Source organism: Prevotella veroralis, assembly GCF_018127765.1.
Classification (GTDB): Bacteria; Bacteroidota; Bacteroidia; order Bacteroidales; family Bacteroidaceae; genus Prevotella; species Prevotella veroralis.
Genome location: NZ_CP072330.1, coordinates 807,402 through 865,072, shown reverse-complemented (window position 1 = coordinate 865,072; position 57,671 = coordinate 807,402). Strand labels below are relative to the sequence as shown.

Genomic DNA, 57,671 nt, shown 5'->3' with positions numbered 1-57,671 from the left:
ACACCACCCGTAAGTACCTTACCCGATGCCGGTGCAACAGTATTGTAAGCGCGTGCCAATCGTGTGATAGAATCGAGGAAGATTACCACATCATGTCCACATTCAACCATACGTTTCGCCTTCTCTAAAACAATACCAGCAATCTTTACATGACGCTCTGCCGGTTCATCGAAAGTAGATGCAATAACTTCCGCATTGACAGTTCGTGCCATATCAGTAACTTCCTCTGGGCGTTCGTCAATGAGTAGCATCATCAAGTAAGCCTCAGGATGATTGGCTGCAATTGCATTCGCAATATCCTTCATCAAGATAGTCTTACCTGTCTTTGGCTGTGCAACAATCAATGCACGCTGCCCTTTACCTATAGGTGAGAAGAGATCAACAATACGTGTTGAGAGATTCGTTGTCTTTAGATCATTACAAAGTGTAAACTTCTCTTCAGGGAAGAGTGGTGTAAGATGCTCAAACGGTATGCGATCACGTACTTCGACCGGTTTCCTTCCATTAATCATATCAATGCTTGTTAATGGGAAGTACTTCTCTCCTGCATGCGGAGGACGAACAAAGCATTCTACAACATCACCCGTCTTTAGACCATATTGCTTAATTTGAGTATTCGAAACGTATACATCATCTGGTGAAGAAAGATAATTGTAATCGCTTGAACGCAAGAAACCATAACCATCAGGCATTACTTCCAACACTCCGTTAGCCTTTATGATGTTAGAGAAGTCATAAGCCTCTCCATTATTGACCGCTGGGTTATCATATACCGCAGGAATCGAAGAGCCTTGCATTGGCATTGTTGGCTGGTCAAACATATCATAATTAGGCACAGCTCCTTGATCTTCAACAGGAATATCCACTATAGGGATGAAATCTGTACCATCGCCAGGGTCTCCAGCCCACACACCATCAGGACTTATCTCCGTATTATTATGTGCATTCACCTTTTCTTGTAGGCGAGCTAATAGCTCCTCTTTATTCTCAGTATCTTCCTGTGCAGGACTATCAGAGAAATGGTCTTCTGGGATAAAATCTTCATCCATTGTATTAGTCGTTGTATCCTCAACTAGAGATTTATCTATCTCCTGATCATTAGACTCCTGTGCCTTAACCTCTTGTTCTTGCTTAGCTTTAAGTGCAGCTTCAGCAGCTGCAATAGCCTCGAGCTCTGCCTTTGACTTTCTTCCACGATGTTTAGGAATAGATGCAAGTATCTCTTCAGGTGTTTTCTTAGTTTTACTTACGGCTACAGGCGTTTCATCGTCTTTAAAGAGAGAAGTCTGTACATCCCCCGTAGGTTTATTCTTCTGTACATCGAAATTCTCCCCCTCATCACCATGCACGGAATAGACCCTATCTGTATCTTTCCGTGCAATCCTTGTACGTTTACGTTTTGATTCCATGGGATGAGCAGAACTAATCTCTTCTGCCTGTCGATCAAGAATAGCATAAACTAGCTTATCCTTGTCATCGCCTTTTGAATAGACGGCACCAGATTCCTGAGCAATAGTCTCAAGCTCAGAAACATCTTTCTCTAATAGTTCTTCTTTGCTTAACATATATGATATATGTAGAAAATTATATCTTATGAATTGTTATGTTTCATAAAGAGAAACATCAATAATGTGTCTTTTGTGCCTGCAAAGGTATAATAATAATTTGGCTCTCACAAGAAAAGCTATCTTTTTTTTGCCTTAGTTTTCCTTTTCCTAAGGAGACCATTCATGGTTGTTCTAATATTTATGACAGGTTCACCCAGTTTTTCTCACCTGTTTGCGAATCGTTTTCCACCTGTTCCAGCATTCTTTATCACCTGTTCCCCATTCCTTTCTAACGTGTTGCGCATCATTTATACACGCATATAAAGTTAGTTTCATCGTGATGAGACACAAGTTTCATCGTGAAGAGACACTGGTTTCATCACGATGAGACACAAGTTTCATCATGGTGAGACTAATAAAAGATACGGATAAAAAAGACGCAAGACGCATGAGAAAGGAATGGGGAACGGGTGATAAAGAATTCGGAAACCTATTAGACAAAGAGCGTAAACAGGGTTCTAAACACATAGTTTCAAGGTTCTATTATGAGGTACCCTCAGTCCTATACCGAGGTGTTTAACCTCAATAAGTTATCACGATTAGATAACCTTAAACTTAGCAAATTTAAGAAGTAGTTGCTTTCTACCAGCATTACGAAAGTCAACTGTGGCTTTGGCATTCTCGCCTGTCCCTTCAAGACTAACTATCTCCCCTACTCCAAAACGCTGATGCTCTATTGTTGCTCCAACGCTTAGAGATGTAGCATTGCTATTTCCTGGAGAAGGCATTGTACGACCACCATTTGTCATAGCAGAAGATAACCTTGTAAAATTACTGCCCTCAACAAGTAACCTCTGCTTAGTACGTGCGGACAATGGATCAACAGTTACTTCAGGACGTTTGCGTTCTGTTATCTTCGGTTTAGGATCTGCTCTAAACTGACTGGCTACGGGGTTAGAGTTTTGATATCGAGAACCTAACTGATGATACTCTTGTCCCCAAGGTCGACTACCCGTATAGGCTTTATTAGGCTCATATTCACGGAAGTTATCATTCGAGCGAGTTCTCCAATTACTACTAAAGCCCTCGTTAGCATCCTCATCCCAAGATAATCTGCGACGATTCTCTCCCAATAACCCAGAAGCACTATCCTCCACATGAAGTAACGAAGCATCAATGTCTCTCAAGAAGCGACTAGGAGAATCAATTTGCATCGTTCCAAAGCGAAATCTATTCTTTGCATTTGTCAAAATACAATGACGCTCTGCACGTGTAATTGCAACATAAAGAAGGCGACGTTCTTCCTCAAGTCCTCGTTTTGAGTCAGATGACATTGGACTAGGAAATATGTTTTCTTCCAATCCAACAACAAAGACCGTTGGAAACTCTAATCCTTTTGCTGCATGAATTGTCATTAATGTTACTTTCGGCGCATTATCATCCTCTTTGTCTGCATCAGTATAGAGTGCAACCTCCTGTAAGTAATCCGTCAAATAAACATTCTCTTCTCTCCCCTCTTCACGATTAGTATCAACAAAACCTTGCAAAGCAGACATGAACTCTGCTAAGTTCTCTCTACGTGCCAAGTCTTCCGGCTCACTCCCTAACATCAAGTCTGCCTTTATACCGCTTTCTTCAATAATCTTACAACCAAGCGTATAAGCATCTGTTTGTGCAACATCCTTAATAAATTCGCTAATCAATGCTCTAAAGGTAAAGAGTTTGGTCATCGTACCTTTATTCACATTCAGCCCATGAGTAACGGGGTCCATGATGGTTTCCCATAATGAAACTCCATTCATTTGTGCACAATCAATAATCTTCTTTACTGTCGCATCTCCAATACCACGTGTTGGATAATTAATGATACGCCTAAAGGCTTCTTCGTCATTAGGATTAGTCACTAATCGGAAATAAGCAATGATGTCTTTAATTTCCTTGCGTTGATAGAAAGAGAGTCCACCTATAATCTTATAAGGAATGCCTTGATTACGAAACTCATCCTCAAAGGCGCGGCTCTGTGCATTTGTACGATAAAGGATGGCAAAGTTGCTGTAATCACAATCATCCATGTGCTTAATACGCTTCAGTTCTTTTGCAACTACCATTGCCTCTTCACGATCACTGTAACAAGGTTTGTACAATACCTTATCTCCTTCATCTTCTTTTGAATAGACATTCTTAGGGATTTGGCGTTCATTGTGCTTCATCAACGAATTAGCAGCTTGTACGATAAGTTGAGTTGAACGATAATTACGCTCTAACTTAAAGAGCTTAGCCTCATCAAACTTATTCTTAAAGTCAAGGATATTATCAATATTTGCACCACGGAAGGAATAAATACTCTGATAATCATCTCCAACCACACAGACACGTCTATGTATCTCTGCCAACTGACTAATAATACTCACCTGGGCATAGTTTGTGTCTTGGTACTCATCAACTAAAATGTATTCAAACTGCTCTCCATACCTATTCCTAACTTCTTGATGATCTCGGAAGAGGATATAAGTATAAAGTAGGATATCATCAAAGTCCATTGCATTAGCCTGTCTACACCTCGCTTCATACGCCTTGTAAATCATACTAATAGCTGGCATCTTTGCACTTCTATCTCGTTCTATTGCAGCACGGTCTTCAGCATATTCAGAGGCAGTTATCAGATGATTCTTTGCATTGGATATCACATTATGTACCGTCGCTGGCTTATAAATCTTATCATTGAGATCCAATGCTTTGATAATGTTCTTTAGCAATGAACGGGAGTCAGCTTCATCATAAATGGTAAAGTTACCATTGAAACCAATCACCTCCCCTTCTCTTCGAAGGATTCGAGCAAAGATAGAGTGGAACGTACCCATATATAGCTGTCGGGCATCCCTTAAAGATGTGACTTGTGCTATACGTTCTTTCATTTCTCTTGCTGCCTTATTGGTAAAAGTTAGCGCAAGAATATTCCAAGGCTTCAGCCCTCTACTCAGTAGGTAAGCAATCTTATAAGTTAAAACTCTTGTCTTCCCCGACCCAGCACCTGCAATGACTAAAGAAGGTCCAGTGCAATATTCTACGGCTTCGCGCTGACTAGTATTTAATGTAGCAAGGATTTGTTCCTCTCTCTCTTGATCTGTCATTTATAACTATATGATGTGATATAAAGTAACTCTAAGTGAATAAACAATTACAACCTTCACCCCTAAAAGCCTAATGCTCTTCAGGGAAAGCAGGGATAAAAGTCATTTGATGCTCTATCTGCTTAACTCGCTTCAGCATATAAGGTCCAGGATTCTTTGAAGAGAACCGACGAGGATTAGGCAACGTTGCTGCTATCAACGCACAATCACGACGATTTAATTGCATTGCCTCCATACCGAAGTTCTGTTCTGCACAAGCCTGTACTCCATATATACCATCACCCATCTCAATAGAATTTAAGTAAACTTCCATAATACGTTGTTTACCCCAAAGTGTCTCTATCAAGAAAGTGAAATAAACTTCAAGTCCCTTTCTTAACCACGAACGTCCTTGCCATAAGAACACATTCTTAGCTGTTTGTTGTGAGATCGTTGAGCCACCCCGTAACTTCTTTCCCTTTTTAAGGTGCTCTTCTGCCGCCTGCTCAATAGCTTGATAATCGAAACCATGGTGTGTCAAGAAACGCTGATCTTCGCTTGCCATCACTGCAACAGGCATTGACTTTGGCATTTCGTCTAAAGATATCCAATGGTGATAGAGTTTTATAGATTCTCCCTTGCCCATTTGTTCAAAGCAACGTCCAATCATCAGAGGTGTGAAATAAACGGGAATGAATCGATAAGCAACAACCATCAATATGGAGGATATGAAAGCCAATGCAAATACCCAACGTATTATTTTAAAAATCTTCTTAACCATAAACTTGCGTTTTAATGTCTGCAAAGTTACTAAATCTTCTTTGATTGAGAGAATGAAAGAAGAAAAGAAGATTCTTCCCCTTGAGTGCTTTATACTTTTTGCAGAAGGGTTACTAGCATTTATCAAAAAGCTTAGGAGCTTTTTCACAAAAGCTTAAGAGCTTTCTTCAAAAAGCTTAGGAGCTTTTTCACAAAAGCTTAAGAGCTTTCTTCAAAAAGCTTAGGAGCTTTTCGCAAATAGCTTAGGAGTTTTTCCTAGATTGCTTTGCACGTATAAGTTCATCAACGAAAAAGCCGCAAGGTAACTAACGAGAGTAGTTATCTTACGGCTAATATTCTTCTATTGATTCACCTTATTTAATAAGGCTAACAGAACGCTTCAAGAACTTGTCTAATGCAGCTCCCTGAAGCATACCATTCTGAAGCAATGCTAAATCAATGAGTTGATGAACAACCTCATTATCTTTTGCGCAAGCCTCAATAACGGTCTTCTTCTTATCTTGCAATTCAGAGATAGACTTTTGCGTATTCTGTACATCGTCCTTCTCCTCCTGTGTCAATTCTTCAGCCTTCTTCTTGCTCTGAGACTGTTGTAAAGTTGCAAGTCGAGCCTTCTGTCCCTTCAACTCACTAGCGATAGGCTCTAACTCCTTGGTTGTAACTTCTGTTACCTCATTCAATACTCTCTTAATAAGTGGATGATCGGCATTCAAAACAAAGTTATAAGCATCTGGCATTTGTGCATAAAAGCCCATCCCTTGCTGGAACTGACTCATCTCCTTCATACGGCGCATATACTCGTTCTGTGTAATGAGCACCGGTTGGAAACTCTCACCCAGAGCCTGCACCTCAATATTGAACTCAGCCTTTTGTATCTTAGGCATCTGCGAACGGAAAGTCTCTGACAGATTGTCAGTCTCTTCTTCTGACAAATTATTCTTAGGTGCATCTTCCTTCTGAATGATTCTATCAATAATATCAGAGTCTACACGAACGTAGCGTGTCTTCTCTAGTTTCTGTTCGAGCATTGACAACATTGGTACATCTAGCTGTCCACTTGCGTCAATAATGCTATATCCCTTTTGTTTTGCAGCCTCGATATAGGTGTACTGCTCTTCTTTATTAGTTGTATAAAGATTGACAAGCACTCCTTCTTTGTCTGTCTGATTATCTTTTACGAGAGTCTTGTACTCGTCTAACGTAAAGTATTTGCCTTCTGTATCTTTGATGAGCGCAAAGTCTTTTGCACGATCATAGAAATCAGCTTCTGACAACATACCATAGTTTATAAAGAGCTTCAAGTCGTCCCATTTCTTCTCATATTCCTTACGGTCTTCCTTGAAAATGCTTTGCAATCTGTCTGCTACCTTCTTGGTAATGTAAGACGCAATCTTCTTAACGTTAGAGTCGCTCTGTAGGTAACTACGACTGACGTTCAAAGGAATGTCTGGAGAATCAATCACACCATGTAACAATGTCAAGAACTCTGGTACTATTCCTTCCACCTGATCAGTAACGAAGACTTGATTGCAATAAAGTTGAATCTTGTTACGCTGTAACTCAATGTTATTCTTAATGCGTGGGAAGTAAAGAATACCCGTGAGATTGAATGGATAATCAACATTTAAGTGAATCCAGAACAATGGTTCATCGTTCATTGGGAAGAGCGTCTGATAGAACTTCTTATAGTCCTCATCCTTTAGGCTTGATGGAGCTTTAACCCACAATGGTTCCACATTGTTAATAATGTTATCCTCATCAGTCTCAACACTCTTACCATCCTTCCATTCTGTTTTCTTACCAAAGGCAACAGGAACAGCCATGAACTTGCAATACTTATTTAGCAACTCCTCAATCTTAGACTTCTGCAAGAACTCTTTGCAATCATCATCGATGTAGAGAACAATATCACTTCCTCTGTCCGCCTTATCTGCGTCCTCAAGTGTATATTCTGGACTGCCATCGCAACTCCACTTTACAGCCTTACTACCCTCACGATAACTCTTAGTAATGATTTCTACTTTCTTAGCTACCATGAATGAAGAATAGAAACCAAGTCCGAAGTGACCAATGATGGCTTCTGCCTTATCTTGATACTTCTCCAAGAAGTCGTTTACACCAGAGAAGGCTATCTGGTTAATATATTTCTCAATCTCTTCTGCAGTCATACCAATACCACGGTCACTGATGGTTAGTGTTCCTGCTTTCTCGTCCAAGGTAATACGAACTGTCAAATCGCCCAACTCACCCTTAAAGTCGCCTGTGGCTGCAAGTGTCTTCAACTTCTGCGTTGCATCTACAGCATTAGAGACCATCTCACGTAAGAAGATATCATGATCTGAGTATAAGAACTTTTTGATAACGGGGAAGATATTCTCTGTCGTAACCCCAATATTTCCTTTTTGCATAGTTATATTTATTATAATTTTATATTCACGCCGACTAAATTACAAATACCATGCCATAACAGGAGATGAAACTGATTGATTGTTCTTCGATATACTATAACGAAGAAGAGACTTCCCTCGCATGGAGGAAAGTCTCTTCTGTATCTAAAGGAAGCCTTACCTTATTTATATTCTAACGACTTCCTTCACTCCTTTTATCGTACGTAACTTCTTCATCAGAATGTTCAACTTAGAGTTATCGTCTAGCATAACAATTAGATTGCCAGAGAACAATCCATCATGTGAATCAATATTGATTGAACGCATGACGACTTTCTCATCTTTCGAAATAACATTCGTAATGTTACTTACAATACCTATGTCATCATTACCTATGATTCGTAAGGTGATAGCATATTGTGACGTTCCCTTCCCACTCCATCGAGCCTTCACAACACGATAGCCGAAGCGTTTACGCATTTCTGGAGCATTGGGGCAATCACAACGATGAATCTTAATACCGCCATTAACTGTCACGAATCCAAAGACTGAGTCACCATAGATGGGATGACAACACTTAGCAAGAGAGAAGTCTAACCCTTTGAGGTTTTTATCAATAACTAAAACGTCATCGTTCTTCTTCAGAATGTCTGGCGTTGGGTTCTCATACTCAAAGTTCTTTGCACTCTCTGCCTCACGTGGTTGGTTAAGGTTATGAAGATGGTTATATATCTTCTGATATTCATCAATGACATAGTTAGGATCTAACTTACCATCAGCTATTTGTTGATAAAATTCTGAACCTTCCTTAAACCCGAGCTTACGAATAAGGTGCCCCATTGAGGCTTCATCCACATCTATCTTCTTATTCTTGAATCGACGTTCCAGCAACTCCTTTGCATAGAGTTTATCGTTAGCTTGTGTTTCTTTCAACGCAAGACGAATCTTGGATTTAGCACGTGATGACTTGCAGACCTTCAACCACTCTTGTCGTGGTTTCTGTGTAGACGAAGTAAGAATCTCTACCATGTCACCACTATGGAGTTCCGTACGGAAGGACACGTTCTTACCATTAATCTTTCCTCCAACGCACTGGTTACCCACACGTGAATGAATGTGATAAGCGAAGTCGAGCACCGTTGCACCCTTAGGGAACTTCAATAAGTCACCTTTCGGTGTAAAGACATATATCTCTTTGTCATAAAGATCAGATTTAAACTGATCCATGACTTCTAAATTATCTCCTGCTTCAAGGGCTGAACGTATAGAGGCGAGCCAGTCATCCATACCGCCCTCCGCCTTTACACCTTTATAACGCCAGTGAGCTGCTAAACCATGTTCGGCAATCTCATCCATACGCTCGGTACGTATTTGTACTTCAACCCACTTCTTCTCTGGACCTAGCACTGTGATGTGCAAACACTCATAGCCATTTGACTTTGGTACTGAAAGCCAATCTCTTAATCGCTTTGGATTAGGCTGATACATGTCGGTGACTATTGAATAAGCCTGCCAACATTGCATCTTCTCTTTATCTTCTGGTGAGTCGAGGATAATGCGAATAGCAAAGAGATCATAGATACCTTCAAAGCCACATTTCTGTTTCTTCATCTTTTGCCAGATGGAGTGAATGGACTTTGTACGACCCTTTATATGGAACTTCAATCCTGCTGCTTTCAGATGTTCGCTGACAGGCGTAATGAACCGACTAATGTAAGCATCACGAGCCGTCTTAGTAGCATTAAGTTTATCTTTAATCAGATAGTAAGCATCATGCTCTAAGTACTTTAAAGATAAGTCCTCTAACTCGCTCTTTAGCTGATAGAGTCCTAGCTTATGTGCTAATGGGGCATATAGATAACTTGCCTCTTCTGACACCTTCTGCCTTGCCTCCGTATTCTCAACGTCTCGTATCTGACGCATGAGGTTAACTCGGTCGGCAATCATGATTAGAATTACACGCATATCCTCGGCAAAGGATAGCAAGAGATTGCGGAAATTCTCACTCTCGATGATTGGTGTTCTTTGATAAAGAGTCTGTATATGAATTAAACCATGAATGATTCTAGAAACCCCTTCACCAAAAAGTTTATTTACATCTTCTAATGACAGATTCTCATCCTGCACACTTTGATAAAGTAGAATGGCAATGACAGAGTCACGTTTAAGTCCAATGTCCCTTACGGCAATAATGGCTGTTTGTATAGAGCAAAGTATCGGGTTCAAACCAAATACATTGCGTTGAATCTTATTGTTAGTAACAAATTCTTCAAGATGTTTACGCAACTTTGGAAGGTCACTTTCAGCGAATGATGGCTCAAGAAGTCCCTTCAATTCTTCTAGTAATTGGTCGGATAAGAGTCTCTCTTCTTCCGTGTAAATGAATTTATCCTCCATAAGCATACCCATTATAGTTCGCAGACAAAGGTACAAGAAAAATGACACTTAAAGGAATAAAACTAGTAATTACTTGCTTGTTTACAAATTAATTCGTTATTTTTGCAATTACAAAACAATCTTTTTAAAACTTTATCGAATATGATGAACCCAACTGACCTAAGACAGATTACTAGTAAAGGAATAAGTGAAGAACAAATCAATAGACAGCTTGAAGAGTTTAAATTAGGATTCCCCTATTTAAAATTAGAAGCTGCTGCAACACCAACCAAAGGTATCGTTTTGATAAATGGTGAAGAGCAAGAGAAGGTATGTAATATCTGGAAGACTTATCAAAGTGGAGATCATAGAGTTGTGAAGTTTGTACCTGCTTCGGGGGCTGCTAGTCGTATGTTTAAAGATCTGTTTGCTTTCCTTAATAGTGTAAACCAGGAGCCTGCAAATGACTTCGAAAGGGAGTTCTTTGACAATATACATGATTTTGCTTTCTTCAATGAGTTGAATCAGAAGTGTGAGCAGAATGAAGGGAAGAGCGTAGATGAATTAATGAAAGATGGGGACTATAAGTTGATCGTTGACACTTTATTGAATATACGGGGCTTAAACTATGGGCAACTCCCCAAAGGTCTACTCTCTTTCCACAAGTATGACGATGGCGTACGCACGCCGATTGAGGAACACTTAGTGGAGGCTGCACTTTATGCTGCTAGTAACAAGCAAGCATACGTACACTTCACGATCTCGCATGAACATCTAGAGCTCTTTAAACAAAAGGTAACAGAGAAGATCGCACAATATGAAGCTAAATACGATGTTAAACTGAATGTCTCTTATTCGGAACAGAAACCTAGTACAGACACAATAGCTGTAAACCCAGACAACAGTCCTTTCCGCAACAATGATGGTTCTTTGCTCTTCCGTCCGGGCGGACATGGCGCATTGATAGAGAACTTAAACGACCTCGAGGCTGATATTGTTTTCATCAAGAACATTGACAATGTTGTTCCTGATCGATTGAAGAAAGAAACGATCGACTGGAAGATGGTAATTGCAGGAAAACTCGTAGAACTACAGAAACAAACATTCGATTACTTACACCTGTTGGATAAGGGCGATTATACACGTGTTGAGCTAGAGGAAATACTAAGTTTCTTACAGCATGACTTATTTTGCGAGAGTCTTGAAGCAAAGACATTAGACGACAATGCCCTTGCACAATATCTCTATGATAAGTTGAACCGACCGATGCGTGTATGTGGAATGGTTAAGAACGTGGGAGAACCAGGTGGTGGACCTTTCTTAGCTTATAACCATGATGGGACAATTAGTTTGCAGATTCTTGAAAGCTCACAGATTGATAAGAGCAATAAGGATTATGTAAAGATGTTTACCGATGGAACGCACTTCAATCCTGTGGATATTGTTTGTGCCATCAAGAACTATAAAGGCGAGCCCTTTGATTTAACAAAGTATGTTGATAAGTCAACTGGATTCATTAGTTCCAAGTCTAAGAACGGACGCGAACTGAAAGCTTTAGAGTTGCCTGGACTTTGGAATGGAGCCATGAGCGACTGGAATACTATCTTCGTTGAAGTTCCACTTATCACTTTCAACCCCGTTAAAACAGTAAACGATTTACTGCGTGAACAGCATCAATAAGAATTTGTTGGGTCATGTACGCTAATCAACCCAATTAAACATTGATCAATCACTTGATTAATCAATCATAGAATAATTAATTAGGCTATAATCAATATGTGATTATGGCCTTTTTCTTTTTCTTATTAGAAGGCTTTTATTCTCTAAGTTAAACAACGATTGTACTTATACTTAAAGTACGAAGGCTTTTAAAGTTAAAGAGGTCTTCTGGACACGTTTGTCCAATTAGTTATACAGGCGTGTATAATTGGTTATACAACGATGTATAATTAGTTATACACGTCTGTATAATAGACTATACTAATGTGTATAATGTCCTTTCCTAATTTATACGACAATCGTCCTTATACTTAAATGACGATCGATCTTTAAGTTAAAGTACAATCATCGTTTAAGTTAGAGGTCAAATGTACTTAAAGTTAAATGTCAAATACCCCTATATTAAAAGTACCCAAATACTTCAATTGAAATATTTGGGTACTTTAATTTAATTATTTGCTCTTACCTGATTATGTATATTTTTGAAAGCATTACTTAGCTTATATATAGGTGCAAGAACTATTAGAATTGGAAGTAAATAAATGGTTGTACATCCGAGCTTTTCACCTGCATAATGATGAATATCACGATGGTGATAGCTACAGCGGATAGAACTACCCCTCCTTTCTGTAGTATCTTAATGCTACGGTTCTGCCAAGAGTTAGGAAGGAAGTGAGTAAATAAGGCAAAAAGCATGAGTATAAAGACGTACTTGTAAGCTATGAAAACATCAGGAAGGACGGAAAGGTTAAACTTCGTCACCATCTGTTTAATCATTATCCACGCACTATCAAAGTCACGACAACGGAAGAGAATCCACGTGAAAGTTATTACATGGAACGTTATTAGTACAGAGAAGAACCTACGAATGCCGCTTGGATGATAGTGGCGGTCGTGTCGCATGATAGTTTGTGACCAGAACTTATGAATACATACGAGGGCACCATGTATAACTCCCCATAGAACGAAGTTAAGAGAAGCTCCATGCCAGAGACCACAAGCTGTCATGGCGATCATTTGATTAATATACATGAAGACCTTTCCTCTTCTATTACCACCAAGGGATATATATACATAGTCGCGAATCCATGTAGAGAGAGATATATGCCAACGACGCCAGAAGTCGGTCATAGAATCAGCTTTGAGCGGTGCATTAAAGTTCATCGGTATTTCATAACCCATCAATAAGGCTATACCAATTGCCATATCAGAGTAACCAGAGAAGTCACAGTAGATTTGAATGGTATAGCCATAAAGCCCCAACAATACCTCACCTCCAGAGAATAAGGTTGGGTTATCGAAGATTCTATCTACAAAGTTCTGTGAGATATAATCTGAAATAACAGCTTTCTTAAACAGACCTATAATGATGAAGAATACACCACGTGCAAACATCTCTGGAGAGATATGTAACGGCTTACGAATCTGTGGACCAAAGTCGGTTGCACGGGTAATAGGTCCAGCTAACAATGTTGGAAAGAAACTTACATAGAAGGCATAGTCTAGCAATGACTCCATGGGTTGTGCTTTCTTCCTATAGATATCAACTACGTAAGAGATCGTCTTGAAAGTATAGAAACTAATGCCGACAGGTAAGAAGATGTCCCATGGTTGGAAGTTTCCTCCTATCATCTGTGCGATAAGACCAGCAAAGAAGTTTGTGTACTTGAAGTATGCAAGTAAACCTAAATCAATGAGGAGACTCAAAATTAACCATAATCGTGGATACTTCCCATGCGCTACACGTCGTGCAATATAGAAGTCGCTGACTGTTACAATTAGAAGTAGGAAGAAATAGAAGCCACTACTCTTATAGAAGAAATAGTAAGAGAAGAGCGTCACAAATAATAATCGTGCATCCACTTTCTTACGCAAGCAGAAATAAACAAGCATAAAGAAGAGGAAGATAAACAAGAATGCTCCTGAAGAGAAGAGTAATGGCTCGTGGGGATTATAAAGTAAGATGTTAGCAATCTTACTGAAATCTAGTGATGCGAAATAGGATAATATATCTTGAATCATTATAGTATAATACGTTGAATTACTGTTTATTTATAAGTTTCATCTTCCTTGCGTAGTTGTTCTGTCCTGCTACAATTGACTTAAAGATGCGTGGTGCAACATATTTACCACCTTTATAGTTAATATGTACATAGTCCTTTGAACCCATATTCTTCTCATCAACAAGGCTCATCATCGTGCCAGGACCACCCATTGCTTTATAGAGACTATAGAAACCAACCTTACAGTCGGCCGCCATCTGGTCTTGATAACCAACAAGCATCTTAACTCCCTCCATAGTGCCATCAGGTGAAGACTTCGAGCCTCGATCAGGTGCACCAACAACCAAGATACTGGTTGTTGGGAAGCACTTATGGAAGAGTTGGATAACCCGCTTCATGTTTGTAGCGTATGTTTGAAGTTCGTTAGCTTTAGATGCAGGGGTAATTGCATTAGCACCGAATTGAAATACAATAAGGTCGTATGGACGAACTTGAGCAAACTGACGAAGCATAGCCTCTGGGAGGTTAGCAAGTGTTTGTCCGCTTGAGCCACGCATACTAAAGTTGTCAAGAACTATACCTCCATTGCCTTCTTGTGCTGTAGCAAAGAGAGTTGCATTAGAACCAGATATATCAATAGAAGCATGAGAAGTTGCTCCGTTGAATCTTACCATCTGAACATTAGGAGAAGGCGAAACCTGTTCGGTAGTAGACTTACCTCCATCAATATGGAAAGTTACACTAGCACCATTCTTAGCACGTAGATAGAGTTGTGTGCTAGTCCATTTCTCTGTTCGTGGATATTCGTGTGCCATAAAAGGAGCAAGCGTAATGTTTGCATGTCCTGAAAGAGGATAATAACGTTCAGCCATACCTGCTTGGCGCACGTCGTAGGTATCTGGCTTCTTCACTAAGTGTTCTGTTAGTCCTGTGAACTTCTGCGTTGTTGTATGCTTGTACTGGTTAAGATCATTACCGGCATCCAACCATCCAACACCTTCTCCACCATAGTACTTCTGAAGTTCCTCACGTAAATCGGCTAAGAGGATATCACCTTCTATGAAAGAGTCGCCGAAGTAAGCAATACGAACAGGGCGACCTAAGTTCTTCTTCTCCTTCAGTGCTGTTAATTGCTCATAGAAGTGATCCATACCACCTGGCTTACCTTCAGAATAGTCGACTATACGCTCTGTTCCCTTTGGCCATTGCTCTTTGAAGTTGATGAGCTTGCCATCCTTCTCTAACGCAAGCGTTGTAGAAGGAGCCTTTGGTGCGGGGATTACATCTTTCAATTCTTTCTTCTGTCGTGATAGGTCACTCAAAATATCTATCTCTCTTAACTCGGTATCCCCTATCTTGAATGTAGGTAAGAAATGAAGCAGCAAGAGAAAAACTACTACTAAGCACGTTAATAGTAGTGTTCTATGTGTGTTAGTTTTCATCTTAATTATCTTTTAATTAGGAGTTATCCTTACTTCCAGCATTATGCGTTCTCAGAGAAGTATTGATCCAATAGCTTAATACCTTTTTCTGTGCAAATACCTCTTACGAATAACATAATCATAATGCGACTTAGTTCTGTGATATCATATCTTTTGAAGAGGAAGTTATTCATAACAAACTGCTCGGAAGCAAATGTGAGTTCACGAACAATCCCGTAGTTTACATTCTCAAGGAACAATCCTTCATTCTTACCTCTTTCGATAAACGCAACTATTTCAGCTTCCTTGTCATTATGTAATTTCCTCACATAGGTTAACAAGTTAGGATACTTCTGAAGGTCTTCAAAGAAGAGAGGATTAACCGTGATGAACTCTGCCGTACGTACTCTATAAATCTCTAGAATGATGTTGATAACATTCGTTCCAGGTTTATCGAACTCTAATAATTGCTGGCGTTCTACACTATCATGCTGCTGTAAAACTTCAAAGAGTAAGTCTTCCTTATTCTCATAAACCTCATATAGTGTACGCTTTGATATTCTCAAATCGTTGGCAATATCATCCATCTTTACTTGCTTTATGCCATGCTGATGAAACAGAGCTGTAGCAATTTGAAGGATTCTACCTTTCAGTTGCTGTCGATAGACAGTCTCATTACTTGTATTTTGCATTAATAGTTTCAATTTTCTGCAAAATTACAAAAAACTTTGGGAATGGTATCTGCTTTTTAGGTAGTTTTATTATCTTTGCGCCTACGTATAAAACAATTCACGACTTAATACATAAGATTAGATTATGGTCAAGGTAACAAAAGAGGCCGCTTTGGAATATCATCATAACGGTCGCCCAGGAAAGATTGAAGTAAAACCAACGAAGCCTTATAGCACCCAAACAGACTTGAGTTTGGCTTATTCACCAGGTGTTGCATATCCTTGTTTGGAAATACAGCAGAACCCCGATGACGTATATAAATACACCGCAAAAGGTAACTTAGTTGCTGTTATTAGTAATGGTACAGCCGTTCTTGGTTTAGGTAATATAGGTGCAATGAGTGGCAAACCTGTTATGGAAGGTAAAGGTTTGTTATTCAAGATATATGGTGGTATTGATGTATTCGATATAGAGGTTAACGAGCAAGACCCGGATAAGTTCTGCGAAGCTGTAGAGAAGATAGCACCAACCTTTGGCGGTATTAATCTCGAAGACATTAAGGCACCAGAGTGCTTTGCTATCGAGGAGCGATTGAAGCGTACACTAGATATCCCTGTAATGCACGACGACCAACACGGTACTGCAATTATCTCTGCTGCTGGTTTGAAGAACGCCTTAGAGGTAGCTGGCAAAGATATTAGTAAGGTCAAGCTCGTAGTGAATGGTGCTGGTGCTGCAGCTATTTCATGTACGAAGATGTATGTAGCACTCGGTGTAAAGAAAGAAAATGTTGTAATGCTCGACTCTAAGGGCGTTATTACTTCAGATCGCGAGAAGCTCACACCACAGAAAGCATTGTTCGCCACTGACCGCCGTGATGTCCACACATTGGAAGAAGCAATCAAAGGCGCTGATGTATTCGTTGGACTATCAAAGGGTAACATACTTTCACAGGATATGATTCGTTCTATGAACGAGAAACCTATCGTATTTGCTCTTGCTAACCCAGTACCAGAGATTTCATACGATGACGCTATTGCTGCTCGCCCAGACGTAATCATGTCAACGGGTCGATCAGATTATCCCAACCAAATTAACAATGTGATAGGCTTCCCTTATATCTTCCGTGGAGCATTGGACGTACATGCGAAGGCTATCAACGAAGAGATGAAGATGGCGGCCGTACATGCTATTGCCGACCTAGCTAAGCAAACGGTACCAGACGTTGTGAATGAGGTTTATCATGTAAACGACCTCACCTTTGGTCCTAAGTATTTCATCCCGAAGCCAGTCGACCCACGACTGATTACGGAAGTAAGTGCTGCCGTAGCTAAGGCTGCTATGGATAGCAGCGTAGCGCGCACGCCAATCAAGGACTTCGATGCCTACAAGCAGCACCTGCGCCAAATGTTAGGGCAAGAGACAAAGCTCACCCGCTCACTCCACGCAACAGCCGCTCAGCACCCACAGCGCATTGTCTTTGCCGAAGGAGGTCACCCCACCATGATGAAGGCAGCCGTACAAGCAAAGCAAGAGGGTATCTGTATTCCTATCCTTTTAGGCAACCAAGACCGCTTGAATCGTGTGGCAAATCGCCTGAAGTTGGACATCAGTGACATAGAGATCATCGACATGCGTGCCGATAAAGAGCAAGGTCACCGCGCCACTTACGCCAAGCATTTGGCCGAGAAGCGTGCCCGTGAGGGATATACCTTCGAGGAGGCATACGATAAGATGTATGAGCGCAATTACTATGGTATGTCAATGGTTGAAAATGGTGATGCCGATGCGTTTATTACGGGTCTATACACCAAATACAGCAATACGATTAAGGTTGCCAAGGAAGTTATCGGAATCCGTCCCGAGTATAAACACTTCGGAACAATGCATATTCTGAATACGAAGAAGGGTGTATTCTACATCGCAGATACCTTGATCAACCGCCATCCAGATAGTGATGTCTTAACTGATGTGGCACGTTTGGCAGCCCATTCCGTTAAGTTCTTCAACGATGAGCCAGCTATTGCAATGCTCTCATTCTCTAACTTCGGCTCAGATAATGGAGGCTCTCCAGAGCAGGTGCGTGAGGCTGTTGCGAAGTTGCAAGCCGAGTGTCCAGACCTCGCTATCGATGGTGAGATGCAAGTTAACTTCGCTTTGAACAAGGAGCTACGTGACGAGAAATTCCCATTCACACGCCTAAAAGGTAAGGATGTCAACACACTCGTGTTCCCCGACTTGTCATCGGCTAATAGCGGTTACAAACTCCTACAGGCGTTAAGCCCAGAGGCGGAAGTCATTGGTCCGATTCAGATGGGATTGAACAAGCCAATCCACTTTACCGACTTCGAGAGTTCCGTTCGTGACATCGTGAACATCACAGCTGTTGCCGCTATTGATGCATACGTGGAGAAATTGAAGAAGAATAAGTAATCTGCTTTCAATCACATATTAATAAAGAGGGTGTGTCAAAATGGACACATCCTCTTTTCTACTCCTCTTTACTTCATCTACCGCATAATTCGTTATTTACTGCAGCTATGCCGCTAATTTCATATAAAATGATTTGTTGGGCTTCCAATAGCTTATATAAACTTCTATAGAGCATCTGAAGGTGACTAAAAGTACCTCCATAATAGCTTTTAGCTCCTTGAGATTATTTTTTTTGCACATTTTTCCTATGTTAAAGGCAATAGCAAAGAAGGCAAAGTCCATATTGACCTTGTCTTTTCCCAAATGCCTAAATCTCTTGTAGACTTTATTATATTTTGTTTGTCCAAAAACAGCTTCAGGTTCTATGCACCTTCGTCCTCGATGCTTGATGCCTTCTTCCGAGGTCAGTAGTTCCCGTGCCTTTTGTTTATAGTGCTGTAGTTGATGGTTTACTTCTATAATTCTGTTCCCTCTTGCCTTAAAACATGAGCCTCTCAACGGACAACCATCACAGCGTTCTGCCTGATAACGTACACTGTAAGTAACGAATCCATTAGAGGTTAGGGAACGCTTCATGCCTATACGCTTCATATGCTGTCCCATAGGGCAGACGTAGAAATCCTGTTCCTTATTATAATAAAGGCTTGCAGGACAGAATGGGTTAGGTGTGTAGCGTGGACGCTGCTCTTTATGGAAGTAATTATACTTCACATAGGCTTCCATATTATGTACGTCCATGAACAGATAGTTCTCCTCGGAGCCATACTCTGAATCGGCTACGACTGTCTTGGCATAACGATGATAGCGTAATTTGAAAGACTCCAAGAAAGAAGGAAGTGCGAGCGTGTCTGTACGGTTAGCATAGAGTGCAAAGTTGGTGATAAACTGGTTCTCAGTTGCTATCTGCAGATTATATCCAGGCTTAGTCTGTCCGTTCTGCATAGCATCCTCCTTCATGTGCATAAACGTGGCATCAGGGTCGGTCTTGCTGTAGGAGTTTCTCTCTCCCATAATCTCAAGGTGTTGGTCATACTCCTGGAGTTTATTACGTTTCTTCTCAAGCTCTTTAAGCTGTTTTTTCTTGGTTCTAACAGCCTGCTTCTCTTCTTTTGTCTTAGGCTCAGGGGCTGATTCCAAAGACTTGTTCAATTCCTCGGATATCTCATCGAGCAGAGCTGCAGTAAACTCGACACCTTCTGTTTTAGCGGCATTGTCCTGCGCTATGACATCATCAACCTGGAGCAAGAGTGTGCGTATTTGTTCCTGCAACTTGGCGCGGTTCTTTTCCACGGTTCTCTTCCAAACGAAGGTATACTTGTTGGCTTTCGATTCTATTTTTGTGCCGTCAATATATTCAACGTCAAGACTTATCAAACCTTTGGCTGCAAGTACTAATACCACTTGTGTGAAGATATTGTTGATTTCCTTTTTCACACGATTACGAAAACGATTGATGGTAATAAAATCAGGCTGCTCATATCCTGCCAGATAGATGAAATGAATGTCACGCTTGAGAAGCGACTCTATACGACGGCAGGAATAGATATTATTCATATAGGCGTAAAGAATCACCTTGAGCATCATTTGTGGATGATAAGGCTTGCGACCACTGGGCTTATAAAGCTTGTAGACATTATCCAACATAAGATTATCCACCAAGGCGTCTAAAAGACGAACAGGATCATCTTCTGCGATGTCCTTATCGATTCTTTGAGGAAAAAGAATCATTTTCTTGTGTATGTAAGAACGAAAGTGTACATTTGTCATAATGAGATTTTTTTGTATGCCTAAAGGTACAAAAACTTTAGGAAATAGCAAAGCCCTGGCTTGAGAAAGTCGGGGCTTTGTGCATAAAAAAGAGTGTGTGGCTATTTTGACACACCCTCTTTATTCGTTTAGTAATATATTATACAGTCCATCCACTTTTAAATATCCCCTCCTAATAACCTACTCGATTACTTGCAATCTTATACTAAACCTATAGACTTAAACCCTATGCGCGCCCTTTGACTAATAGGCTTCCGCATTCTTTCTTCCTAGGTTCCCGTTCCTTTCTCATGCGCCTTGCGTCTTTTTTATCCGTATCTTTTATTAGTCTCATCATGATGAAACGAGTGTCTCATCGTGATGAAACCAGTGTCTCTTCATGATGAAACTTATGTCTCATCACGATGAGACTAACTTTATATGCGTACGTAAATGATGCGCAACACGTGATAAAGGAATGGGGAACGGGAGAGAAAGAATGCTGAAACAGGTGGAAAACGATTCGCAAACAGGTGAGAAAAACTGGGCAAACCTGTTAGAACGAATCGGATATAGTAATTCTTCGGAAGATATTACTATGAGTTCACGCTCGTAAGTGCTATTTCTTAGAAAGAAGATGAGCCTTATTCAGCCACAAGCCGACGTAAGTTAGGAGTCCATTCAACATCAGTAGTTCGTAGCCAAACTTATATCCTGTAGCGTTAGAAACAATCATGTCTAAGGCAAAACATAGGAGTGGACTGGCAATAGCAATAAATGGGACATAACGATCATTCACCTTGCGTTTCGTTGAAAGACCAAAGGCGAAAAGACCTAAGAGAGGTCCGTAAGTGTAAGAGACGATTGTATAGACGGCATCTATCAGACTCGTGGAATTGACATAACGGAAGATGAGGATAAACAACACGAACACAACAGATACACTGAGGTGAGACCACTTGCGCAACCGCTCGTCCTTGCGCTGGTTACAGATATCAACACAGAAGGTTGTGGTTAGGGCTGTCAAGGCAGAATCAGCACTGGAGAAACAGGCTGCAACAATACCAATCGTAAACAAAATTACGACCCATGTACCTAATTGACCGCCTGCAATGACCTGTAACATCAAATCGTCTGATACTGCTGGGAGAGCTTGCCCCACCCGTTGGTAATACATCATCAATAAGATTCCCAGGGCTAAGAACAGGAGATTGACGGGGGCGAATGCGAAGCCATAACTGCACATATCCTTTTGTGCCTCACGCAAAGTCTTACAAGTAAGATTCTTTTGCATCATGTCCTGATCAAGTCCTGTCATCACAATAACGATGAAGATACCGCTAAGGAACTGCTTCCAGAAGTTCTGTGTTGATACCCAATCATCTAATACGAAGATGCGCGAATGGCTATCTGCTGCAATGGCTTGCACGGCTTGAGGGAGATTCAATCCGAGTACATCCACCACCTTATATATTATGAGCAACAGAGCAAGAAGCATACAAAGTGTTTGAAATGTATCGGTCAATACAAGGGTACGTATTCCGCCCCTCCGTGTATAGAGCCATATCAATGCAACCAACACCACAACGGTTACGGGAAACGGAATGGCGTATTTGTCGAGAACGAATTGCTGGAGTATCATGCAGACAACATAGAAGCGAACGGCTGCACTTGCCATCTTTGACAAGAGGAAGAAGGCTGCGCCCGTCTTGTAGCTCCTATTGCCGAGGCGCGTTTGCAAATAAGTATAGATGGTTGTCAGGCGTAGACGATAATAAACGGGTAATAGTAGATAAGCCACGACGAAGTAACCCACGATAAAGCCCAAACAGGTTTGCATATAGGTCATATCACTCGTGAGTGTCATACCTGGCACACTTACAAAAGTCACGCCCGAGATACTAGCACCTATCATACCAAACGCCACCAAATACCATGGCGACTTACCATTGGCACGAAAGAAAGTCTCGTTATCGGCTTTGTGCCCTGTAAGCAAACTGATGAGTAAGAGTATGCAGAAGTAGACTGCAATCGTAGCAATTATAATCATGATGTAGATAACGTGAGAAGATTAGTTCCCGTGTATTCCGTTTATTTGATTCTAGCAACACGAATACCGATATTCGATGGTCGTGATGTCATATACTGATAGAACGTTTCGGTAGGCTCCACCACTCTATTGCCGTTCTTCTTAAGACTGGAGGCGTTCATGAGATGGAGTCCGTCATCATGCCAAACGGCAAAGCCGAGATGAGTTGTATCGAGTTCCCGCTTGTTAGTCACGATAGCTATGATGTCGCCATCATGGATAACCTCTCGCAACTCGTTGTTATTATTCAGCAAGGCAGTAGGGATATAGCGCACCTTTGTTCCGTTACTAGCATCCTCTAATTTCTTGAGTTCAGCCACACGCCTCGGGTTATTCTTTAGCATATCATACGCCTTTGCGTTAAGGCTCATATAGTTTATTTTCAATGTTTGTACCGCTGTAAAAGGTGGGTTAGGCATGTTAATCTCTTTGACAAATCCCATGCGCACATTGTCCTCCAACCACCAATGGAAATAGTGAAGACGATTCACGTAGCTCATCTTACCGCCACGATAACGAATCAGTTCTAATTGGTGTACGTAATCAGAGAACTTATGTTTGCCGCGCTCAGCACATAGTGTTAGAGCCGTCACAGCCTCAACATAAGTGGTGCAATCTAAGCCATGTAAATTGACGACAAGTCTTTCCTCATCATTCTTATCCAACGTATGCGCAACGTAAGGAACACCTATAAACTTGCGGGCTATCGTGAGGATAAGCTCCTCATGTGATAGCCTATGCCTTTGTGCAGCCATATCTTGTAAGATACCACATACCAACGTGCTGTCTGCTTTAGAATAAGAATCAATATAAGCAGGTAAGATGTCTTTGTTCGCATGATGTTCGGCACTTACTGAACTATCTTCTATCTTTTCAGCCACTACCACCTGCTGTTTATGCTTATTCTCTATCGTCTTAGCCCCACATGCAGTCAATGCAATGAGAAGCAAACCAATTATGCTATACTTCTGTTTCATCACTTATCCTTTCTGTTCTTGATAGCCTTCCTTCTTCTTCGCTTTCCTCTTTCCAAAGTTAAAGCCCACATAGAGATTGACACTACCAAAGAAGTTATTTGTTGAGAAGTTACTACGCCTGTAATTGTAAGCATGGAGTATCATGCTCATACCAGCGTACCACTTACTATTGTTCCATACTAACCCGAATCTTCCAATACCGTCTATATTGATATTACTGAACTTGAAGTCGCTGAATGAGAAACGCTCGTGGGGTAAATCACCCGAGCTCTGCTTATAAGCTAAGGCGACGGACAACGAACTAGCAAGAAGCCAGTTGTGAGCAAAGACCCAGTTGTAAGCATAACCTCCACTGACGGAGATATCCGTGTACTTGATCTTATCGAACATCAAAGTGCTATCCACTTTAACATGATTCCCTAATCTACAACTTACGAGGTCGGATAGTTCCTTCCAATTGACTTCCAGCGTATGCCTTGTGTATCCGATGCCCAACAATGGACTGCCAGCTGAGCGACGTTGTATGGTGCTCTGGCTGAATGCTGCGGGATATGAGAAGCGTCTATGATTGAAGATATAATAGAGATTAAAGCCCCTAATGCTCGACGTTAAGCCGTCGTAACCAGTCCCCCTTATGGGATCGGTGTTGACACCTTCGCCCAAATAGAGCTGCCGTATCTTATAATCGTTGCCAGTTCTCCGATAATAGATATCAATGCCTAGCATAGAACTATACAGACTCAAATCATATTCCTGCCTGCGTTTATCATTGCTTTTCTGCAATAGGTGAGTTATATCAACGGTATAGCCAAGGAATATCCAACGCCACCCGAAATAAGGTCCGATACGGATGTTAGCTTCTGGTGCAAAGGTAATGCTTTGCCCCTTATCGCTCGCTATACGATACACCTCGTAAGTGTTCGTATTCTGCAACATCGTTGTGAAGTTATATCTCTGTGGCTCAATATAGCTTGTGTCTATGTCATTGAACTTATAGCCAGTCTTTCTCTTCTTGTGGTATTCCGTCTTATTCCTATAAGCACTAGAATCTATTCGCATCCAGCGTATCGTATCAAGTGTGTGTTCCAGGTTACCAACCGCCCTTGTAGAAGTATGTGCATTCGCTATCCCTATTCCCATGAAGAACAAGAGGAATGATAACATAACACAACGATTAATAAGCAGATTCATTGATAACACGGATTTGAATAATATGTAAATATAGTAAGGCTTCTATATCTTACCAAGAATACGATCTATCACCCAGTTTGTTGGGGTTGCACTGATACTTGTACAATCGCAGGAACCATATCCCTGCATATCTTCTATGACGGACTTAATGATTGGTAACTGAACGTAAGGCGGATTGGCTACTTCTATATCCTTTTCGCCCTCACTTGTACAGAGGTGGATGGGCGTGTATGTATAGACGGAGAACGACAGACGTCCCTTTGTCCCATAAACCTCAATATGATCCTCACGCGCACTCTCATGAGCGACAAAGCACCAAGCACCACTTCCAGTGAGACCATTCTCGAAACGGAAAACAGCATTTACAGTGTCTTCAACATCATAAAGTCCAGCTCGGTTAGCTGTATAACCATGTGCCTTAACAATAATACCAAAGAAGTTCTGAAGCAAGTCTAACTGGTGGGGAGCTAAGTCATAAAAATATCCACCACCAGAGATATTCGATTGTAATCGCCACGGATGTTGTACATTGCTCTTATAATCCAGATCACGGGGTGGGACGGCAAAGCGTACTTGCACGGTCAGGATATTCCCGATTGTACCATTATCTATTATCTCTTTTACCTTTTGAAAGTATGGAAGATAACGGCGGTAATAAGCAACGAAACAAGGGACGTTAGTCTGTTCAGAGATACGGTTGATACGAACACAATCCTCGTAAGACGCAGCTAGTGGCTTCTCTATGTAACAGGGCTTACCAGCACGCATTGCCATGATAGCGAATGTGGCATGGGCAGAAGGTGGCGTTGCAATATATACCGCATTCACGTCTGGATCATCAACCAACTCCTGCGCATCTGTATACCATTTTCTAATATTATGGCGTTCGGCATAAGAACGTGCCTTCAGCTCACTACGACTGAAGACTGCTACTACATGTGAGCCCATAACCTCATTAAATGCTGGACCAGACTTCTTCTCCGTGACTTCACCACATCCTATAAATCCCCAATTGATTTGCTTCATTGCTCTTAGTTTTACTGCAAAATTACTAAAAAACTATCAACTACCAGTCCTAGCTCTTAAGTTTTTAGTATCTTTGCAACAAGAAAGATACACTCATCACATATAAATCAGAATGATAATTAAGAAATCAGAATTCACTATATCATCGCCGAGCCTAGCTAAATGTCCTGATGATACAAAGGCAGAATATGCGTTTATAGGGCGGTCTAATGTAGGCAAATCGAGTCTTATTAATATGTTATGCAACCATAAAGGATTGGCAAAGACATCGGCTAAGCCTGGTAAGACGCTACTCATTAATCACTTTATCATCAATAACGAATGGTACTTGGTAGACCTTCCTGGTTATGGTTATGCCAAAAACTCTAAGACGGTACGTAACAAGCTGGAGCAGATGATAGCGCAATACATTCTACAGCGCAAACAACTTGTCAATGTGTTTGTTCTCATTGATATTCGACATGAGCAACAGAAGATAGACCGTGAGTTTGTTGATTGGTTGGGAGAGAGCAACGTCCCCTTCTCTATTATCTTCACTAAAGCTGATAAGCTATCACCTGCGAAGGCTAAGTCTAACGCATTACTATGGATGAAGAAGCTGCAAGACAGATGGGAAGTATTACCTCCTTATTTTATCACCTCGTCAGAAGACAAGGCTGGGCGGGATGAAGTACTCGATTACATAGACCAGATAAACGCAACACTGGAATAACCCCCAAACACATGGCACAGATACCTTATCTTGACGTCCAAAACCTGACAAAGAGCTTTGGAGCACAAGTTCTATTCAAAGATATTTCATTCTCAATAGCAGAAGGTCAACACGTCGGGTTGGTCGCACAGAATGGCACGGGGAAGTCTACCCTACTTTCTATCCTAACGGGAAAAGAGAGTCATGACGCAGGTTCTATTATCTATCGTAATGACTTACGTGTAGGACTCTTAGAGCAAAGTCCGAAGTTCGACCCAGAGGAAAGCGTGTTAGACGCCTGCTTTAACCATGAGGGAAATCCAGAAAGGTTATTGAAGGCTAAGCAGATTCTTACAATGCTAAAGCTCACCGACCTAGACCAGCCAATGGGGCAATTAAGCGGAGGTCAGCAGAAGCGTGTAGCACTTGCTAATGTTCTTATCCTCGAGCCTGACTTCCTCATTCTTGATGAGCCGACAAACCATTTGGATTTAGAGATGATTGAATGGCTTGAGGGCTATCTGTCGCGTGGTAATAAGACAATTTTCATGGTTACACACGACCGCTATTTCCTTGACAACGTGTGTAACACGATACTCGAACTAGACAATAAGACCATCTACACCTATCGTGGCAATTATTCCTATTATCTAGAGAAACGCCAGGAGCGTATCGACAACACACGCGCCGAGATAGCACGTGCCAATAATCTCTATCGTACGGAATTGGAGTGGATGCGCCGCATGCCACAAGCACGTGGTCACAAAGCGCGCTATCGTGAAGAGGCTTTCTATGAGTTAGAAGCTAAGGCAAAGCAACGTATTGAGGAACGGCAGGTGCGATTGAAGTCGTCTAACGTGTACATCGGAAGTAAGATATTCGAGTGTCAGTACGTATCGAAGAAGTTTGATAATAAAGTTATCCTACACGACTTCTATTATAACTTTGCCCGCTTTGAGAAGATGGGTATCGTGGGTAACAATGGCACAGGAAAGTCCACGCTTGTCAAGATGCTTCTTGGTAAGGTTGCTCCAGATAGCGGACGATTCGACATAGGAGAGACCGTGCGTTTCGGTTACTTCTCACAGGATGGACTAAAGTTCCGAGACGATCAGAAGGTTATTGACATCATCACCGATATAGCCGATTACATTGACATGGGCGGCGGAAAGCACATGACTGCTTCTCAATTCCTGAACTACTTTCTCTTCTCACCTGAAGAGCAGCATAACTATGTGTACAAGCTCTCGGGAGGCGAGAAACGCAAGCTGTATCTCTGCACGGTACTTATGAAGAACCCGAACTTCCTCGTATTGGATGAGCCAACCAACGACCTTGATATACAAACCTTGCAAATACTTGAGGAGTATCTACAGGACTTCCCGGGTTGTGTTATCGTTGTTTCGCATGACAGATATTTCATGGATAAAGTCGTAGACCATCTGCTTGTCTTCAAAGGTGAGGGCGAAATACAAGACTTCCCAGGCAATTACACGCAATATCGTGATTACCAAAAGATGAAGTCTAAAGAGGAGAATCAGCAAAAGCCTATAAAGAAGCCGACGAATAATGAGCCTAAGAGCAATAACTCCCACAACGAAAAGCGCAAGATGACCTTTAAGGAGAAGCGGGAATATGAGCAGCTTACGGAGAAAATTAGTGTGTTAGAAGAGGAGCGTAAGCAGCTAGAAGAGGAGTTATGCTCGGGTAAATTATCCGTAGATGAGCTGACAGAGAAGAGTAAACGCCTACCATTACTAAAGGATGAGCTAGATGAACTCGAACTGAGATGGCTTGAATTATCGGAATTAGCTTAGTCACAACTCGGCTGTAGTCCCTTAGTTTTCAGACAGATGAGGGTGTATCAAAATAGACACATCCTCTCTTTTTATTTCTAAAACTTACTCTGTCCACGAAAAGGGGCAACAGTTCTTATCAAAACAGTCGACTGATTTTCAAAAATAGTCGACTGTTTTTTCAGAAAGGGTTGACCTTTTTCACAGAAAGGGTTGACCTTTTTCACAGAAAGGGTTGACCATCTTCACGAAAAGGGTTGACCATTTCTTCAAAAAAGAGGATATGTCCATTTTTATACACCCCCATATTTGATTAGAAATGACGTCATATTTCTGACAATACTCTATAAGCGAGCTAGAGAAGTACCTATAGAATACGAGAAGAGCCCCATCTGATATACAGAAGAGGCTCTTATGTTTCTTAATCCTACGAGGAGATATAGAGAGGGATGGATTATATCAAATTGAATACTTCGCTAGGTGTCTTACGCTTCAACACGTCAAGCATGAAATCTTTTCCTGCTATAATTCCCTTGTCGCGCAACACAGACTTTATCGTCTTCTTAGCTAATTCGGGATGATTATTCTCATCACTCAAGTGGCAAAGCCAAACATGACGTAAGCAAGGTGAGGCATTATCTACCAAAGTATTCGCACATGCCTCATTGCTGAGGTGACCATTAGGTCCACCGATACGTTCTTTCAGGTGGAGAGGGTAAGGACCAGAGGCGAGTTTCCCCGGTTCGTGGTTGGCTTCAATCACCAGATAATTAGAGATAGAAACGTAATGAGCTATTTCGTCAGTTATATGTCCGCAATCGGTTACTAACGTGAAGCATATATCATCATGCCTAATAGAATAGCCTACACAGTCACTGCTGTCATGGGGAACGGTGAACGGAGTAACATAAAACTCGCCGATCTGTACCTCCTCATTCTTTACTAATTCGCGTGCAAGTTCATGGTCAATCTTACGCCGAACACACCAGTTCCGACTAATTCCAGCATGAACCTCACTTGTTGTATATACGGGTAATCGCAGGTCACCGCTTATTGATCCAACAGACTTTACGTGGTCGGCATGGTCATGTGTAATGAGAATGTTATGTACCATTTGCATTTGTAGCCCGTAGTTATGGAATGACTTTTTAAGAGAGCGAACACCAACGCCACAATCAATCATAAGACAATCTGTATCCGTATAAAGCAAATAGCAATTACCACTACTACCACTACCAAAAGATAGAAATCTCAACATTATTTCCTTAGTTTTAGGCAAATGTAACAAAAGTATTTTAATAGACAAAGCCTATTATTACCTTTGGCGGTCATTAGCCTAGTATTTATGAATAATTAATTATCCTGTTTACTCTACATATTGTTAGAACGGAAGACCAACGGCAAAATGGAAAGTGAAGTCACGTTTAAGATTGGGGTGCCACAGGGCATAATGCTCGGCAGTAGTTGTGTATGCCGGGTTGATAGCCTTCATACCACCATCGAGACGCAACACAAAGTAGTCGAAGTTCAGCCTTAATCCCAGTCCGTAGGCTACGGCGATCTGCTTGTAGAAGTCCTTAAAATGGAATTGACCTCCTGGCTGATTGGCATAATCACGCAGTGTCCATATATTACCAGCATCGATAAATGCTGCGCCATCGAACTTCCAGAATAGATGCGTACGATATTCAGCATTAAGATCTAACTTCATATCTCCCGTTTGATTAATAAAGTCTATCCTACCATCAACGCCTCTAAACTTACCTGGACCTAGCTCTCTGACGCTCCAGCCTCGTACGGAATTAGCTCCTCCAGAGAAATACCGCTTCTCAAAAGGTAGTATCGTACTGTTACCATACGGATAAGCAATACCCAATCCCCCATGTAGAACTAATGTATTACGCTCATCGAAACGTAATATCTGCGTGTAGTCAAAGTCGAACTTAGCATACTGTGCATAGGCAATGTTAAATAAAGTACGTTTACCCAGACTGTTCTCTTTGAACTTAAAGAGCCCACCAAGCCCATTCAGGATGTTACCAGCGAGCTCTATCCTACCTCGGAATGCGTGACTACGGCTGCTATAATTGATACCAAAGCCCGTGCGGACAATGAACAAATCTTGATAATTGTATCTGAGAATTGCATTGCGGGTCGTAGCATTATCGAGATAGTCGTGCTTGAACGTCTCGCTTATCCACGGCATATATACGTAACTGAGATTTAGAAGATCGAAGTCATACGTGAGATGGTGTAGAACATTCATCCAATGATACTTCCATGCACCATTGAAGACTCGGCGATGGAACTCCGGTCGGTTCTGGAGATTCCAACTAACAGCTACCTCCGTGGTAGCATTACTGCGTCGTCTAAACTCCTTCGATGTGAAAGGCGACAAGAGACGTGGGAACTGAAGACGTGCTTGCACACTATACTCCTCATAGTTGCTGTTCTTATATCCCTCCAGTCCCTTGATGGCTTCAAAGGCTGAACGGAACTCTAAGCTCAAGTGCTCGCTGCCACGGAAGAGGTTTCGGTTTTGATAGGATAATACCACAGCAGCACCTAGGTCGCCCGCCGTATTCGTACCTTCTGGCTGAAAGGATATCGTATTGGGCTTATTGTTAGATACCATGATATCAGCATCCAAATAGTGTGTGGACGACTTTGTAACCGAGTGCCCAATGACCAGACTATCATAGCGCGGAACCTCACGGAAGTTAATGTTCGTGTAGTGTACAGCCCCTAGCCGAGAGAAGTTATTATACGTGTTTTGTAGGTCTGTAGCCGAGAAGTACTTGCCTTTTTCTATGGCGGTATTGTCTTCTAATACGCTCTTGCGGAGATGGAATCCAGTAGAATCACTAGGTATGAAGTTGACATTATTAATGATATATCGAGGGTGCAAAGTTCGTGTTGTATCACTATTCTCCACATACTTCATCAAGTGCAGCGTGACACTGACATGCTGCTTTCCCTTTACCGAATCAGCCGAATAATAAATAAAGTCCTTATGAAAACGATAGAAGCCTGAATCATTCAGGATACGTGTAAGACGTTTACGCTCATCATCAAGAGAGGTAACTGTAAACTGTCTAGGACGCTTTGTGTCAGACTTAAGATGATTGGCTAGCACTTTCGCTACAACTGAATCTTGAATATCATACTTGAAGTCATCAATTATGTATGGTTCCCCAAAGTGCAAGTTGTAGATAACCGTAAGTTTCTTGCCTCTTACCTTCTTATCTATATCTACCGTAGCATTCATATAACCCATGTTTCGCATGGCTGTAGTTAAATCTTCACAGGATAATCGTGCCTGTAACGTGTCATATACAACAGGCTTCTCTCCCATCTTGCGCAATGTTCTATTGATCCATCTCGTAGAATCTTTACCCGACATCGCATAAGTTCCGAGCGGAACCTTAAATAATGAGAACCAACGTGAGTTGCCCTTCTGATGCACGTATTGCATCAATAGAGATTGATCCACATCCTTGTTGTCTGAATGTAGCTCTACCTTGTCTAGTAGGTATTGACCATCTGGAATAAACTTATCTGATGAACAAGCCACTATCGTCAATACAATGAGGAGTGCAACAGTGAGTGAAGATGTATATGTGTGTAATTTAGAAAATAACATTGCTATTGTGAATTTATCCTTTAGCTTCGCCGTTATTCCTAACACGTATAAGAAAGTTGTGTCAGAAATTGCGGCAAAGATACTAAAAAGTTAAGAGTAATAGTTACTGCATGCTATTTTTTTTGTATTTTTGCAACGTGATTTCTAAGAATAAAATAAAACTTATCCACTCTCTTGAAACGAAGAAAGGACGAGAGAAAGTAGGGCTATTTGTTGCAGAAGGACCAAAGGTTGTTAAGGACTTGTTGCAGGCGGGCTTCATAGCAAAAGAAGTTTTTGAGGATATAGAAGACATTAAGGAGATATCCTTTCTACAACATCCACAATCTATGCTCGGTGTCTTTCATTTACCTACTAATGGATTCAAAGAACTATCTATGAATCAACTCGTCCTAGCTCTTGATGGTGTACAAGACCCAGGAAATCTAGGAACAATCATCCGAGTGGCTGATTGGTTTGGTATCAAGGATATTTATTGCTCACACGACACAGCCGATTGCTGGAATCCGAAAGTAGTGCAGGCTACAATGGGGAGTATCGCAAGAGTGCAGTTACATTATGTGGATTTAAATAAGATGGCTGAATCTTTACCTGCCGATTATCCTATATATGCTACTCTACTGGATGGTGAGAATATCTATAAACAAGAACTATCACACCATGGTATGATTGTGATGGGTAATGAAGGCAAAGGTATCTCACCTTTACTCCGTACAAAGATTAATCGCAAATTATATATCCCAAGCTATTCCTCAGATGGTAACACCGCAGAGTCATTGAATGTTGCAATTGCAACATCTATAGTCTGTGCTGAGTTTAGAAGAAGATAAAACGATAAGATTACTTTCATCATGTAAACTACACATTCATGAAAGTAATCTTATTCCTCATTAATAAACTCTAGGACCAAAAATAGCTGTACCGACACGCACCATGGTTGAATGGCATTCAACGGCTATTGGATAATCATGGCTCATACCCCATGAACGCTCTTTAAATTCTGGATCATCAGAGAAATAAGATGCCTTTAGCTCATCAAATAAATTGGAAGCAAATATCATCTCTTTACGTATTTGCTCTTGATCTTCGACATTAGAAGCCATCATCATTAATCCAGATATATGCACATTCTTTAGTTCTCTCCATTCACCACTCTTTAAGAACTCACGACAAGCGTTAGGAGTAAAACCATATTTACTCTCCTCCTCCGCAATATGCAACTCTAATAGAACATTGATGACTCTATTATACTTTGCAGCTTGCTTGTTTATCTCCTTCAAAAGCTTGACAGTATCTACAGCTTCTATCATTGATATATAAGAAGCAATGTACTTCACCTTATTTGTTTGTAAATGCCCAATGAAGTGCCATTCTATATCTTGGGGAAGACTCTGAACCTTACCAGCCAACTCTTGTTCGTGACTTTCCCCAAATATGCGCTGCCCTTCACGATAAGCGACCTCGATATACTCTTTAGGATGAAACTTACTGATAGCAACCAATTTCACTCCATCAGGAAGCGTATCGAGTACTTCATGTAAATTCTTTGCGACATCAAACATAATTATAAGCCTTTACCTTTTAATTATATTATTGTTCGAACTCTGGCTTATTCTCAACTTCATTATTCTTATCTGCACGATGCTCAAAGACATCCATAATCTTCGTTTCTGTGATAGCTGCAATTTCATAATCAATCATTGTAGCTCCCATCACTTCGTCTACATGCTTAACAGCTCCATTGACAGAATGAGCTTGAACAAGATAAGTAACAGAAGAACGTTTCTCTTTCTCTGTCTTCTCATCAATAGTAATAAAAGCTAGACGAGCTTTAAACCACTTATCGTCCGTATCGATATCACTAAAGAATATCTCGCCGTATGCTGCTGGCGCAATTGCTTTCACATCAAACTCACCACTTACATAATGTGACATCTCTTCAGTGATGAACTCCTCTGCCTCTGAAAAGCTGAAAGCATCAACGACATATTGCTCAATCACTTTCTTATTCTGACCATCCTCCATGGTTTTATCATATCTCACTCTTGTTTCAAACCATGTGCTAGTTCTACTTCTCATACCTTTAATTATTTAGATTATACATTCCCCATCATCTAAGAGAGGATGAGACACTGCTTGTTTTTATGTAGCGCAAAAGTAGTAAAAAATCTGCGTTAATCATCTTAATGTGCCATTAAATAAAAAAAAATATATAACTTTGCACGCATAGTAAAAGAACTATGGGTAGATGCCCTTCCTCCTATTTGTAATCAGTAAAGGAGGATAAACAAAACAATTATGCCAGAAATATCAGTTCGTGGGCTTGAAATGCCAGAGTCGCCTATTAGAAAATTGGCGCCACTTGCTGCTGCGGCAAAAGAACGTGGCACTAAGGTTTATCATTTAAATATAGGACAACCAGATTTACCCACACCTCAATGTGGGCTGGATGCGTTGAAGAATATAGATCGAAAGATTCTAGAATATTCTCCATCACAAGGTAATCTGTCTTACCGCAAGAAACTATGTGACTTTTACAAGAAGTTCAACATAAATGTTACGCCTGATGATATTATTATTACATCAGGAGGCTCTGAGGCAGTCCTATTCTCATTCATGTCCTGCCTTAACCCCGGAGATGAAATCATTATCCCAGAACCTGCATACGCTAATTATATGGCATTTGCCATTTCTGCGGGTGCAAAAATAAAGACTATTGCGACATCTATTGAAGAAGGTTTCGCCCTTCCCAAGGTCGAACAATTCGAGAAGTTGATTAACGAGCGTACACGTGCTATTATGATTTGTAACCCTAATAATCCTACGGGTTACTTGTACACACGTAGAGAGATGAATCAAATACGTGACCTCGTTAAGAAATATGATTTATATCTCTTCTCTGATGAGGTCTATCGTGAATACATCTATACAGGCTCACCCTATATCTCGGCAATGCACTTGCAGGGGATAGAGAATAACACGATACTTATAGATTCTGTTTCTAAGCGTTACAGCGAATGCGGAATACGTATCGGAGCTTTGATAACCAAGAATGAAGAGATACGCAAAGCCGTCATGAAGTTCTGCCAGGCACGTTTGTCTCCACCACTTATTGGTCAGATCGTAGCAGAGGCAAGTCTTGATGCTCCACAATCATATTATCGTGATGTATATGATGAGTATGTCGAACGGCGTAAATGTCTTATTGATGGTTTAAACAGAATCCCTGGAGTCTACTCCCCTATCCCTATGGGAGCTTTCTATACTGTAGCAAAGTTACCTGTTGATGATTCTGATAAATTCTGTCGTTGGTGCTTGGAAGAGTTCAGCTATGAGGGTGAAACAGTCATGATGGCTCCTGCTAGTGGCTTCTATACAACCCCTGGTGCTGGTCGTAATCAAGTTCGCATTGCATACGTACTTAAACGAGAAGACTTACAACGTGCTTTGTTTATCCTACAAAAGGCATTAGAGACATACCCAGGACGCACAAAGGAAGAATAAAATCAAAACTCAAGTTTATAATTCTAAAATTATAGTCCATGAACATCATGGACAGAACTTATGAACTACCCACTTTTTATTGCTCGAAAGATTTATAATGGAGGCGACAAGACCAGAAAGGTTTCTAAGCCTGCTATCCGTATTGCCACCATTGGAGTGGCAATAGGCTTAGCTGTGATGATCATCTCTGTGAGTGTCGTTCTCGGCTTTAAGCACTCTATCCGTGATAAGGTTATCGGCTTCGGAAGTGATATAACTGTAGCAGACTTCCTTACCTTACAAGGTTCCGAGCAATACCCCATCCAAATCAATGATTCTTTAATCAGAGTTCTAAAGAGTACACCTGGTATAAAACATGTACAACGTTATGCTTACACACAGGGAATCTTAAAGACAAACGATGATTTCTTGGGCGTATTATTAAAAGGTGTAGGTCCTGAATTCGATTCAACCTTCATTCATTCAAATATGATAGAAGGTACTCTTCCTAAGTTTTCTGATTCTGAAAGTCATCAAAAGATTGTTATATCAAAGACGATCGCAGATAAACTAAATCTTAAAGTGGGGCAACGCCTCTTCGCTTACTTTATTAACAAGCAAGGAGTTCGAACCCGTAAGTTCACCATTACAGGTATTTATGCTACTAACATGAAGCAATTCGATTCACAGATTTGCTTCACGGATTTATATACCATCAACAAGCTCAATGGATGGGAACCCGATCAATATAGCGGAGCTGAATTGCAAGTCAATGACTTCTCACAGCTCAATCTCATCACAATGCGGATATTAAATAAGGTGAAGAACACTGTGGATCATTATGGTGAGACTTATTCTGCCGAGAATATAACCGAGATGAACCCACAGATTTTCTCATGGCTCGATCTAATGGATATGAACGTTTGGATTATCCTAGCACTTATGACCGCTGTAGCTGGTGTAACAATGATTTCTGGCTTACTAATTATTATTCTTGAGCATACCCAAATGATTGGTATTCTCAAAGCACTTGGCTCACGCAATCGTCAGATACGCCACATCTTCTTATGGTTCTCAACGTTTATTATTGGCAAAGGCTTACTCTTAGGAAACATCATTGGCTTAGGTTGCATCTTTTTACAAAAATGGTTAGGATTAATAACACTTGACCCACAAACTTATTATGTGAGTGTTGTTCCTGTAGAGATTAACATTCCACTTATCATAGCACTCAACCTTGCTACCTTATTAATTTGTATTATTGTTCTGATAGCTCCAAGTTATCTCATCAGTCATATACATCCTGCAAAGTCAATGCATTATGAGTAAAGAGAGCTTTCTTTCCCTATGCTAATAAAAGTAGGGACAGACGCCCTCGTCTGTCCGCACATATATATAAAGAATAGGATATAATAGAGGATTAATTAGGCATTACAGGGCGGACTGACGAGGGCGTCTGTCCCTACTTTGTGGCATCATTCTGGAGAGAATAATGCCCTACCCCAATAAACTTTATCCCATTCAGCCAGACAAGTAAAAGCATGGTGCTTTTACCATTATATTTTAATCCTCACTAACTACTTCTTATCAATTACAACGTAAGTTAAGCAACTATTGAGCTCTAAGTTAGATGTCGATTGTAGTTTAACTTAGATGACAATCGTACTTTAAGTTAGTGTCCAATCGTATTCCTATAAGACTTATCGTGTTCTACAAGTTTGTATAGCGAATTATACAAACGTGTATAACCAATTATACAAACGTGTATAACCAATTATACAAACGTGTAGAATATCGTACTCTAACTTAGAATAGGATCGTTATGTAACTATCTATACCTTCGTCGATCAATACTCAATGGCATTCATTGACTTAGTATCTGCAAATTACTAATAAATGAGTATTGTCATATCAATAGGAAGCAAGTACCTTTGCAAACGAATTTACATGCCATTCATTTACCTAATGAAGAATTGTTACATATTAAATATATCAACTAAATTTAAATATTATCGGATTAAAACCGTGAAGAGTATGAATTTAAGAAAGACTTTTTACTCCCTATTTCTTAGTGGATTCCTTCTTTGCCTATTCTCTTGTGCAAAGGAAGATGAGTTTGAATTACCTACATTGGTTCTTTCGGAGAACAGTGTGACGTTTGACAAAGGTGCTAATGAAAAGAACATCAGTGTGACAACTAACCAGAGTAACTGGGTAGCTTCATCGCCTCAAGAGGGTGATTGGCTCTCATTAGTACAAGATGGTAACCTGTTGAAAGTAAAGGTTGGAGAGAATAAGATGGGGGCTGAACGTACAAGCTACGTTTTAGTCAATGCGAATGGGGCTACTGGGAAAGTAGAGATTAAGCAGAGTGCGGCTGATGTGACGCTCGATGTTATGCCAACCAATATATATCTTCCACAAGCGGGTGGCGAGAAGACTGTTGATATTACTACTAATTCGACGGTTTATGACGTTACGATGAGTGAGGACGTTAGTTGGCTGAAGATCGTCAAAGCCGAGGAAGAGATAAAGCTGATAGCAGAGCGTAATGATACTTACCAGAAACGCGACGTGAAATTATATGCTAAGAGTGGCAATGTTACCCGAGAGATTGTTGTTTCGCAATCAGGTGTACAGCGTTATATTGTACCTATCAACCCTGGTGCACCGCAAGATGTACATAAGATTATGGAATATGAACTGGGACGCGGTAGTTATCTTCGCGAGTATCAGACAGCTGTTCCCGCATACGGATTGGAAGAGATGTACACCTTTATTACTCCTTCTCCTATCTTTACACTGATACAATATTGTAGTTCGGATGGTGTTACTCCTTCGCAAATCATTACGGTTGGTGACGGAACCAAGGCGATTGCTGCAGTAAAGGATAGAGCTTTTGACAGATTCCTCACAGAGCATGGTTATGTTCGTAGTAATTCTGAATCAGATAGAGAGTACATGAATGAGAAAGAACTTCTATCATTGAAGGTATATATATCAGAGAAAGAGAATAACGAAGGGGTTAATCTTACGTTCACGCCTGTTATGAAGCAGATCGGTGAATATAAGACTTTTGATAAACTCCCCTACTACCCACTTGAATTATTGCAATCAGACGATGTGAAGGTAGCGCAGATTGAGCAATACGAGCAGAGAGCTGGTAGCAAGGAAGAGGAGCGCACAATGAATGAAGATAAGAATACGGAGGTATCACAGCTACAATATACCTTAAAGAAGAATACAAATCCAGAGGCACCATACGGTCGTATTCACATATTCTATACTACGGATAAGGATGGCTATGCTCCTTCTAAACTGGGGAGCGTGCAGATTGGAGCATTACTCTTTAAGGATACGAACCTCGGTGTATGGAAATATGGTAATAAGTGGATTGCGACAAAGGAGATTCAGAAGAAGTTAGGCGATGAAGGGTTCTCTTATTTACGCTCTTCGGGGAATAACCATTTCTTTGTTCGTGAGCGCGATCATCTTGTAATTGCGGTTACTTGCGTGTCTGACAATAATACTCCTACCCTTGCACTCCTCTATAGTTACGATCCCTCGGTATCTGGCGCAGGTAGTAAGGCTGTTAAGGCTCAAGCGAGAATGGTAAAGAACTTCATGGCAGCTAAGGAGGCATTGAAGTTTTAGTCATGTGATTATACCTTATATATATACTATCCCAATATGCGTATAATGAACTTATATAAACAACAATACATCTATGTCCTGTTTCTGCTATTAGTGATGATGGCGGGGTGTACTGAGAAAGATAACTTCGAGCAACCTTATCTGAACGTTTCGGAGAAGGAGTTATCATTCTCTAGTCAGATAGATGAGAAAACAATTACGGTGAATACGAATTGTAAGGAATGGATTGCGACAACTCCTAAGCCTTGGATTCATATCACACAGAACGGAAACAGCCTATCTGTGCGAGTAGATAATAATACTACAGGTGCGGAAAGGAATAGTTATATCCTCGTTGATGGTGGTTTGGCTGTTGAGAAAGTCATAGTAAAGCAGAGTTCGTCTGACTTTACATTGGGTTTTGCTAATAATGAGATAATACTTCCACAAGGAGGTGGTACTACTACTGCTGATATCAATAAGGAAATCAGCCAATACGAACTATTACAAACAGAACAGGTTGATTGGTTACAAGTTATAAAGAAGAAGCATAGCTTGAAATTCATATCTAAGGCTAACTATGGTGTCGCTGAAAGGACTATCAAACTTATTGCATCCTTAAATGGGAAGACTAGTGAGATTGTGGTTAAACAGCCAGGTGTATCAACATTCATACTAGCATGTAACCCAGGGAATCCTTTTAGTTTGCATAAGATGATGGACTTTGAGATGCGCCGAGGAAGCCTATTCACCGAATATGGCTCTCCCGATATAGGAAACGGAATCTATGAAGAGAGTTACTTCTTCAAGACTACTTCCCCACTCTTTAAGGATGTTGTCTACGTGCATGATACCAAGTACTTTGTTCCTACCCGTATTTACACCCGATCGCTAACAAAGGAGGGAGTAGATGCAGTAAAGTCACAAGCCTTCCAAGACTTCCTTCGGGCGAATGGCTACACACGAGATGAGCAAGATACCAACCATTACGTCAATATAAGAGAGCACTTTACCATGGATGTTGATATGCGAGAGAGTAATAACAGCGTTGTTTTGTTCTTCCATCAAATGCACGAACAGAACCGTGATTACGAGACTTTCCAACATCTTGACCTCGGTCCTATAGAGCTATTACATAAAACCGACAAGAAGGTAAATGACGTAGCAGCGTATGAGACTGGCAAGCATAGCGAAGAGATCAAGAAACAGATGACTAGCACCAATGATGTCGCTGCGATTGTATATAAGACGAACGATCCAACGGTAGTTGCTCGCACCTATTACTTCTATGCGCGTGGCGGAGAAGATCCTATTCCACAAGGTATGGAGGGCAGTGTAGAACAGTATAGCCTTAGTATTGGGCAGCCTAACCTAGGTATTTGGCAGTATGGTAACGAATGGTTCGTAACACGTGAGTTCGATAAGTTACTAACCGATAACGGCTTTGAATCTGTGGGATATAATGGCAGGCATCACGTCTATGCACGTCGTTCTGACTTCCTTACACTAGCCATCTTAGGTGGCGAATTTGCTGATGTAAACAATGGTAAACCAGTTATGCAGATTAGCGTACTATACAAGAAGAACGTCTTTGATGGTAGCAAGCAACAAAGGTTAGCTAAGGTTGAACGTCTGCTTAAAAGATAATAACAAAGAAAAGAACAATAATGAAGAACAACATTATACACGTAGGTGCATGTGCGCTCTTGAGCCTGATGTTCGCAACATCATGCCAAGATAATATAGAGCCGGACACATCTAACAATGGCACACGATCCGTAATAATTGATAAGGGTCTCTTTGCTGTAAAGGGGCGTATTAATGTGAAGCTAGAGGAACCTGTTAGTGCAGCCATCCCCACCACACGTAGCGGCAATGTAGAGATGCAGAGCGTACCATCAGCTATTGCAACAGCGATGAAGACTTCCGGTGCTTACAAGATGGAGCGTGTCTTTAAGCCCGCAGGTATTTATGAGGCACGCACGATAGCAGCAGGACTCGATCGCTGGTATACCATCTATTTTGATGAGGGTAAAGATGTGGCAGCAGTCGTAAAGCAATTTAGTAAGACTAAGGGTGTAGAATGTGCGGAGCGTGTCCTCCCAATGGCTCGCCCAGAGGTAAAGGCAACGCCCTATTCTACAACAACTGCAACTACTAGCTTACAACCCATAGCAACCAGTAGCTTTAATGACCCACTCTTACCTAAGCAATGGCATTACTACAATGACGGCTCAATCAATAACCATGCTAGGAAAGGAGCCGACTGCAATGTTAAGCCTGTGTGGGAGAGATACACGACTGGTAAGAAGAATGTCATCGTTGCCGTAGTGGATGGCGGTATAGACATCACCCACGAAGATCTTATGGATAATCTCTACATTAACGAGAAAGAAAAGAACGGGCAACCTAACGTTGACGATGACGGCAACGGCTTTGTCGATGATATCTACGGATACAACTTCGTGGAAGCAAAGGATGTTGTTGGTGGTAAGATAGAACCCGATGATGAGGGACACGGCACCCACGTCGCTGGTACTGTTGCCGCACGTAACAACAACGGGAAAGGTGTTGCAGGTATAGCAGGTGGCAACGGAACGGCAGATAGCGGTGTACGTCTGATGAGTTGCCAGATATTCAGAAAGAAGAACGAACAAGGTGATGCTGCAGCCGCTATCAAGTATGCAGCGGACAATGGAGCTGTTATCTGTCAGAACTCTTGGGGGTATTCATCGAATACGGGTGTTACGTCTATGCCTCAGTTACTAAAGGATGCTGTAGACTATTTCATCAAGAATGCGGGCTGCGATGCTAACGGACAACAGCGCGCTGACTCTCCAATGAAAGGTGGCGTAGTCATCTTTGCTGCCGGAAACGAAAATAAGGAGTTCTCGGCATATCCCGCCTGCTATCCACCTGCCGTATCTGTTGCATCAATGGCTTGGGACTTTACCAAGGCTAGCTATAGCAACTATGCTAAATGGGTTACGATTACTGCTCCTGGTGGCGATCAAGACCGCTTCGGCAATGAGGCTGGTGTGTTAAGTACCGTTCCTAAGAGTAAGGCTAGCTCTGGTTATGCCTATATGCAGGGCACCTCCATGGCTTGCCCACACGTATCGGGTATTGCGGCTCTCATTGCCTCTTACTTTGGTAAGCAAGGTTTCACCAATGAGGAATTAAAGTCGCGCTTGACAACTGCATACAGGCCTTACAATATAGATGAACAGAACCCAGGATACAAGGGTAAGTTAGGGCGTGGATATATTGATGCAGAAGCTGCATTCGAGTCTAATCCTAAGACAGCACCCGAGAAAGTGCCGAGCTTATCCTTAACTCCCGACTTCCTTGATATCACTGCCGAATGGAGTGTAGCAAAGGATAAAGACAGGACTGCTGCGTTCTATAGATTGTATATCAGTCCTAACCAACTGACCGCAGAAAGCCTCAACGACATGAGTTACAAGGAGGTGAATGGTATGGGACACAGCATGGGTGAGACGCTGAAATACACATTCAACGAATTGAGAGACAACAGAACTTACTATATCGCAATAGTAGCTGTCGATCGTTGGGGGAATACTTCTGCGCCTATCATCCAACAATGTACAACAAAGTTAAACCATGCTCCAGAGGCTAGCGGATTCCCTGAAGAAACCATTGATGTAGCAGAAGATGAACGTAAGTCTTTCAGCTTTAACGTTACCGACCCTGATGGGCATAACTGGTACATAAAGGATGTGGGCGAGACGCGAGGCGTATCTTATTCTATCAACGGATCTACGGTCACCGTCCACATAGTTCCTGTGTTAGAAGCTGGCGAATACACTTGTAAGTTTGTCCTCACTGATGACTTAGGCGCAACGTCTGAAAAGCATTTCATCTTTAGGATAGTTAAGTATATCCCACCTCAGTTGGCTAAGCCATTCGGCAACTATATTATTGGTTTGGATGAGGGTGTCGTAACTATTCCGTTGGCTGATCACTTCACCTACAATGGTAAGAAACAGCTTACATACAAGGCTAATATCTCGAATGGGAACATTGCCACCGCCACGATCGACAACAATCATCTGCGATTACACCCACTGACAAAAGGTATCACAAGCGTTCGTCTCACGGCATCAGATGGTAGGCAGACATCCTCGGAAGGCTCATTCCAAATACGTGTCGTGGAGCGTAAGGCAGCTCCCGTATATGCAGTCTACCCTATCCCTGTGAGAAAAGACATCTATACCTTACTCAATCCCGAGGTAAAGCAGGCGGAGTTTATTGTTAGCACTACCGTAGGCGAACGATTAGTAAAAACGACCCTTGTTCCCGACAAGAACAACGTTGCTACCTTAGATCTGTCGCGCCTTAACCCAGGTACCTACAAACTAACAGTACGCACGAATAAGGGCAACCATACACAGATGTTCATCAAACGATAATTATAGACAAACATGAAGACAAAATATATTATACTAACAGCTTGTGCCACACTCCTCGGTGTTGCACAAGCAAATGCACAGGGGCAGAACCTACCAATACTAACAGCTAACACGGATGCTCGCGCAGCTGCCATGGGTAACACATCAGTTGCCGCAGAGGGGATGTTACTCTATAATAATCCTACGACCATCTTCTCGTTAGACAAGAGATTCACTGCCGATGCCTCGGCTTCCTTATACGAGAAAGCAGAGGGAGCAAACGGGACTTTCGGACTATATGCAGCGACCATAGGATATAGATTTGCCAAGCGTCACGCAGCATTCGCAGGCTTTCGATATGCTGGTGGACTGAAGTTCAAAGGTTACGACATGAGTGGTGAGCCTACCAAGGATTACCAACCTTACGATTGGACTATCGACTTGGGTTATACTTATATGATAGGAAACGGATTCGCAGCTTATACCACGGGGAGTATCATCTTCAGCCATCTTTCAAAGAACGCTACAGGAGGCGCAGTCACTATAGGGGCATCGTATCAAAACCATGAGATGACTTTTGCACACAGGCAAGCTAGTCTGATGATAGACGCCAAAGCAGGAGCCATAGGACCTCGGTTAGACTTTGGAAACAGGAATAAGACATCCCTGCCAACGTATTTCGGCGTGGGAGGAATATTATCCGTGGATGTAGCCGACAAACATCAAGTCGCCGCTGCCTTATCCAGTAGATACTTCTTCCAACCAGCGGATTACAAGACATTCACGGCTAGTTGTGGACTCGAATACACCTATAATCACTTGGTGGCTGTACGTACAGGATACGAATACGGAGACCATGATTTAAGCCATTTTACAATAGGTGCTGGCATCAAATATAAAGGGCTACGACTCAACGGAGCTTATCTCTTGAAGACAGCTGACGCAGGAAGTAGTTATTGTACGATCGGTGTCGGATGTGACTTCTAACTATTGCGAGTTCATGAGAAGACATAGCTGTTCGTTAAATATCACCTTGATGATACTCCAGTATCATCCTAATGATATTCCAGTATCATCCTAATGATATTCCAGTATCACCCTGATGATATTCCAGTATCATCCCTAATGATACTCCAGTATCACCCTGATGATATTCCAGTATCACCCTGATGATACTCCAGTATCACCCTGATGATACTCCAGTATCATGCACGTGATACTATAATGAGACCTATGTGTTAAGAGTAATAACACCTATGTGTTACAATCCGACTCCTATAAGACTCACAAAATAACCAACATAAGTAAAACAATTAATTATAAGATTATGAGGAAAACTTTATTCTCCATGTGTGCATTAGCACTAAGTATAACCACATCAGCGCAGATAACTGAGACGCCAGCAGGTAAGCTGATTGATAACATGTATCGCTCGAGTGAATCATGGATACAAAAGAGTTGGACAGGTACCGCACGTGGTCGATACGAAGGCTTAGTATCTAAGATTGTCGTTGGTGACGATAACTGCCTTTACATCTATAATCCGCTTTCGGGACTCGATAGCAATACGTGGTTGAAACTTGAGAAGGTGAGCGAGGGAAAATATAAAGCCATGCTCCCGCAAGCTATTCATAAGGACGACAATGGCGATGATGATGACGATGAATCAGGGAGCACAGAACGCACGCTCTACTTAAATCGCCTGCGGACTATTGGTAAGAAGAAGTATGAGGTTGTTCCAAAGGATAAGAACTTCATGGAATATTCATGGGATGGTAAAACGCTTAAGATGCTCGGTGCCGAGTCGGATGGCGTGATTCTGGGAATGACTTACAATAACAAGTGGGAAGAACGTTACGGAGACTGGTCTGTTACTATTCAATCCTTCGATAACAGCCTTATCACACCTCCTACTACAGCTATTAGAAAACAATATACACTCACATCCAAGGAGATGACTTCCCCACGCATAGTAGAGGCGGCTGTGAGCGGTGATGAGCTTTATGTAAAGGGGATCTTCAAGAGTCAGAAGATAGCTGATAAGTGGTTGAAACTTACAAAGGAAGGCGACAAGTATGTGATGATGACGAACCAGTACTTAGGTACGACCGTGAAGACTGACTTTAAGTCCTACTCGTTTGACAAGGCAGAATACCACACTTTCGCTGCAGCACTAAGCAATGCAAACACCATTGCAGACAAGATAGAATTTAAGCTGGATGCGGGAAAGGGCATACTTACCACCGATGGTATTCTAAGGGTTGTACAGGGTAAGAGCCGTGCAACTAATATTCCGAATGATGAGCTTGAGAGTTACGAAGCACTTACACTAAAGCCTTATGAGCAGAAAGCTGGTAAGCCTGCGACACCGAAGTTACAATATTGTTCAGCAGTCGATAGCTACGATTACAGTACAACTACCACAACATTAGCTTTCTATGTAAACAACGCTGATATTGATGGTAATTACCTTGACGCATCTAAGATGTACTATAATGTTTACTTAGACGATAGCACAGAGCCATTTACGTTCAAGAAGAAGGAATACAAATACTTGGATGAGGACATGACAAATATCCCGTTTAACTTTAAGGATAAGTGGGGCTATGACTTCAAGAGTAACGACAATCAGCGTATCTTACATTTCTATGGTGCTAAAATCAAGAAGGTGTCTGTCGTGATGGTATATGAAGATAATGGCACGAAGTATTCCAGTGATCCAATGACAACCCCTGTTGTGACGGCTGGTATAGAGAATGCAACCATCAAGAATAATCCGGCGGAGAAGTATTATACCATAGAAGGCTGCCAGATAGAACACATGCAAAAGGGGCTGAACATCGTGAGATACTCTGATGGTACAACTAAGAAAGTAATTGTTAAGTAGTGGGCTTGCGAATAGCTTATACTATTTGACAAGAGCCTTTATAAGACACAAGAAGACGCCTTTCTGGATGTCAGAAAGGCGTCTTCTCGTATGTAAAGGATAGATATTACCTACTTAACAGTGATGTGGAAACAACCCTGATGTTTCTCATGCTTAATATAACAGCGACCTTGCGAACGTAAGTCATTGAGCACCTCACTCAGAACCCATTTCAGCGTATCATTCCTTACAGGGCGCGTGACAGCAGCGTATCGGTTATAGGCTATGTCGAAAGTTGTACCATACAAGTGACAGCTGTTACTGGTAGCATTATGGTTATGCTGACATAGCTTCCTGACATCCTCTTTTGTTCTTAACACACTAGAGACTAATATTTTGTTGATAGGAACACCTTTGGCTTGGAGGCTATCCATGAACGTGCGTGCAATATCTTGAAGTAACACAGCGGCACGTGGGACGAGATAAGGAACACTGCTATTCAGTTTCTTTAAATCATAATATGGATTGCTACCTATATATACTAACTCGTTCTTGCGCTTCTCTGCATCTAAGCGGTTGGCAACTGGGCGTACACCATAACGAGAAGCAGCATTGAGTTGTAAGGATTGTGAATCCGGGAAACTCTCATCATAATCTCTTACGCCGACAATCCTATTCTTCTTCAATGCGCCACTTAACCTATAGAATGAAGACAACTTCATCCTGTCAGGGGTGGATTGTGAGATGATCTTGATTGAATCAGCACGTCGTCGCTCTTCTTCTGTCATCTTTCCACTCTTTACATTCTCCGTGTTATGCCCAACTCGAACTACTGATGGGAACAACAACTTAATGGTAACAAAGAAGAGTGCTATCACGATGAACACTAATAATATACGCCTTTTACTTATCCTTAATTTCTTTTTCATTGCCACAAAGGTAATAAGAAAAGAGGAAAGCAAATAAGAATATAACGCATCCTAATTATGAATTAAGAATAATTTGCAGGTATCACTAAATTATAGTAACTTTGTAACCATAATATAAAACAGACGGCATTGATAGAAAAGCATATAGTCCTAGAGGATATAGACCCTGTGGTATTCTATGGAGTTGGTAACGGGCATCTACAGATGATTAAGTCCCTCTTTCCGAAGTTGAGAATCGTTGCACGAGATAATGTTATCCGTATCTTGGGTGATGAGGAAGAGATGGCAAAGATAGAGGAGGACATAGAGACTATGCGCAAGCATATTGAGAAGTATAATACCATTACAGAAGAGGACATCCTTGATATCGTGAAGGGACGCAAGACCAAAGCTGATGCGATAAAGGACGTCCTTGTTTATTCAGTAGCAGGCAGACCTATCAAAGGTAGATCCGAGAATCAACAACAGCTGATTGATGCTTTTGATAAGTATGATATGATCTTTGCTGTAGGTCCTGCGGGTACTGGTAAAACGTATCTAAGTATAGCTCTAGCCGTTAAAGCACTGAAGGAAAAGGCGGCAAAGAAGATTATCCTATCACGTCCTGCTGTTGAGGCTGGGGAAAAGTTAGGCTTCTTACCAGGAGATATGAAGGATAAGATTGATCCGTATCTACAGCCACTATACGATGCTTTAGAGGATATGATTCCCGCCGTAAAGCTACAGGATATGATGGACAAACACATCATACAGATTGCGCCTCTGGCCTTTATGCGAGGTCGTACACTGAGCGATGCTGTAGTTATCCTTGATGAAGCACAGAACACAACACCAGCTCAAATCCGTATGTTCCTTACTCGCATGGGATGGAACACTAAGATGATTATTACAGGCGACTTGACTCAAATAGACCTCCCACATGCAGAGAAAAGTGGATTGAAAGAAGCTCTTTCTATATTGGGCAAGGTAGAAGGTATATCAGTCATCAACCTTGACAAGAAGGACATTGTTAGACACAAATTAGTTACGCGTATCGTCAACGCTTATGAAGCACACGATAAGGCGGACAAGAGATAGGACTCTATAAACATAAAGACAATGAAAGCATTAACAAAGACTGAATTCCATTTTGATGGACAGAAGAGTGTGTATCACGGCAAAGTACGTGATGTGTATGACATCAACGACGATCTCATCGTCATGGTAGCTACCGACCGAATCTCTGCGTTCGATGTCGTATTACCAAAAGGAATACCATTTAAAGGACAGGTTCTGAACCAGATTGCTAGCAAGTTCCTTGACTTGACAGCTGATATCTGCCCTAACTGGAAGTTAGCAACACCTGACCCTATGGTTACAGTTGGTCTGAAGTGTGAAGGCTTTCGTGTTGAAATGATTATCCGCTCCATTCTTACTGGTTCTGCATGGCGTGCTTATAAAGATGGATGCCGTGGGATTTGTGGTGTAAAACTCCCTGATGGTATGCGAGAGAATGAGCGTTTCCCAGAACCTATCGTAACCCCAACTACGAAAGCTGATGAGGGGCATGATATGAATATCTCAAAGGAAGAGATTATCAAACAGGGTATCGTTTCTGCAGAAGATTACGCAATCATCGAAGATTGGACACGTAAGCTCTTTGCGCGTGGTCAGGAGATTGCTGCTAAGCAAGGCTTGATTCTTGTTGATACTAAGTATGAGTTCGGCAAACGTGATGGACAGTGCTACCTCATTGATGAGATTCACACACCAGATTCTAGTCGCTACTTCTACGCTGATGGATATGAGGAGAAACTAGCAAAGGGAGAACCTCAGAAGCAGCTCTCAAAGGAGTTTGTACGCCAGTGGCTTATCGAGCACAACTTTATGAATGAGCCTGGACAAACCATGCCAGAGATAACTGACGAGTATGCAGAGAGCGTTAGCGAACGTTATATTGAACTTTACGAACACATCACAGGTGAGAAGTTTGATAAAGCGGCTGAAGAAGGTGATATCGCAGCACGTATCGAGAAGAACGTCAAGGAGTATCTAGCTTCTAGAAAGTAACTAATTAAGAAAAGGAAGGAGTTAAGGAATAGTATTGGCGTCTTTACTCCCTTAACTCCTTCTAAGTTTCTTAACTTCCTAATTAAAGTATGTACGAACAGGAAAAGATAATACCCTATAATGGTAAAGGTGAGAAAAGCAAACTTGTTGAAGAGATGTTCGATAAGATTGCCCCTACTTATGACACACTGAATCATAGACTCTCATGGGATATTGACAAAGGGTGGCGCAAGAAAGCTATTAAGCAATTACAGCCTTATCGTCCACAACTGATGTTAGACATAGCAACTGGTACTGGAGACTTTGCTATCCTTGCAGCAAGGGTACTTTCTCCAAGTCATCTTATCGGAGCTGATATATCAGAAGGTATGATGGCTATCGGACGTGAGAAGGTCAAAAAGGCTGGACTTAGCAAGGTTATCTCTTTCCAAAAGGAGGATTGCCTCAACTTATCTTTCCCTGATAATACATTTGATACTGTTACTGCAGCATTTGGTATCCGTAACTTTCAAAATCTCGACAAGGGACTTACGGAGATTTGTCGTGTATTAAAGAAAGGTGGACATTTGAGTATTGTAGAACTGACAACGCCTGTTAGCTTCCCTATGAAACAACTCTTCCGCATATACTCCAACACCATCTTACTCAATTATGCAAAGTTTATCTCCAAAGATAAGAGTGCTTACGAGTATCTCAACAAGACGGTTGAGGCATTCCCACAAGGCGAACGGATGATGGAGATATTTCACAAAGCAGGATTCGCCAAAAGCTCTTTCAAGCGACTGACATTCGGAATATGCACGATGTATCTGGCCGAAAAGTAAGCAGATAATACAAGGGTATAGACCTACTCTCACAAAATACAAACTCATAGAACAAGTTTAAAACATGGATAAATACGGACTTATTGGTTATCCTTTGGGACATTCCTTTTCTATAGGCTACTTCAATGAGAAGTTTGACAATGAGAACATCAATGCTCGTTACATTAATTTCGAAATTCCATCTATAGAAGACTTTATTGAGGTTATAGACTCCAATCCAGAACTACGTGGATTGAATGTGACTATCCCATATAAGGAACAAGTTATACCTTATCTTGATAGTCTTAGTCCTGAGGCAACAGCCATTGGAGCCGTTAATGTTATTCGAGTCACCCACAAAGGGAAGAAGACACAACTGAAAGGTTTTAATAGTGATGTGATTGGCTTCACACGTAGTATAGAACCTTTATTAGAGCGTCACCATAAGAAAGCTTTAATTCTGGGGACTGGTGGCGCTTCAAAAGCTATAGACTTTGGACTAAAATCTCTTGGACTAGAAACCAAATTTGTCTCTCGCACGAAACGTGATGGCATCTTATGTTACGAAGATATAACAGCTGACATTATTCGGGAGTACAATGTTATTGTGAATTGCACTCCACTCGGTATGTATCCAAACGTTGACTCATGCCCTAAACTTCCCTACGAAGCAATGGATAGTCACACCTTATTATATGATCTACTTTACAATCCAGATGAGACACTATTCATGACGAAAGGACGTGAACAAGGTGCAGTTGTAAAGAATGGTCTAGAAATGCTCCTACTGCAAGCATTTGCTAGTTGGGAGTTTTGGAATGGGAAGGAACAACGCTAGCTTAACGCAATTAATAATATTACTTTATACAACCATAAGTTATAGATAATCTCAACACGACAAATCCTTAGATATGGACAACAGATACATGATGCGCGGCGTAAGTGCTGCCAAAGAAGATGTGCATAATGCCATCAAGAACATTGATAAAGGACTCTACCCACAAGCTTTTTGTAAGATTATTCCAGATATCCTCGGTGGTGATCCTGAGTATTGTAACATTATGCATGCTGATGGAGCTGGCACAAAGTCTTCTCTAGCTTATATGTACTGGAAAGAGACAGGTGATTTGAGTGTATGGCGTGGTATAGCACAAGATGCTATCGTCATGAACACAGATGACTTGCTCTGTGTGGGAGCTGTAGATAATATCCTTGTTAGTTCAACGATTGGTCGTAATAAGATGCTTGTACCAGGTGAGGTTATTTCTGCTATCATTAACGGAACCGATGAGTTACTTGCTGATATGCGTAAGATCGGAATAGGCATCTACCCAACTGGTGGTGAAACAGCAGATGTAGGCGACCTTGTTCGTACAATTATCGTTGATTCAACAGTTACTTGTCGTATGCGTCGTAAGGATGTTATTGACAATGCGAATATTCGTCCAGGTGACGTCATTGTTGGTCTTTCATCTACAGGTCAGGCAACCTATGAGAAACGTTATAATGGCGGTATGGGAAGCAACGGTTTAACATCAGCACGTCATGATGTTTTTGCTAAATATCTAGCAGAGAATTATCCTGAGAGTTATGACCATGCAGTACCAGAAGAATTAGTTTATAGTGGTAAATACAAACTAACTGATTCTGTTGAAGGGAGTCCTATTAATGCAGGTGAGTTAGTACTCTCTCCTACTCGCACCTACGCTCCTGTTATCAAGAGATTACTTGATGAGTTGCGCCCTGAAGTACATGGTATGGTACATTGTACAGGTGGTGCACAAACAAAGGTTCTGCACTTCGTAAATGATAATTGCCGTGTCATCAAGGATAATATGTTCCCAGTTCCCCCTCTCTTTCGTGCTATTAAAGATTGTAGCGGTACTGATTGGAAGGAGATGTATCAGGTGTTCAATATGGGGCATCGTATGGAGATCTATGTTCGCCCGGAAGTTGCTGAACAGGTTATTGCTATTAGTAAGTCCTTTAATATTGATGCACAAGTCATTGGACACATAGAAGAAGGGAAACGTAGCCTAACGATAAAGAGTGAGTTCGGAACATTTGAATATTAATATCATGACAATAAAAGAAGCCATACTAGTAAGTTTGGAGGACTTCCCCCAAGGAGCACAAGCGAAAGAGATCTATCAAAATATAATAGATAAAGGTATCTTTCAGTTTAACACAAAAGCTAAGACACCTGATTCAACTGTGTCTGCCAATTTAGTTACAATGGCTAAAAAGGGAGATACTCGTATTGGACGTTTTAAAAATGAGAAGAATATATACTGTTATTATCTTAGTGAATATTCTAAGAATATAGAAAATATAACTGCCACACAAGCACAAATCGGTATATCCAATATAACCTTTCATGAACGAGATCTTCATCCACTCCTTTGCTGCTTTTTACATCATCAAGGGATTATGGCAAAGACTATCTTCCATGAGAAGTCTAAGAAAGATGATGAACATCAGAAATGGATACATCCAGACATCATTGGAGTAAGGTTTGTTGAACAAACAAATACAATTAGCAATTCATTGTTCAAAGCTATAAGCAAGAAAGACTCTCTACAACTGTATTCATACGAATTAAAACGTAGGATTGATAATGATTATGAGCTAAAGAAATGTTTCTTTCAAGCCGTTTCTAACTCTAGTTGGGCTAACAAAGGATATCTCGTTGCATTTGAGATCAATAGAGATCTTAAAGAAGAACTCGCACGTCTTAATCATTCCTTTGGCATTGGTTTCATTCTATTGAAATCTAATCCATACGAGAGTCAAATCTGGTTAGAAGCTAAAGACCGACAGATAGACTTTAAAACAGTTAGTAAGCTTTGTGAAATTAATCCTAACTTTAAAGATTTCATTAAGTCTGTTGAGGCTACATTAACGGCAGACGAGAAACATTTTACGGCTTCTAAAGCTGCATTGGAAAATATTTGTGATAAATATCCTAAGTCGGATAAAGAGATACAGGAACATTGTATAGATAAGCATATTCCAACTACCGAAGAAGAATTTACGGAAGATGTATAATAACTCCACCCATAAAAATTATGATTGATAACAACAATATATTACAGAAACTTGACGGACTAGAAGCCCGTTATGAAGAGGTATCAACACTCATTACTGACCCGAGTGTTATAGCAGACCAGTCACGCTACGTTAAGCTGACAAAGGAATATAAGGATCTTGGCGACATTATGGATGCTCGCAAGCGTTACATCACTTGCCTTACAACCATAAAGGAGGCTAAGGATATCATAGCTAACGAGAGTGATGCAGAGATGAAAGAGATGGCACGTGAGGAACTCGCAGAGAATGAGGAACTACAGCCAAGACTTGAAGAAGAAATTAAGATTCTACTTGTACCAAAAGATCCAGAAGACGCAAAGAATGTCCAGATGGAGATTCGTGGTGGAGCTGGTGGTGATGAGGCAGCACTCTTCGCAGGCGACCTCTTCAATATGTACAAACGTTATTGCGATAAGAAAGGTTGGAAGCTATCAATAACATCTGTATCCGAAGGTGCTGTAGGCGGCTTTAAAGAGATAGATTTCGCCGTAGAAGGTGAGAACGTTTACGGAACACTGAAGTATGAGTCAGGCGTGCACCGTGTACAACGTGTACCAGCGACAGAGACACAAGGACGTATGCACACATCAGCAGCTACAGTAGCTGTGTTACCTGAAGCTGATAAGTTTGAAGTTAATATTAACGAAGGTGATATCAAGTGGGATACCTTCCGTTCGAGTGGTGCTGGTGGTCAGAATGTCAATAAGGTTGAGTCTGGTGTGCGCTTGCGTTACCCATGGAAGAATCCTAATACTGGTGAGGTTGAGGAGATTCTTATTGAATGTACTGAGACCCGCGACCAGCCAAAGAATAAAGAGCGTGCTTTGAGTCGCCTTTATACCTATATATATGATCACGAACACCAAAAGTATATTGATGATATTGCTTCACGTCGTAAGACTCTCGTTTCAACAGGTGATCGTAGTGCCAAGATTCGTACTTATAACTTCCCACAAGGACGTGTCACCGATCATCGTATAGGTTTCACAACTCATGACTTACAAGGATTCATGAATGGTGAGATTCAAGAGATGATTGATGCGCTGACTGTTGCAGAGAACGCAGAGAAGTTAAAAGAGAACGAATTATAAAACACTTTAAAACATTACAGAATGGAGACAAAACAAAAAAAGCCAGGTAAGTTAGACATTGATGAAAACTATGATTTAAGATTGGTCAAAACATGGAACCCTGCACTTAGATGGCTACTCACATTGCCAGCAGGACTTATTGCTATGCTCATCATCCAGCTTGCTTATGGGTTCATTGTTCGCCGTATCTTATCGAACTTCGATGAAGCTAGTACTGTTAGTATCATCGTTAATTGCTTCTTCTTATTTGCAAAGTATGCTATGCTTGTCGTGGCAATGACTGCAACAACACCTGTAGCACGAGCTAAGAAGAAACTTGCATCAATTATATGTGCAATTATTGCTGCAATCATCTTATGCGGTTCAACACTCCTTGTGGTTCATTTTGCAGATAGTATAAATCAAACGATAATGATATCTACAGCCGTTGCATCTCTACTTGGTATATTGTTTGGCGTATGGCATGTCTCCACTTCTACTTCTAAGCCATTAGAACAAGAATAAATAATGAATCTAACAAGATAAGAAGAGATAAAGGTAGGGACAGACACCCTCGTTTGTCCGAAACACGATAAACCGTGTGGGACTAACGAGGGTTTCTTTTCTTTCCTCATGATAATTAATTAAACACCTAATATGAACAGACAACAACTAATCAACGAGATCTTCTCTAAGAAGACTTTTTTGTGTGTCGGACTGGACACTGACATCAATAAAATCCCTGAACACTTGAAAAAGGAGGAGGATCCAATCTTTGCTTTCAACAAGGCAATCATTGATGCAACAGCACCTTATTGCGTTGCCTATAAGCCCAATCTTGCTTTCTATGAGTGCTATGGACTCAAGGGTATGGTTGCTTTCGAAAAGACAATCAAGTATTTAAAGGAGAATCACCCTAATCACTTTATCATTGCCGATGCAAAGCGTGGTGACATTGGCAATACCTCTAAGATGTATGCCCAGACCTTCTTTGAGGAGTATAACCTTGATTCCGTCACAGTTGCCCCTTACATGGGTGAAGACAGTGTGAAGCCCTTCCTTGAGTATGATGGTAAGTGGGTTATCCTTCTCGCACTCACTAGCAATAAAGGTAGTCACGACTTCCAATTAACAGAAGATCAACAAGGCGAACGACTCTTTGAGAAGGTATTAAAGAAGTCGCAAGAATGGGGAACTACAGAAAACCTCATGTATGTAGTTGGTGCAACACAAGGCAAAATGTTTGAGGACATTCGTCGTATAGCTCCCAACCACTTCCTCTTAGTACCAGGCGTTGGTGCACAAGGTGGTAGCTTACAAGAGGTATGTAAATATGGAATGACAAAGGATTGCGGTTTACTTGTCAATTCTTCTCGTGGTATCATTTACGCTGGCAAGGACAAAGACTTTGCTGAGATGGCAGCCCAGAAAGCAAAGGAGTTGCAACAAGAAATGGCTATCGAGTTAGAAGCTATTAAATAAGCCAACATAAAGCCCAAAGGATTCAACACATAAGCTGACGAACTTACCAAGAAAAAAGTTAAGGGCTTATACAAACGAACAATAAAACAGATTGTTGCAAACATTAGACTATCATCCAACTAATAGAACCATAAAAAAGAGATAGAACTTTACCGTTCTATCTCTTTTTCACTTTTTATCGTTAAGATTATCAACTTATATTCTCAATCCCTTCAGAATTTCATTCATCTTCTGCTTTGTCTCTATGCGCGTTGGAACCAAAGGAAGACGGAGCACATTCTCTATCATTCCCATATCATTCAACAGAGCCTTACAACCAGCAGGATTACCATCTACAAAGAGAAGTTTATACAACTCTGTGAACTGATGATGTATCTTTCTTGCTGGCTCATACTCTCCATTAAACTCAAGACGAATCATACGAGAGAACTCCTTAGGAAGTGCATTGCCAATAACCGAGATAACTCCAACAGCCCCACTGGCAATCATTGGGAATGTCAAAGCATCATCGCCACTAATAACCTCGAAGTGCTTAGGCTTATTCTTGATAATCTCATCAACCTGCTCTAAATTCCCTGACGCTTCTTTAATAGCAACCACGTTATCAAACTCTGACGCAATACGTACAGTTGTCTCTGCCGTCATATTCACACCTACTCTACCAGGCACGTTATACATTACGATGGGTAAAGGACTAGCTTGTGCAATAGCCCTGAAATGCTGGTAAAGCCCCTCTTGACTTGGTTTGTTGTAATAGGGACAGATACTTAGAATACCATCAATCCCCTGCCAGTCTGTCGTCTTTATCTCATCTACGACAGCAGCTGTATTATTCCCACCGCAATACTTCAAGATAGGTACACGACCATTAACCACCTTCTTTACAACACGTGTCAACTCATCCTTTTCCTCACGAGTCAAGCAAGGAGCCTCGCCTGTTGTCGCTAAAATACAAAAGAAATCAGCACCATTAGCTAATTGATATTCAACTAGACTCACAAGTGCGTCATAATCTATACTACCATCTTCTTTGAAGGGAGTAATTAAGGCTATACCTAATCCATGAAAAACATTCTGCATAGTAAAACTGTCTTAAAGAGACCTTCTACAATTACCCGCCAATGCTAAGTATATTGTAGTTTATATCCTATATATGGTCTAAGAGATAATTCCAATGTTGTTGCAAATATAATAATTAATTACCAATCATCAAAGGATTACTCCTTTTATCTTATCAGGGTAACATAAATGAATCGACCTTTTACAGTATATTTAGTCGATTATCCTACTCTAACTTAAACAACGATCGTACTTATACTTAAACGACAATCGTACTTTAAGGTAGAAGGCAACCATACTTTAACTTAAACAACATTCGCCCTTATACTTGATAAACGACTTTATACAAGTTTGTATAGCCTTTTATACAAACTTGTATAACATCACACATTAACTTAAAGCATGATTGATGTTTAAGTATTATTGCTGTCCAGTAAAACTTAATTCGCATAAAAATCCTTGCGGTATTGCCTTTATATAGATAATTCCGCATTTATTCTTGAAATCTCCTCCCTAATGACATAAATCAAGTTCTTTTGGTGGAGCATTTGCTTTTTCAGCCATTATGGCAAATTCATCATTTTGCAGATTTTCCATAAATAAGATGAAATCGGTGTAAAATATACTTTATGCTTTAGACTCCACAACAATATCCATAAGCCATAGTGCTTGCCACCTGGGCGTTGAGTAAATATAGTAAAAGAGCTGTTAAAATGCACACTTTACTTGATTTACGTGGAAGCATTCCTACCAGTATTCATATTACAGACGACAATGGCATGACAGCAACGAACAGGATAAGATTGACCCAGAGCCACTTGCATTTTACATGATGGATAAGGTATATGTGGATTTTGAAGTATTATATTGGTTTCATAAGACTGATGCATTTTGGATTTGCCGACCAAAAGCTAACATGCGATATGAGATTGTAGATCACAAAGAGGCCTTTGATGTAAGCACTGGAGTAAGAGGCGATTTTACAATACGCCTAACTACTTACAAATCCCCAAAGCTATATTCAGAATATACCCGAAAAGTATGTTATAATGATGCCATCAATGGTAATGAAGTCGAATTCATAACCAATAACTTTGAGATTGAAGCATTGGAAATTACAAATCTCGATAGACACAAGATGGGATATTGAAATCTTCTTCAAATGGATAAAACAGAATATTGTTGTCA

The 57,671-nt window shown here is 41.0% G+C and carries 40 protein-coding genes (1 of these 40 only partly in view); 21 read left to right on the top strand and 19 right to left on the bottom strand.

The genetic code is table 11. The features are described from left to right. From rho to J5A55_RS03585, 5 genes are all read right to left on the bottom strand, one after another. Window positions 1-1,565 carry the 5' portion of a transcription termination factor Rho gene (gene rho, locus J5A55_RS03605; RefSeq protein ID WP_004383571.1) on the bottom strand. It extends 391 nt beyond the left edge of the window, so the window shows 1,565 of its 1,956 coding nt (coding positions 1-1,565); its start codon is at window positions 1,563-1,565; its stop codon lies off the left edge, out of view. Window positions 1,566-2,146: 581 nt separating this feature from the next. Then, window positions 2,147-4,678: an ATP-dependent helicase gene (locus J5A55_RS03600; protein ID WP_004383568.1), complete on the bottom strand. Its 2,532-nt coding sequence runs from the start codon at window positions 4,676-4,678 to the stop codon at window positions 2,147-2,149. Between the two features lie 70 nt (window positions 4,679-4,748). Beyond that, window positions 4,749-5,438, bottom strand: a complete 690-nt coding sequence (mtgA, locus tag J5A55_RS03595) for a monofunctional biosynthetic peptidoglycan transglycosylase (protein WP_009434041.1) — start codon at window positions 5,436-5,438, stop codon at window positions 4,749-4,751. 352 nt (window positions 5,439-5,790) lie between these two features. Next, a complete protein-coding gene (gene htpG, locus J5A55_RS03590) occupies window positions 5,791-7,845 on the bottom strand; it encodes a molecular chaperone HtpG (RefSeq protein ID WP_004383565.1) in 2,055 nt (684 codons plus the stop codon). A 165-nt stretch (window positions 7,846-8,010) separates the two neighbouring features. Continuing rightward, entirely contained in the window at window positions 8,011-10,221 is a 2,211-nt protein-coding gene (locus tag J5A55_RS03585; RefSeq protein ID WP_039851433.1) for a RelA/SpoT family protein, read from the bottom strand. A gap of 141 nt (window positions 10,222-10,362) precedes the next feature. Between J5A55_RS03585 and J5A55_RS03580 the strand changes: the two genes are divergently transcribed. After that, the gene (locus tag J5A55_RS03580; protein ID WP_004383563.1) at window positions 10,363-11,880 is read left to right on the top strand and encodes a DUF4301 family protein; all 1,518 of its coding nucleotides are present in this window, start codon (window positions 10,363-10,365) and stop codon (window positions 11,878-11,880) included. Between the two features lie 561 nt (window positions 11,881-12,441). Here J5A55_RS03580 and J5A55_RS03575 read toward each other — a convergent pair. The 3 genes from J5A55_RS03575 to J5A55_RS03565 are packed head-to-tail and all read right to left on the bottom strand — an operon-like array spanning window position 12,442 to window position 16,035. Continuing rightward, window positions 12,442-13,941 carry an MBOAT family O-acyltransferase gene (locus tag J5A55_RS03575; protein ID WP_004383562.1) on the bottom strand — a complete coding sequence of 500 codons (1,500 nt, stop codon included), beginning with the start codon at window positions 13,939-13,941 and terminating at the stop codon, window positions 12,442-12,444. A 19-nt stretch (window positions 13,942-13,960) separates the two neighbouring features. Next, entirely contained in the window at window positions 13,961-15,364 is a 1,404-nt protein-coding gene (locus tag J5A55_RS03570) for an SGNH/GDSL hydrolase family protein (RefSeq protein ID WP_004383561.1), read from the bottom strand. Between the two features lie 41 nt (window positions 15,365-15,405). Further along, window positions 15,406-16,035 carry a TetR/AcrR family transcriptional regulator gene (locus tag J5A55_RS03565; RefSeq protein ID WP_004383560.1) on the bottom strand — a complete coding sequence of 210 codons (630 nt, stop codon included), beginning with the start codon at window positions 16,033-16,035 and terminating at the stop codon, window positions 15,406-15,408. A gap of 124 nt (window positions 16,036-16,159) precedes the next feature. On the opposite strand from J5A55_RS03565, the gene J5A55_RS03560 reads away from it, so the two are divergent. Further along, the gene (locus J5A55_RS03560) at window positions 16,160-18,448 is read left to right on the top strand and encodes an NADP-dependent malic enzyme (protein ID WP_004383559.1); all 2,289 of its coding nucleotides are present in this window, start codon (window positions 16,160-16,162) and stop codon (window positions 18,446-18,448) included. 105 nt (window positions 18,449-18,553) lie between these two features. Here the strand turns inward: J5A55_RS03560 and J5A55_RS03555 are convergent, their stop codons facing one another. The 5 genes from J5A55_RS03555 to J5A55_RS03535 form a co-directional block, all read right to left on the bottom strand. Further along, window positions 18,554-20,215: an IS1182 family transposase gene (locus J5A55_RS03555; protein ID WP_211802940.1), complete on the bottom strand. Its 1,662-nt coding sequence runs from the start codon at window positions 20,213-20,215 to the stop codon at window positions 18,554-18,556. 598 nt (window positions 20,216-20,813) lie between these two features. Further along, window positions 20,814-22,244 (bottom strand): sodium:solute symporter, encoded by a 1,431-nt coding sequence (locus J5A55_RS03550; RefSeq protein ID WP_004383555.1) that lies wholly within the window; start codon window positions 22,242-22,244, stop codon window positions 20,814-20,816. A gap of 41 nt (window positions 22,245-22,285) precedes the next feature. Continuing rightward, window positions 22,286-23,260: an N-acetylmuramoyl-L-alanine amidase-like domain-containing protein gene (locus tag J5A55_RS03545; RefSeq protein WP_039851368.1), complete on the bottom strand. Its 975-nt coding sequence runs from the start codon at window positions 23,258-23,260 to the stop codon at window positions 22,286-22,288. Between the two features lie 3 nt (window positions 23,261-23,263). Then, window positions 23,264-24,451, bottom strand: coding sequence for a DUF4421 domain-containing protein (locus tag J5A55_RS03540; protein WP_039851367.1), 1,188 nt, complete (start codon window positions 24,449-24,451; stop codon window positions 23,264-23,266). Window positions 24,452-24,493: 42 nt separating this feature from the next. Next, the gene (locus J5A55_RS03535; protein WP_004383552.1) at window positions 24,494-25,477 is read right to left on the bottom strand and encodes a Gfo/Idh/MocA family protein; all 984 of its coding nucleotides are present in this window, start codon (window positions 25,475-25,477) and stop codon (window positions 24,494-24,496) included. Window positions 25,478-25,589: 112 nt separating this feature from the next. On the opposite strand from J5A55_RS03535, the gene yihA reads away from it, so the two are divergent. Together yihA and J5A55_RS03525 are read left to right on the top strand one after the other, a co-directional pair. Further along, the gene (gene yihA, locus J5A55_RS03530; protein ID WP_004383551.1) at window positions 25,590-26,189 is read left to right on the top strand and encodes a ribosome biogenesis GTP-binding protein YihA/YsxC; all 600 of its coding nucleotides are present in this window, start codon (window positions 25,590-25,592) and stop codon (window positions 26,187-26,189) included. An 11-nt stretch (window positions 26,190-26,200) separates the two neighbouring features. Beyond that, window positions 26,201-27,985 carry an ABC-F family ATP-binding cassette domain-containing protein gene (locus J5A55_RS03525; protein ID WP_004383547.1) on the top strand — a complete coding sequence of 595 codons (1,785 nt, stop codon included), beginning with the start codon at window positions 26,201-26,203 and terminating at the stop codon, window positions 27,983-27,985. A 433-nt stretch (window positions 27,986-28,418) separates the two neighbouring features. Here the strand turns inward: J5A55_RS03525 and J5A55_RS03520 are convergent, their stop codons facing one another. Then, on the bottom strand, window positions 28,419-29,222 hold the full coding sequence (locus J5A55_RS03520) for an MBL fold metallo-hydrolase (RefSeq protein WP_039851365.1): 804 nt from the start codon (window positions 29,220-29,222) through the stop codon (window positions 28,419-28,421). 123 nt (window positions 29,223-29,345) lie between these two features. Beyond that, entirely contained in the window at window positions 29,346-31,607 is a 2,262-nt protein-coding gene (gene tamL / locus J5A55_RS03515) for a translocation and assembly module lipoprotein TamL (protein ID WP_039851432.1), read from the bottom strand. Between the two features lie 137 nt (window positions 31,608-31,744). On the opposite strand from tamL, the gene J5A55_RS03510 reads away from it, so the two are divergent. Further along, window positions 31,745-32,437, top strand: a complete 693-nt coding sequence (locus J5A55_RS03510) for an RNA methyltransferase (RefSeq protein WP_155813791.1) — start codon at window positions 31,745-31,747, stop codon at window positions 32,435-32,437. Between the two features lie 60 nt (window positions 32,438-32,497). On the opposite strand, the gene J5A55_RS03505 is transcribed toward J5A55_RS03510, so the two are convergent. Together J5A55_RS03505 and J5A55_RS03500 are read right to left on the bottom strand one after the other, a co-directional pair. Next, on the bottom strand, window positions 32,498-33,169 hold the full coding sequence (locus J5A55_RS03505; protein WP_004383543.1) for a YggS family pyridoxal phosphate-dependent enzyme: 672 nt from the start codon (window positions 33,167-33,169) through the stop codon (window positions 32,498-32,500). 28 nt (window positions 33,170-33,197) lie between these two features. Continuing rightward, window positions 33,198-33,686 (bottom strand): DUF4494 domain-containing protein, encoded by a 489-nt coding sequence (locus J5A55_RS03500; protein ID WP_039851364.1) that lies wholly within the window; start codon window positions 33,684-33,686, stop codon window positions 33,198-33,200. A 219-nt stretch (window positions 33,687-33,905) separates the two neighbouring features. Between J5A55_RS03500 and J5A55_RS03495 the strand changes: the two genes are divergently transcribed. The 7 genes from J5A55_RS03495 (at window position 33,906) to J5A55_RS03465 (ending at window position 46,022) form a co-directional block, all read left to right on the top strand. Continuing rightward, entirely contained in the window at window positions 33,906-35,111 is a 1,206-nt protein-coding gene (locus tag J5A55_RS03495; RefSeq protein ID WP_004383541.1) for a pyridoxal phosphate-dependent aminotransferase, read from the top strand. 60 nt (window positions 35,112-35,171) lie between these two features. Then, entirely contained in the window at window positions 35,172-36,419 is a 1,248-nt protein-coding gene (locus tag J5A55_RS03490; protein WP_004383540.1) for an ABC transporter permease, read from the top strand. A gap of 705 nt (window positions 36,420-37,124) precedes the next feature. Beyond that, complete coding sequence (locus J5A55_RS03485; protein ID WP_039851430.1) at window positions 37,125-38,744, top strand: BACON domain-containing protein; 1,620 nt, start codon at window positions 37,125-37,127, stop codon at window positions 38,742-38,744. Window positions 38,745-38,780: 36 nt separating this feature from the next. After that, on the top strand, window positions 38,781-40,370 hold the full coding sequence (locus tag J5A55_RS03480; RefSeq protein WP_004383538.1) for a BACON domain-containing protein: 1,590 nt from the start codon (window positions 38,781-38,783) through the stop codon (window positions 40,368-40,370). Between the two features lie 20 nt (window positions 40,371-40,390). Beyond that, entirely contained in the window at window positions 40,391-43,156 is a 2,766-nt protein-coding gene (locus J5A55_RS03475) for a S8 family serine peptidase (RefSeq protein ID WP_004383537.1), read from the top strand. A gap of 12 nt (window positions 43,157-43,168) precedes the next feature. Continuing rightward, on the top strand, window positions 43,169-44,122 hold the full coding sequence (locus tag J5A55_RS03470; RefSeq protein ID WP_004383536.1) for a PorV/PorQ family protein: 954 nt from the start codon (window positions 43,169-43,171) through the stop codon (window positions 44,120-44,122). A gap of 340 nt (window positions 44,123-44,462) precedes the next feature. Then, on the top strand, window positions 44,463-46,022 hold the full coding sequence (locus tag J5A55_RS03465; protein ID WP_039851362.1) for a hypothetical protein: 1,560 nt from the start codon (window positions 44,463-44,465) through the stop codon (window positions 46,020-46,022). Between the two features lie 110 nt (window positions 46,023-46,132). Here the strand turns inward: J5A55_RS03465 and J5A55_RS03460 are convergent, their stop codons facing one another. Further along, window positions 46,133-46,930: a DUF5715 family protein gene (locus tag J5A55_RS03460; RefSeq protein WP_004383534.1), complete on the bottom strand. Its 798-nt coding sequence runs from the start codon at window positions 46,928-46,930 to the stop codon at window positions 46,133-46,135. A 129-nt stretch (window positions 46,931-47,059) separates the two neighbouring features. On the opposite strand from J5A55_RS03460, the gene J5A55_RS03455 reads away from it, so the two are divergent. From J5A55_RS03455 to pyrF, 9 genes are all read left to right on the top strand, one after another. Next, window positions 47,060-48,007, top strand: a complete 948-nt coding sequence (locus J5A55_RS03455) for a PhoH family protein (RefSeq protein WP_004383533.1) — start codon at window positions 47,060-47,062, stop codon at window positions 48,005-48,007. Window positions 48,008-48,028: 21 nt separating this feature from the next. Beyond that, window positions 48,029-48,979, top strand: coding sequence for a phosphoribosylaminoimidazolesuccinocarboxamide synthase (locus J5A55_RS03450; RefSeq protein WP_004383532.1), 951 nt, complete (start codon window positions 48,029-48,031; stop codon window positions 48,977-48,979). An 89-nt stretch (window positions 48,980-49,068) separates the two neighbouring features. Further along, complete coding sequence (ubiE, locus tag J5A55_RS03445) at window positions 49,069-49,803, top strand: bifunctional demethylmenaquinone methyltransferase/2-methoxy-6-polyprenyl-1,4-benzoquinol methylase UbiE (protein ID WP_004383531.1); 735 nt, start codon at window positions 49,069-49,071, stop codon at window positions 49,801-49,803. 64 nt (window positions 49,804-49,867) lie between these two features. After that, a complete protein-coding gene (locus tag J5A55_RS03440; protein ID WP_004383530.1) occupies window positions 49,868-50,620 on the top strand; it encodes a shikimate dehydrogenase family protein in 753 nt (250 codons plus the stop codon). A 73-nt stretch (window positions 50,621-50,693) separates the two neighbouring features. Next, window positions 50,694-51,857: an AIR synthase-related protein gene (locus J5A55_RS03435; protein ID WP_004383529.1), complete on the top strand. Its 1,164-nt coding sequence runs from the start codon at window positions 50,694-50,696 to the stop codon at window positions 51,855-51,857. Window positions 51,858-51,861: 4 nt separating this feature from the next. Next, on the top strand, window positions 51,862-52,830 hold the full coding sequence (locus J5A55_RS03430) for a membrane protein (protein WP_039851361.1): 969 nt from the start codon (window positions 51,862-51,864) through the stop codon (window positions 52,828-52,830). A gap of 20 nt (window positions 52,831-52,850) precedes the next feature. After that, entirely contained in the window at window positions 52,851-53,963 is a 1,113-nt protein-coding gene (prfA, locus tag J5A55_RS03425) for a peptide chain release factor 1 (protein ID WP_004383527.1), read from the top strand. Window positions 53,964-53,984: 21 nt separating this feature from the next. Next, window positions 53,985-54,467: a flagellar biosynthesis protein FliQ gene (locus J5A55_RS03420; RefSeq protein ID WP_211802939.1), complete on the top strand. Its 483-nt coding sequence runs from the start codon at window positions 53,985-53,987 to the stop codon at window positions 54,465-54,467. Window positions 54,468-54,599: 132 nt separating this feature from the next. Beyond that, on the top strand, window positions 54,600-55,424 hold the full coding sequence (pyrF, locus tag J5A55_RS03415) for an orotidine-5'-phosphate decarboxylase (protein ID WP_004383524.1): 825 nt from the start codon (window positions 54,600-54,602) through the stop codon (window positions 55,422-55,424). 195 nt (window positions 55,425-55,619) lie between these two features. Here pyrF and dapA read toward each other — a convergent pair whose 3' ends face one another. Next, window positions 55,620-56,504, bottom strand: a complete 885-nt coding sequence (gene dapA, locus J5A55_RS03410; RefSeq protein ID WP_004383523.1) for a 4-hydroxy-tetrahydrodipicolinate synthase — start codon at window positions 56,502-56,504, stop codon at window positions 55,620-55,622. Window positions 56,505-57,671 lie beyond the last annotated feature (1,167 nt).

What these genes read in the sequence shown, in the direction of transcription:
- J5A55_RS03600 (WP_004383568.1), bottom strand. Translation starts at nt 4,678, where the DNA reads ATGACAGATCAAGAGAGAGAGGAACAAATCCTTGCTACATTAAATACT.
- mtgA (WP_009434041.1), bottom strand. Translation starts at nt 5,438, where the DNA reads ATGGTTAAGAAGATTTTTAAAATAATACGTTGGGTATTTGCATTGGCT.
- htpG (WP_004383565.1), bottom strand. Translation starts at nt 7,845, where the DNA reads ATGCAAAAAGGAAATATTGGGGTTACGACAGAGAATATCTTCCCCGTT.
- J5A55_RS03585 (WP_039851433.1), bottom strand. Translation starts at nt 10,221, where the DNA reads ATGGAGGATAAATTCATTTACACGGAAGAAGAGAGACTCTTATCCGAC.
- J5A55_RS03580 (WP_004383563.1), top strand. Translation starts at nt 10,363, where the DNA reads ATGATGAACCCAACTGACCTAAGACAGATTACTAGTAAAGGAATAAGT.
- J5A55_RS03575 (WP_004383562.1), bottom strand. Translation starts at nt 13,941, where the DNA reads ATGATTCAAGATATATTATCCTATTTCGCATCACTAGATTTCAGTAAG.
- J5A55_RS03570 (WP_004383561.1), bottom strand. Translation starts at nt 15,364, where the DNA reads ATGAAAACTAACACACATAGAACACTACTATTAACGTGCTTAGTAGTA.
- J5A55_RS03565 (WP_004383560.1), bottom strand. Translation starts at nt 16,035, where the DNA reads ATGCAAAATACAAGTAATGAGACTGTCTATCGACAGCAACTGAAAGGT.
- J5A55_RS03560 (WP_004383559.1), top strand. Translation starts at nt 16,160, where the DNA reads ATGGTCAAGGTAACAAAAGAGGCCGCTTTGGAATATCATCATAACGGT.
- J5A55_RS03555 (WP_211802940.1), bottom strand. Translation starts at nt 20,215, where the DNA reads ATGACAAATGTACACTTTCGTTCTTACATACACAAGAAAATGATTCTT.
- J5A55_RS03550 (WP_004383555.1), bottom strand. Translation starts at nt 22,244, where the DNA reads ATGATTATAATTGCTACGATTGCAGTCTACTTCTGCATACTCTTACTC.
- J5A55_RS03545 (WP_039851368.1), bottom strand. Translation starts at nt 23,260, where the DNA reads ATGAAACAGAAGTATAGCATAATTGGTTTGCTTCTCATTGCATTGACT.
- J5A55_RS03540 (WP_039851367.1), bottom strand. Translation starts at nt 24,451, where the DNA reads ATGAATCTGCTTATTAATCGTTGTGTTATGTTATCATTCCTCTTGTTC.
- J5A55_RS03535 (WP_004383552.1), bottom strand. Translation starts at nt 25,477, where the DNA reads ATGAAGCAAATCAATTGGGGATTTATAGGATGTGGTGAAGTCACGGAG.
- yihA (WP_004383551.1), top strand. Translation starts at nt 25,590, where the DNA reads ATGATAATTAAGAAATCAGAATTCACTATATCATCGCCGAGCCTAGCT.
- J5A55_RS03525 (WP_004383547.1), top strand. Translation starts at nt 26,201, where the DNA reads ATGGCACAGATACCTTATCTTGACGTCCAAAACCTGACAAAGAGCTTT.
- J5A55_RS03520 (WP_039851365.1), bottom strand. Translation starts at nt 29,222, where the DNA reads ATGTTGAGATTTCTATCTTTTGGTAGTGGTAGTAGTGGTAATTGCTAT.
- tamL (WP_039851432.1), bottom strand. Translation starts at nt 31,607, where the DNA reads ATGTTATTTTCTAAATTACACACATATACATCTTCACTCACTGTTGCA.
- J5A55_RS03505 (WP_004383543.1), bottom strand. Translation starts at nt 33,169, where the DNA reads ATGTTTGATGTCGCAAAGAATTTACATGAAGTACTCGATACGCTTCCT.
- J5A55_RS03500 (WP_039851364.1), bottom strand. Translation starts at nt 33,686, where the DNA reads ATGAGAAGTAGAACTAGCACATGGTTTGAAACAAGAGTGAGATATGAT.
- J5A55_RS03495 (WP_004383541.1), top strand. Translation starts at nt 33,906, where the DNA reads ATGCCAGAAATATCAGTTCGTGGGCTTGAAATGCCAGAGTCGCCTATT.
- J5A55_RS03490 (WP_004383540.1), top strand. Translation starts at nt 35,172, where the DNA reads ATGAACTACCCACTTTTTATTGCTCGAAAGATTTATAATGGAGGCGAC.
- J5A55_RS03485 (WP_039851430.1), top strand. Translation starts at nt 37,125, where the DNA reads ATGAATTTAAGAAAGACTTTTTACTCCCTATTTCTTAGTGGATTCCTT.
- J5A55_RS03480 (WP_004383538.1), top strand. Translation starts at nt 38,781, where the DNA reads ATGCGTATAATGAACTTATATAAACAACAATACATCTATGTCCTGTTT.
- J5A55_RS03475 (WP_004383537.1), top strand. Translation starts at nt 40,391, where the DNA reads ATGAAGAACAACATTATACACGTAGGTGCATGTGCGCTCTTGAGCCTG.
- J5A55_RS03470 (WP_004383536.1), top strand. Translation starts at nt 43,169, where the DNA reads ATGAAGACAAAATATATTATACTAACAGCTTGTGCCACACTCCTCGGT.
- J5A55_RS03465 (WP_039851362.1), top strand. Translation starts at nt 44,463, where the DNA reads ATGAGGAAAACTTTATTCTCCATGTGTGCATTAGCACTAAGTATAACC.
- J5A55_RS03460 (WP_004383534.1), bottom strand. Translation starts at nt 46,930, where the DNA reads ATGAAAAAGAAATTAAGGATAAGTAAAAGGCGTATATTATTAGTGTTC.
- J5A55_RS03450 (WP_004383532.1), top strand. Translation starts at nt 48,029, where the DNA reads ATGAAAGCATTAACAAAGACTGAATTCCATTTTGATGGACAGAAGAGT.
- ubiE (WP_004383531.1), top strand. Translation starts at nt 49,069, where the DNA reads ATGTACGAACAGGAAAAGATAATACCCTATAATGGTAAAGGTGAGAAA.
- J5A55_RS03440 (WP_004383530.1), top strand. Translation starts at nt 49,868, where the DNA reads ATGGATAAATACGGACTTATTGGTTATCCTTTGGGACATTCCTTTTCT.
- J5A55_RS03435 (WP_004383529.1), top strand. Translation starts at nt 50,694, where the DNA reads ATGGACAACAGATACATGATGCGCGGCGTAAGTGCTGCCAAAGAAGAT.
- J5A55_RS03430 (WP_039851361.1), top strand. Translation starts at nt 51,862, where the DNA reads ATGACAATAAAAGAAGCCATACTAGTAAGTTTGGAGGACTTCCCCCAA.
- prfA (WP_004383527.1), top strand. Translation starts at nt 52,851, where the DNA reads ATGATTGATAACAACAATATATTACAGAAACTTGACGGACTAGAAGCC.
- J5A55_RS03420 (WP_211802939.1), top strand. Translation starts at nt 53,985, where the DNA reads ATGGAGACAAAACAAAAAAAGCCAGGTAAGTTAGACATTGATGAAAAC.
- pyrF (WP_004383524.1), top strand. Translation starts at nt 54,600, where the DNA reads ATGAACAGACAACAACTAATCAACGAGATCTTCTCTAAGAAGACTTTT.
- dapA (WP_004383523.1), bottom strand. Translation starts at nt 56,504, where the DNA reads ATGCAGAATGTTTTTCATGGATTAGGTATAGCCTTAATTACTCCCTTC.